Origin of the sequence: Roseburia sp. 1XD42-69, assembly GCF_003612565.1 — a bacterium.
Lineage (GTDB): Bacteria > Bacillota > Clostridia > Lachnospirales > Lachnospiraceae > Roseburia_B.
Window position 1 is genome coordinate 1 of record NZ_RAZG01000013.1, and the last position, 57,217, is coordinate 57,217.

Annotated in this window: 57 protein-coding genes, 1 tRNA gene and 1 other annotated feature (1 of these 59 cut by a window edge); of the genes, 14 read left to right on the forward strand and 44 right to left on the reverse strand. The window is 45.2% G+C overall.

Going from position 1 to position 57,217, the window contains the following annotated elements; all coding sequences use genetic code 11:
• Positions 1-212 precede the first annotated feature (212 nt).
• Positions 213-659, forward strand: coding sequence for a DUF4869 domain-containing protein (locus D7Y06_RS08505; RefSeq protein WP_120407382.1), 447 nt, complete (start codon positions 213-215; stop codon positions 657-659).
• Between the two features lie 76 nt (positions 660-735).
• Here D7Y06_RS08505 and D7Y06_RS08510 read toward each other — a convergent pair whose 3' ends face one another.
• The 8 genes from D7Y06_RS08510 to D7Y06_RS08545 form a co-directional block, all read right to left on the reverse strand.
• Entirely contained in the window at positions 736-1,878 is a 1,143-nt protein-coding gene (locus D7Y06_RS08510) for a tyramine oxidase subunit B (RefSeq protein WP_120407383.1), read from the reverse strand.
• 47 nt (positions 1,879-1,925) lie between these two features.
• Complete coding sequence (locus D7Y06_RS08515; protein WP_120407384.1) at positions 1,926-3,320, reverse strand: APC family permease; 1,395 nt, start codon at positions 3,318-3,320, stop codon at positions 1,926-1,928.
• Between the two features lie 39 nt (positions 3,321-3,359).
• Positions 3,360-3,731, reverse strand: coding sequence for a P-II family nitrogen regulator (locus D7Y06_RS08520; protein WP_158591321.1), 372 nt, complete (start codon positions 3,729-3,731; stop codon positions 3,360-3,362).
• Positions 3,732-3,831: 100 nt separating this feature from the next.
• On the reverse strand, positions 3,832-4,962 hold the full coding sequence (locus tag D7Y06_RS08525) for an NAD(P)/FAD-dependent oxidoreductase (protein WP_120407386.1): 1,131 nt from the start codon (positions 4,960-4,962) through the stop codon (positions 3,832-3,834).
• Positions 4,962-5,291: a (2Fe-2S)-binding protein gene (locus D7Y06_RS08530; RefSeq protein ID WP_120407387.1), complete on the reverse strand. Its 330-nt coding sequence runs from the start codon at positions 5,289-5,291 to the stop codon at positions 4,962-4,964. The genes D7Y06_RS08525 and D7Y06_RS08530 overlap by 1 nt, the downstream gene beginning before the upstream one ends.
• Positions 5,292-5,321: 30 nt before the next feature.
• A complete protein-coding gene (locus tag D7Y06_RS08535) occupies positions 5,322-6,899 on the reverse strand; it encodes an FAD-dependent oxidoreductase (RefSeq protein ID WP_120407388.1) in 1,578 nt (525 codons plus the stop codon).
• Positions 6,886-7,221: a (2Fe-2S)-binding protein gene (locus D7Y06_RS08540; RefSeq protein WP_120407389.1), complete on the reverse strand. Its 336-nt coding sequence runs from the start codon at positions 7,219-7,221 to the stop codon at positions 6,886-6,888. The genes D7Y06_RS08535 and D7Y06_RS08540 overlap by 14 nt, the downstream gene beginning before the upstream one ends.
• Positions 7,222-7,233: 12 nt before the next feature.
• The gene (locus D7Y06_RS08545) at positions 7,234-7,626 is read right to left on the reverse strand and encodes a Rid family hydrolase (RefSeq protein WP_120407390.1); all 393 of its coding nucleotides are present in this window, start codon (positions 7,624-7,626) and stop codon (positions 7,234-7,236) included.
• Between the two features lie 194 nt (positions 7,627-7,820).
• On the opposite strand from D7Y06_RS08545, the gene D7Y06_RS08550 reads away from it, so the two are divergent.
• The 4 genes from D7Y06_RS08550 (at position 7,821) to D7Y06_RS08565 (ending at position 11,692) form a co-directional block, all read left to right on the forward strand.
• The gene (locus tag D7Y06_RS08550; RefSeq protein WP_120407391.1) at positions 7,821-8,747 is read left to right on the forward strand and encodes a LysR family transcriptional regulator; all 927 of its coding nucleotides are present in this window, start codon (positions 7,821-7,823) and stop codon (positions 8,745-8,747) included.
• Complete coding sequence (locus tag D7Y06_RS08555; RefSeq protein WP_120407392.1) at positions 8,744-9,610, forward strand: CPBP family intramembrane glutamic endopeptidase; 867 nt, start codon at positions 8,744-8,746, stop codon at positions 9,608-9,610. Before D7Y06_RS08550 ends, D7Y06_RS08555 begins: the two co-directional genes overlap by 4 nt.
• 127 nt (positions 9,611-9,737) lie before the next feature.
• A complete protein-coding gene (locus D7Y06_RS08560) occupies positions 9,738-10,823 on the forward strand; it encodes a hypothetical protein (RefSeq protein ID WP_120407393.1) in 1,086 nt (361 codons plus the stop codon).
• 50 nt (positions 10,824-10,873) lie between these two features.
• Entirely contained in the window at positions 10,874-11,692 is an 819-nt protein-coding gene (locus D7Y06_RS08565) for a bacteriohemerythrin (RefSeq protein WP_158591322.1), read from the forward strand.
• 111 nt (positions 11,693-11,803) lie between these two features.
• Here D7Y06_RS08565 and D7Y06_RS25905 read toward each other — a convergent pair whose 3' ends face one another.
• The 9 genes from D7Y06_RS25905 to glf all read right to left on the reverse strand — a co-directional run bounded on the left by D7Y06_RS25905 (position 11,804) and on the right by glf (position 21,936).
• Complete coding sequence (locus D7Y06_RS25905) at positions 11,804-11,956, reverse strand: hypothetical protein (protein ID WP_158591323.1); 153 nt, start codon at positions 11,954-11,956, stop codon at positions 11,804-11,806.
• Positions 11,957-11,985: 29 nt separating this feature from the next.
• Complete coding sequence (locus D7Y06_RS08570) at positions 11,986-14,484, reverse strand: glycogen/starch/alpha-glucan phosphorylase (protein WP_442970400.1); 2,499 nt, start codon at positions 14,482-14,484, stop codon at positions 11,986-11,988.
• A 13-nt stretch (positions 14,485-14,497) separates the two neighbouring features.
• A complete protein-coding gene (gene ileS / locus D7Y06_RS08575; RefSeq protein WP_120407396.1) occupies positions 14,498-17,653 on the reverse strand; it encodes an isoleucine--tRNA ligase in 3,156 nt (1,051 codons plus the stop codon).
• 41 nt (positions 17,654-17,694) lie between these two features.
• Entirely contained in the window at positions 17,695-18,345 is a 651-nt protein-coding gene (locus D7Y06_RS08580) for a DUF4190 domain-containing protein (protein ID WP_120407397.1), read from the reverse strand.
• A 174-nt stretch (positions 18,346-18,519) separates the two neighbouring features.
• Positions 18,520-18,903, reverse strand: coding sequence for a DUF2752 domain-containing protein (locus tag D7Y06_RS08585; protein ID WP_120407398.1), 384 nt, complete (start codon positions 18,901-18,903; stop codon positions 18,520-18,522).
• Positions 18,896-19,261, reverse strand: coding sequence for a DUF4234 domain-containing protein (locus D7Y06_RS08590; protein ID WP_120407399.1), 366 nt, complete (start codon positions 19,259-19,261; stop codon positions 18,896-18,898). The genes D7Y06_RS08585 and D7Y06_RS08590 overlap by 8 nt, the downstream gene beginning before the upstream one ends.
• 28 nt (positions 19,262-19,289) lie before the next feature.
• Positions 19,290-19,622 carry a DUF4190 domain-containing protein gene (locus D7Y06_RS08595; RefSeq protein WP_120407400.1) on the reverse strand — a complete coding sequence of 111 codons (333 nt, stop codon included), beginning with the start codon at positions 19,620-19,622 and terminating at the stop codon, positions 19,290-19,292.
• A 109-nt stretch (positions 19,623-19,731) separates the two neighbouring features.
• Positions 19,732-20,748, reverse strand: a complete 1,017-nt coding sequence (locus tag D7Y06_RS08600) for a glycosyltransferase family 2 protein (protein WP_120407401.1) — start codon at positions 20,746-20,748, stop codon at positions 19,732-19,734.
• A gap of 24 nt (positions 20,749-20,772) precedes the next feature.
• Entirely contained in the window at positions 20,773-21,936 is a 1,164-nt protein-coding gene (glf, locus tag D7Y06_RS08605; RefSeq protein ID WP_120407402.1) for a UDP-galactopyranose mutase, read from the reverse strand.
• A gap of 179 nt (positions 21,937-22,115) precedes the next feature.
• Between glf and D7Y06_RS08610 the strand changes: the two genes are divergently transcribed.
• Positions 22,116-23,378: a 6-phosphofructokinase gene (locus D7Y06_RS08610; RefSeq protein WP_120407403.1), complete on the forward strand. Its 1,263-nt coding sequence runs from the start codon at positions 22,116-22,118 to the stop codon at positions 23,376-23,378.
• 326 nt (positions 23,379-23,704) lie between these two features.
• On the opposite strand, the gene mutY is transcribed toward D7Y06_RS08610, so the two are convergent.
• Entirely contained in the window at positions 23,705-24,799 is a 1,095-nt protein-coding gene (gene mutY, locus D7Y06_RS08615) for an A/G-specific adenine glycosylase (RefSeq protein WP_120407404.1), read from the reverse strand.
• Between the two features lie 235 nt (positions 24,800-25,034).
• Here mutY and D7Y06_RS08620 point away from each other — a divergent pair, with 235 nt between their 5' ends.
• Positions 25,035-25,829 (forward strand): enoyl-CoA hydratase-related protein, encoded by a 795-nt coding sequence (locus D7Y06_RS08620; protein WP_120407405.1) that lies wholly within the window; start codon positions 25,035-25,037, stop codon positions 25,827-25,829.
• 53 nt (positions 25,830-25,882) lie between these two features.
• Here the strand turns inward: D7Y06_RS08620 and D7Y06_RS08625 are convergent, their stop codons facing one another.
• Positions 25,883-26,911 carry a hypothetical protein gene (locus D7Y06_RS08625; protein WP_120407406.1) on the reverse strand — a complete coding sequence of 343 codons (1,029 nt, stop codon included), beginning with the start codon at positions 26,909-26,911 and terminating at the stop codon, positions 25,883-25,885.
• A 178-nt stretch (positions 26,912-27,089) separates the two neighbouring features.
• On the opposite strand from D7Y06_RS08625, the gene proC reads away from it, so the two are divergent.
• Positions 27,090-27,893: a pyrroline-5-carboxylate reductase gene (gene proC / locus D7Y06_RS08630; RefSeq protein WP_120407407.1), complete on the forward strand. Its 804-nt coding sequence runs from the start codon at positions 27,090-27,092 to the stop codon at positions 27,891-27,893.
• A gap of 58 nt (positions 27,894-27,951) precedes the next feature.
• Here the strand turns inward: proC and D7Y06_RS08635 are convergent, their stop codons facing one another.
• From D7Y06_RS08635 to D7Y06_RS08690, 12 genes are all read right to left on the reverse strand, one after another.
• Positions 27,952-28,134 carry a DUF4250 domain-containing protein gene (locus D7Y06_RS08635; RefSeq protein WP_120407408.1) on the reverse strand — a complete coding sequence of 61 codons (183 nt, stop codon included), beginning with the start codon at positions 28,132-28,134 and terminating at the stop codon, positions 27,952-27,954.
• Between the two features lie 32 nt (positions 28,135-28,166).
• On the reverse strand, positions 28,167-28,913 hold the full coding sequence (locus D7Y06_RS08640; protein ID WP_120407409.1) for a peptidylprolyl isomerase: 747 nt from the start codon (positions 28,911-28,913) through the stop codon (positions 28,167-28,169).
• Positions 28,914-28,942: 29 nt separating this feature from the next.
• Positions 28,943-29,761, reverse strand: a complete 819-nt coding sequence (locus tag D7Y06_RS08645; RefSeq protein ID WP_120407410.1) for a metal ABC transporter permease — start codon at positions 29,759-29,761, stop codon at positions 28,943-28,945.
• Complete coding sequence (locus D7Y06_RS08650) at positions 29,752-30,552, reverse strand: metal ABC transporter ATP-binding protein (protein WP_120407411.1); 801 nt, start codon at positions 30,550-30,552, stop codon at positions 29,752-29,754. The genes D7Y06_RS08645 and D7Y06_RS08650 overlap by 10 nt, the downstream gene beginning before the upstream one ends.
• A gap of 1 nt (position 30,553) precedes the next feature.
• Positions 30,554-31,444: a metal ABC transporter substrate-binding protein gene (locus D7Y06_RS08655; protein ID WP_120407412.1), complete on the reverse strand. Its 891-nt coding sequence runs from the start codon at positions 31,442-31,444 to the stop codon at positions 30,554-30,556.
• Positions 31,434-32,045, reverse strand: a complete 612-nt coding sequence (yihA, locus tag D7Y06_RS08660; RefSeq protein ID WP_120407413.1) for a ribosome biogenesis GTP-binding protein YihA/YsxC — start codon at positions 32,043-32,045, stop codon at positions 31,434-31,436. Before yihA ends, D7Y06_RS08655 begins: the two co-directional genes overlap by 11 nt.
• A 41-nt stretch (positions 32,046-32,086) precedes the next feature.
• Complete coding sequence (gene lon / locus D7Y06_RS08665; protein ID WP_330566414.1) at positions 32,087-34,402, reverse strand: endopeptidase La; 2,316 nt, start codon at positions 34,400-34,402, stop codon at positions 32,087-32,089.
• A gap of 116 nt (positions 34,403-34,518) precedes the next feature.
• Positions 34,519-35,796, reverse strand: a complete 1,278-nt coding sequence (gene clpX, locus D7Y06_RS08670; RefSeq protein ID WP_120407414.1) for an ATP-dependent Clp protease ATP-binding subunit ClpX — start codon at positions 35,794-35,796, stop codon at positions 34,519-34,521.
• 7 nt (positions 35,797-35,803) lie between these two features.
• On the reverse strand, positions 35,804-36,394 hold the full coding sequence (gene clpP, locus D7Y06_RS08675; protein WP_120407415.1) for an ATP-dependent Clp endopeptidase proteolytic subunit ClpP: 591 nt from the start codon (positions 36,392-36,394) through the stop codon (positions 35,804-35,806).
• A 68-nt stretch (positions 36,395-36,462) separates the two neighbouring features.
• Positions 36,463-37,788 carry a trigger factor gene (gene tig / locus D7Y06_RS08680; RefSeq protein ID WP_120407416.1) on the reverse strand — a complete coding sequence of 442 codons (1,326 nt, stop codon included), beginning with the start codon at positions 37,786-37,788 and terminating at the stop codon, positions 36,463-36,465.
• Positions 37,789-38,063: 275 nt separating this feature from the next.
• Positions 38,064-38,276: an alpha/beta-type small acid-soluble spore protein gene (locus tag D7Y06_RS08685; protein ID WP_120407417.1), complete on the reverse strand. Its 213-nt coding sequence runs from the start codon at positions 38,274-38,276 to the stop codon at positions 38,064-38,066.
• 142 nt (positions 38,277-38,418) lie between these two features.
• Positions 38,419-39,669, reverse strand: coding sequence for an InlB B-repeat-containing protein (locus D7Y06_RS08690; RefSeq protein ID WP_120407418.1), 1,251 nt, complete (start codon positions 39,667-39,669; stop codon positions 38,419-38,421).
• 184 nt (positions 39,670-39,853) lie between these two features.
• On the opposite strand from D7Y06_RS08690, the gene D7Y06_RS08695 reads away from it, so the two are divergent.
• Entirely contained in the window at positions 39,854-40,402 is a 549-nt protein-coding gene (locus D7Y06_RS08695) for a DJ-1 family glyoxalase III (RefSeq protein WP_120407419.1), read from the forward strand.
• Between the two features lie 8 nt (positions 40,403-40,410).
• Positions 40,411-40,860, forward strand: coding sequence for a CYTH domain-containing protein (locus D7Y06_RS08700; protein ID WP_120407420.1), 450 nt, complete (start codon positions 40,411-40,413; stop codon positions 40,858-40,860).
• An 8-nt stretch (positions 40,861-40,868) separates the two neighbouring features.
• Here the strand turns inward: D7Y06_RS08700 and D7Y06_RS08705 are convergent, their stop codons facing one another.
• Positions 40,869-41,417, reverse strand: coding sequence for a DUF1653 domain-containing protein (locus D7Y06_RS08705; protein WP_120407421.1), 549 nt, complete (start codon positions 41,415-41,417; stop codon positions 40,869-40,871).
• Between the two features lie 16 nt (positions 41,418-41,433).
• On the reverse strand, positions 41,434-41,964 hold the full coding sequence (locus D7Y06_RS08710; RefSeq protein WP_120407422.1) for a hypothetical protein: 531 nt from the start codon (positions 41,962-41,964) through the stop codon (positions 41,434-41,436).
• Between the two features lie 184 nt (positions 41,965-42,148).
• Here D7Y06_RS08710 and D7Y06_RS08715 point away from each other — a divergent pair, with 184 nt between their 5' ends.
• Together D7Y06_RS08715 and D7Y06_RS08720 are read left to right on the forward strand one after the other, a co-directional pair.
• A complete protein-coding gene (locus D7Y06_RS08715; RefSeq protein WP_120407423.1) occupies positions 42,149-43,492 on the forward strand; it encodes a TrkH family potassium uptake protein in 1,344 nt (447 codons plus the stop codon).
• Between the two features lie 19 nt (positions 43,493-43,511).
• Positions 43,512-44,162 (forward strand): potassium channel family protein, encoded by a 651-nt coding sequence (locus tag D7Y06_RS08720; RefSeq protein ID WP_120407424.1) that lies wholly within the window; start codon positions 43,512-43,514, stop codon positions 44,160-44,162.
• 60 nt (positions 44,163-44,222) lie between these two features.
• Here D7Y06_RS08720 and D7Y06_RS08725 read toward each other — a convergent pair whose 3' ends face one another.
• The 5 genes from D7Y06_RS08725 to D7Y06_RS08745 all read right to left on the reverse strand — a co-directional run bounded on the left by D7Y06_RS08725 (position 44,223) and on the right by D7Y06_RS08745 (position 50,086).
• Positions 44,223-46,004, reverse strand: a complete 1,782-nt coding sequence (locus D7Y06_RS08725; protein ID WP_120407425.1) for a peptide ABC transporter substrate-binding protein — start codon at positions 46,002-46,004, stop codon at positions 44,223-44,225.
• A gap of 109 nt (positions 46,005-46,113) precedes the next feature.
• Positions 46,114-47,082, reverse strand: a complete 969-nt coding sequence (locus D7Y06_RS08730) for an ABC transporter ATP-binding protein (protein ID WP_120407426.1) — start codon at positions 47,080-47,082, stop codon at positions 46,114-46,116.
• Positions 47,075-48,079, reverse strand: a complete 1,005-nt coding sequence (locus D7Y06_RS08735; RefSeq protein ID WP_120407427.1) for an ABC transporter ATP-binding protein — start codon at positions 48,077-48,079, stop codon at positions 47,075-47,077. Before D7Y06_RS08735 ends, D7Y06_RS08730 begins: the two co-directional genes overlap by 8 nt.
• A gap of 10 nt (positions 48,080-48,089) precedes the next feature.
• The gene (locus D7Y06_RS08740; RefSeq protein ID WP_120407428.1) at positions 48,090-49,163 is read right to left on the reverse strand and encodes an ABC transporter permease; all 1,074 of its coding nucleotides are present in this window, start codon (positions 49,161-49,163) and stop codon (positions 48,090-48,092) included.
• 11 nt (positions 49,164-49,174) lie between these two features.
• On the reverse strand, positions 49,175-50,086 hold the full coding sequence (locus D7Y06_RS08745; RefSeq protein WP_120407471.1) for an ABC transporter permease: 912 nt from the start codon (positions 50,084-50,086) through the stop codon (positions 49,175-49,177).
• A 311-nt stretch (positions 50,087-50,397) separates the two neighbouring features.
• Between D7Y06_RS08745 and D7Y06_RS08750 the strand changes: the two genes are divergently transcribed.
• Positions 50,398-50,682: a GNAT family acetyltransferase gene (locus D7Y06_RS08750; protein ID WP_120407429.1), complete on the forward strand. Its 285-nt coding sequence runs from the start codon at positions 50,398-50,400 to the stop codon at positions 50,680-50,682.
• A 2-nt stretch (positions 50,683-50,684) separates the two neighbouring features.
• Here the strand turns inward: D7Y06_RS08750 and D7Y06_RS08755 are convergent, their stop codons facing one another.
• The 4 genes from D7Y06_RS08755 to D7Y06_RS08765 form a co-directional block, all read right to left on the reverse strand.
• Positions 50,685-51,545 (reverse strand): EAL domain-containing protein, encoded by an 861-nt coding sequence (locus D7Y06_RS08755; protein ID WP_158591324.1) that lies wholly within the window; start codon positions 51,543-51,545, stop codon positions 50,685-50,687.
• 83 nt (positions 51,546-51,628) lie between these two features.
• Positions 51,629-52,087, reverse strand: coding sequence for a PAS domain-containing protein (locus D7Y06_RS08760; RefSeq protein WP_120407431.1), 459 nt, complete (start codon positions 52,085-52,087; stop codon positions 51,629-51,631).
• 96 nt (positions 52,088-52,183) lie between these two features.
• The gene (locus D7Y06_RS25910) at positions 52,184-52,345 is read right to left on the reverse strand and encodes a hypothetical protein (protein WP_158591325.1); all 162 of its coding nucleotides are present in this window, start codon (positions 52,343-52,345) and stop codon (positions 52,184-52,186) included.
• An 89-nt stretch (positions 52,346-52,434) separates the two neighbouring features.
• Positions 52,435-52,516 (reverse strand) — tRNA-Leu (locus tag D7Y06_RS08765).
• Between the two features lie 135 nt (positions 52,517-52,651).
• Positions 52,652-52,927, forward strand: a binding site (T-box leader).
• 99 nt (positions 52,928-53,026) lie between these two features.
• Between D7Y06_RS08765 and D7Y06_RS08770 the strand changes: the two genes are divergently transcribed.
• The gene (locus tag D7Y06_RS08770; RefSeq protein ID WP_120407432.1) at positions 53,027-54,688 is read left to right on the forward strand and encodes a 2-isopropylmalate synthase; all 1,662 of its coding nucleotides are present in this window, start codon (positions 53,027-53,029) and stop codon (positions 54,686-54,688) included.
• Between the two features lie 62 nt (positions 54,689-54,750).
• On the opposite strand, the gene D7Y06_RS08775 is transcribed toward D7Y06_RS08770, so the two are convergent.
• Both D7Y06_RS08775 and D7Y06_RS08780 read right to left on the reverse strand, forming a co-directional pair.
• Complete coding sequence (locus D7Y06_RS08775) at positions 54,751-55,377, reverse strand: SH3 domain-containing protein (RefSeq protein WP_120407433.1); 627 nt, start codon at positions 55,375-55,377, stop codon at positions 54,751-54,753.
• 138 nt (positions 55,378-55,515) lie between these two features.
• Positions 55,516-57,217 carry the 3' portion of an FtsX-like permease family protein gene (locus tag D7Y06_RS08780; RefSeq protein ID WP_120407434.1) on the reverse strand. It continues 398 nt past the right edge of the window, so the window shows 1,702 of its 2,100 coding nt (coding positions 399-2,100); its start codon lies beyond the right edge, outside the window; it ends in the stop codon at positions 55,516-55,518.

Sequence of the window (57,217 nt, forward strand, 5' to 3'; positions counted from 1 at the left end):
TGCCCTTATGAGAACATTGAAATATCTTGTCCGACAAAAGGAGCACTATTTATAATAGTTGTAAAGTGGTGTTATATATAACAGTATAGCCGAAATCAAACTTTTTTCAACGCTTTTCTAAATTCCTGTTTTGTGATATTTCATAGATTTCTGCAAACAGATATGATAAACTAATAAAAGTAAACACTATTTTTAATATTTGAGGAAAAACCATGTTAAATATAATTTTTGGAGATATTAAAAATTCCATCTACCACCCGCCCACTTATTTTGACAACCAATACGAAGACGACTGGATCATACATCCCCTGTCCGTTGAAATGATAAAAGATGTTGACAAATCAGAGGTAAAAAGCCCTCACTTAATTGAGAGCCCCGTCCTTGGCCCCATATCCCCAAAAGAGATATCCGGGGGTGTAAAAACTTTAATACTTATGGCATTTGACGACACGGGCAATATTTTCAACGCCTCCTCCTGCGGGGATAACTGTGCAAAATGGATTGTGGAAATTGGCAGAAAAAAAGATTTAACCATCAATCTCCACCATGTAATGGATTTTAGTTCTGCAGGGGATTTTGACGCCGTGATGTTAAATACGGGAAAACCGGTTCACGGATACGCCGAATATTTTCATGAGGCCCTGAAAATAAAGCGGTGAGATATGAAGGGAAAATATCACATTATTGTACAAAACAAAAGACTCCCCGGGCAAATCCCGGGAAGCCTTTATCACACTAAAACAAATAAGGTTTCTCCCACAAGTTCAGTTTCGTCCCAATCCCGTGTTCCACAGCATAATCATACACTTCCTTGCCCCAGGCCACATCCTCCACAGGCATCCCCCCCACAGAATAAAGGATAATTTCATCCTCCCTTTCCCTGCCGGGAACTTTCCCGTTTAAAATGGCCCCCAAATCGTGAATCATGGATTTATCCATTTTCTTATCGTGCACCAAATCCATAAACAGACATCCCGGAATGTATACCGTATTGTAACAGGGATAGGAGTATTCCTCCGCCCATGCCTCGTAAAGCTTGATGTTATCCACCACCAGTTTCATGTTTCCCCCGGTAATAAATTCATCGGCAAAATCCGCCGCCCCGGGCACGCAGATTAACACGCCGGGCTTTAGCCAGGACTGCTCCACCCTTGGATAGCTTTCCCTGCCGGAGCCTAAAGGGGTGGTGGTGGCAAAGCTTAAAATATCGCTGTCCTTAACGCACTCCTCTAAGGTATCGCAGACAATAAAGTTTTTAAACTGGGGGCATTTTTCTTTTACATACGCAATGCAGCGGTCAATGGAAGCTTTTCCCCTCCCCTTGATTTTTAAGGTGTCCAAAGATGGGCGGAGGGCCGCAAATGTCTCCACGGCAGTGGTGTTGATAACCCCGGGGCCTACGATTCCAAGGACTTTTGCATTTTTTACTGCAAGATTTTTCACCCCCACTCCTGGAATTGCCGCCGTCCGGTAAGCGCTTAAAAGATTACCGGACATAAGGGAAAGGGGCGCCCCTGTCTCTTTGTCATTTAACATCACCATTAAAATGGAACGGGGCAGTTCCTTTTCCCGGTTTTTTACATTGGAGCCGTACCATTTCATCCCCGCCACGTCAAATTTTCCTCCCACATAGGCGGGCATGGCCATAAACCGCCTGTCCGGTGCGTTTTTCGGCATATGGGGAAATTCCGGCTCATCGGGGAATGTCACCATGCACCCGTGGGAATTGCCGTTTTCGCCTCCCATGCGGTAGTCCCCTTTATCTAAAATTTTAAGAAGTTCCTCCATACAGTCCGTACATTTTACTACATCGGTCACTCCCGCTTTTATCATATCTTCCTCGCTTAAATATAACAGATCCAAACTTGGGTAACTCATAATATCCTCCTCTTGCCCCGGCCAAATGCCAAAGGACTTTGTGCTTTTTATTTTTTCCTGTGGTGTTCCCAGTACAATTCATGTTCCATAGCCATTACCTCACTGACGGGGTAGGCTTTAAATAAAGGCTTCTTCACCACCTTTTTTACCCACACAAAAGCATAGATAACAAAGGGGATAAAGGTAAAGAGACACAGACGGTAAATCCGTATCCGTATTCCGGCATCGGAATCTATATTGTATATCATCCAAAGGGTTCCCAAAATTCCCACAATCTGCAGCGCCGGGGTAAAAGGCGCCTTAAACGTCCTTGGGACCTTGGGCAGCCTTTTCCTTAAAATCAGTACATTGATATGGGTCACAATATAGGCAATCATCCAGAAAACACAGCCGCTTAAAAGCAGGAAAGAAAGCTGGTCTGTACCGCTTAACCCGGTAATATTAATCAGAAATATGGTTCCCCCGATAATTAAAATCCCCACATAGGGCGCTCCTTTTTTATTCGTCTTTAAGAAAAAGGCGGGGAGAAGGTTTATCTTTGCCATCCCATAGCAGATATAGCCCAGGGAACTGATGACCGTATTGACGCTGCTGGTCACTGCAAGGACGGACACCACTGCCATCCACACCGTTCCCGCTTTTCCAAGGAGCATGGTGCCGTAAAGCACATGGGGCGTGGCATCCTTTCCCAGTTCTTCCCAGGGGGTATAATTTTTAAACCCGATTACCATTATGCTCTGCATAATAAGAATAGACAAAAGCCCGATAATCATTCCCATAGGAACATTTTTTCTTGCGTTTTTTACTTCTTTGGAAATGGGAATCACATACTCAATGCCGATAAAGAGAAAAAATCCCAGTCCGCACAGCCCGGTGATATCTGTAAAATCACAGGAAAGCACGGCCGCCTGGCTCACTTCCTCCCCCGCGCCAAGGTGCAGCGCCCCTAAAATGCCCATTACCGCCAGGGAAAAAATCAAGGCAAAGGCCACAAAATCCTGCACTTTTGCAAACATATCCACACCCTTAAGGTTTAACACAATAAGAACTAGAATCAGCACTCCGCTGTATATATTTCCCGATATGCCAAATTCGGGAAATACGCTGCTTAAGGTATTGCCAAACATAGCCGCCTCCACGCTGCTGATTACGGTATTGCACACAAGATAGCCTCCCACCATGACAATCACGGTGATAAAAGGCCCCATGCAGGCTAAGGTATACTGGGCCAGCCCTCCTGTCAGATTTGGCATCACCGCATTTAACTCCGCCACAGATAAAGCCAGAAGCATATTTAACACGCAGGCAATCACCATGGTGATAATAAAAGTAATCCCTATACTGGCAGCCCCAATCCCCAGGGACAAAAGACAGCTTGTGGCCACCACAAGACCCACCCCGGTTGCAATCACGCTTCCCAGCCCTAGTTTCTTTTCTTCCATATAAACACTTCCTTTCCCCGAAAGGGATAAACTTATGCTTTAGTATGCTTTTCCCTCTGCTATAGCATCTGTCCCTTCTTCCCCGGTACGGATTCTAACCACGTTTAAAATGGGGGAAATAAAAATTTTTCCGTCCCCGATATGCCCGGTGTAAAGCTCTTTTTCCACAAAATCAAGAAATTCCGCAAGTTCCCTTTCCTCTAACACCACCATTACCACCTGCTTGTCCAAAAGTATGGGCTCCGAATGGGTTTCGGCCTCATATTCCTTTGTGCCAAGCTGCACCCCGCAGCCCTTTGCCTCGTACACTGTCATGCCGGAAATCCCAAACTTTCCCAATTCCTGGCGGAGCATATCCACCTTCGCCATATTGGTGATAATCTCAACTTTAACCAATTCCACTTTTTCCATAAATTTCCTTCCTCCTTTAATAAGGTATCGCCCCCTCACCTGCGTTCGGCGGCATGTCGTCGGAAGGCATTTTAAGAAATGCTTCGCATTTGCCTTCCTCCTATATCTTTGCTTTGAAACGGTCATAGCGGAAATCTTCCATATTATCCACCGTAAAATTTCCCTCCGTCATCATTTCCGCTATATTTACCCCGGCGCCGGGGGCAATGCCAAAGCCGTGTCCCGTAAAGCCGCAGGCAAGGTAGAGCCCCGGCACTTCCTCCACAGGGCTTATGACGGGAACTTTATCTGCGCACTCATCGATAAATCCACTCCACTCCCTGACAATCTTTGCATCTTTTAAGGCAGGGAAATATTTCATAATTCCCCGGCAGATGCAGGATGCGCTTCCGCTTTGGGAAATGCCGTGGCCGTTATCCTTTTCACAGGGCTCTAAGCCTGTGGAACCCCCGAAGACAAAGGAGCCGTGGCTGCTCTGGTGTCCGTAAAAATCCGCCTCCGCCGTGCCAAGCATCTGTTCAAACATAAAGGGCTGGGCCTCTGTCACAAGACAGGTAAGCTTTACTTTCTGCATGGGAATGTCAATGCCTACGCTCTCGGTGATTTTCCGGCTCTCATACCCTGCCGCCACCAAAACTTTTTCCCCTTCATAGGTATTGTTTTCCGTGACGACTTTTCTTATTTTTCCCTTAACGGTCAAAAGTTTTAAAACCTTCTCCCCGGTGATAAAGCGTACTCCCAATTCCCTGGCCCGCTTATAGTATCCCAGGGTTGCGGTAAGGGGATTGGCATGTCCGTCTGTGGGGCAGAAACTGGCCCCAATCACTTCTTCTGAGAGATAGGGGTTAATCTTTCTCACCTCATCCCCGTCTATCATCTCAACCCCCAGGCCGCAGGCTTTCGCCCGCTCCGTCAGGCCTTCTAAAATTTTAAGGTGTGCCGGGGTTTTCCCCAGCCGCAGGTTGCCCTTCTGGGTGTACTCCACATCCACCCCCAGTTCCTCAGAAAGGGTTGGCCATACATTTTGAATCCCCCACATTACCATGGGAATCTCCCTGGGGTCACGGCCGGACTGGCGCACACCGCCCCCGTTTCTGCTGGAACCCCCGTTTCCAATATAATCGCTTCCCTCTAAAACAATGACGGAGCACCCTTTTTTTGCAAGATAGTATGCACTGGCGCACCCGATAATTCCACCGCCGATAATTACTGCCTCCGCTGTATGTTTCATTATCTGCACACTCCTTCCTCATGGCCTAATATCCGCATTTCCGTAGGGCGCATTGGGGCTCTTGCCGCTGCAGGCTCCAACTGGGCCGGAGAAACTTTAAGTTCCTTTGCCACAATTCCCTTTACCAGCCTGCTGCAGGTCTGGCCCTGGCATAGCCCCATGCCGCACCTAAGATACCGCCTAAGCTCTGTTATGGTATACATTCCCTCATGCACCGCTTTTCTGATTTCCCCCTTTGTGATTTCCTCACAACGGCAAATCACCATATCATCGTCCCCTGCCGGGACAAAGGGGCCAATATCCCTGCTTCTGTCATTTACCCTGTTCATATGTCCACCTCTTTTTCTATTCCGGATTATTTAATTACTTCTGTAAAACCGCGCCCGCATCACCATATCCTTTGGCACTTTTATGGTAAGAAGATTGGTGTGGTCAAAGGCGGGAGAACTTTTTACCTCCGTCACTTCCGCTTCACAGATTTCCTCCCCGCTCCTAGAAAGAGCCATTCCCCGGCTGCCTTTTTCCGGCAGGGGAAGAAATTCGTAGGGGAGGGTCACCTCACCGAACCCGTCTTTTGTATCCTCATTGATAAGGAAAATTGCCTGGCCGGAGCAGGATGCCACACAAAGACCGCAGCCGATACATTCCGCCGTATCCGAAACTGATGGAAGGGCCGTAATCTTTTCCCCGATTTTAATGCAGCCTTTGGGACAGGCATCCTGACAGGGGTTACAGGGAATATTCTGGGAACATTCCATCACAGGATGAATCCCTGCCCGGCGTCTCACTCCGGGATAGCGCAAAATCTCTTCGTCCCCGATGTATCCCCTGTTAAGGAGTGTCTGGGAAATCTCATACCCTTCCTCTGTCTTTTCCAATTTCTTTCCCCGGTTTTCCGGCGCAAACATGCCCTGGCGCAGACTCTCTAAATCCTGCTGTAATGCCTTAAGCCTTTCCTCTTTTTCCCCTTCCTCTGTATACCCCAGGTAAGCGGAGGCTAAAACCCCTGCCATGCGCCCCTCAATCATTGCGGAGCTGGCTTCCTCAATGGAAGAAACATCCCCTGCGGCAAACACCCCGGGAAGGGATGTCTCCCCATATTTGTCCGTAACAGGCACCTGGCCTCCCTTTTTCGGGTTATCCTCCATATCACACCCTGCCATTTTTAAAAGCTGGGACATGGGGGAAAGCCCCACCGCAAGACAGATGGTATCCACGTCAAAATGTTTTTCCGTTCCGGGTATGGGGGTGAAATGCTCATCCACCTGGGCGATGACAACCCCTGTAACCCTGTCCTCCCCTTCCGCTTTTACAATGGTGTGGGAGAGGTAAAAGGGAACCCCCGTCCTGGCCACTTTTGCCCCGTGAACTCCATAGCCCCCTACCCGGGGCGCCGCATCCACCAAAGCCGCCACCTCACAGCCCGCCTGGATAAGCTGGAAGCTTACCACAAGCCCTACGTTTCCTGTGCCCAGCATTAAAACCCGCTTTCCCGGTTTGATGCCGTGGAGGTTCATCATGGTCTGGGCGGCTCCTGCACCGATTACCCCCGGAAGCGTCCACCCCGGGAATGTCACCATATTTTCCGCCGCTCCCGTGGCAACAATAACGGCATTTCCCTTGTAGTGGAAAACGCTCTCTCCAATCCGCACCGTCACTTCCTTATCCTGAAAAAGCCCTAAAACCGTGGCGTTTAACACCACTTCCACCCCGGATTCCTCCGCTTCTTTTAAAAGTTCCTCCCCGATTTTAAATCCCCGGATTTTTGCCCGGTGCTCTTTAGAGCCGAAAAATTTATGTATCTGTTTAAAAAGCTGCCCTCCGGGCTTTTCATTTTCGTCAAAGACAATGACTTTCATTCCCTGCTTTGCAGCCTCCACTGCGGCGGAGAGTCCGGCAGGCCCGGCTCCCACCACAATAAGCTCATACCGTTTCATCTTTTATCCCCTCCTTCTTATCACTGACGCCGTACTGGGTCTTTACTTCCATGCCCTCCGCAAGGGGCGTTACGCATGTGCGGATATTGGGCTTTCCGTCCACAATCATGACGCAGTCGGTGCATCTTCCTATGGCACAAAAGATTCCCCTGGGCTTATGCTCCTTTTTCGTATACCGGTGCACCATCACCCCTGCAGCCTTTAATGCCGCAGCCACTGGCTCCCCCTCATATCCCTTCATAGGTTTTCCGTCAAAGGTGAACGGCACTTCCCTGCCCTTTACCGGCTCTCCTAAAATCGGATGTTCCTTTATCCTGCTCATCAGAAATCCCCCCTATCCTTCCGTGATAACAGCCGTCATCTCAATCTCCACAAGCTGGGAAGGTCGGTTTAACTCCGATGTCCCCACTGCGGTAAACAGCGGCCTTACGTCATGGAAAATTTCAGAATAGGCCCGGCTGATTTCGGGACAGTCCTTCATGTGTGTCACATATGCCATAATCTTTATCACATCTTCCGGCTCCGCCCCCGCCTGTTTTAAAAGCTTCACCTGTTTTTTAAAAATATATTTTCCCTGCTCATATGGGTCGCCCTCCCCGTACACAGTCCCATCCGGCTGCACGGAAGTAGTCCCCCCTATCATTACCAGGTTTCCTGTTTTTACCATTCTTGAGTAACCTACTTTTTCCTCTAAGGGCGCCCCTGATGAAAATCTTTCAATCGCCATATGCTCTCCTCTCTTTCCTCATCTGTTAATAGAAAAAGACGCCTTTTCCTTTCCCCTCCCGGGAAATTGAAAGACGTCTTTGTCATGACAAATTTATATCACAGAATTATCACAAAATAAAGCACGAAAACAGTTGAGATTGTCAACCAAATCGTTTATGATTGAACTATGTATGTAAAACCCGGAGGTTTTCAATGAATGTCAGACAGTTATCTTATTTTATGGAAGTATACAGGCAGGGCAGCATTGCCGGGGCGGCCAGGACATTGTTCATCTCCCCCCAGGGCATCAGCAAAACCATTTTGTCCTTAGAGGAGGAGCTTTCCGTGGAACTTTTTATCAGAAAGGGCAGAAAGCTCATTCCCACCCAGGACGCCATCGCCTTAACCCGCCACGCCCAGAACCTGTTAGACGAGTACGAGGCTATCAGCCAGAAAAAATTTTTAACCAGCTCTGTGTATAAACATCTGCACATCGCCTGTTCCTATGACGTTTTATCCTATCTCCCCTGGGAATTTTACCGGGATTTTATGGCAGCCTTCCCGGACATTATCCTCAGGCTGGAAGAGTTTCCCGACCGGGAAGTGCTCTCCCATATGGATCAAAACATGGCGGAGCTGGGGATGATTACCGGGCCCTTAGACAGCGGAAAATACCATATGGTGCACCTCTTTACCAACGGCTTCTGTCTGCTTATCCATAAAAGCCATCCCCTGGCGGAAAAAAGCACAGTTACCTTAAAAGACCTTTCCAAAGAGCGGGTGGCCATTAAGGGCATGGGACAGATTGCCAGCAAAAGCCAGGCCAGCGACTATGTGACAAACCACGCCGTCCCGGCCTTTACCGCCATAGAGGTTTCCGATTACAGGATTATCCATGAACTTGCGGAACAAAACCTGTTAATCGGTATGACATTGGATTACCTTCTCCTTAAAAATCCTCCAAAAAACTGTGTCATTCGCCCCTTTCCCGGGGATACTGCAAAAAAGCCCATTTACCTGGTTTCCAAAAAAGATATCACCCTAAGCCGGGAGGCCCTGTCCTTCCGGGAATATATGGTAGAATGGTTAAAAACAAATAAACAAAAATTTAGTTTTCAGACAAAGGAGCAGATATTATGAAAAAAGTAGGCTATTTCTTTTTTAGCTTTTTACCCGCTTTGGCATCCATCACCCTTCAGTTTGTGTTAATGATTCCTTTTGTGGGCATTGCAACCGTGGTATTTCTAAACCATCCATCGGCTTTAACCAGCCAAAGCTTAGACGACATGACCTCCCTTGTGTCATTTTCCACCGGCATCTCCGCCGTATATGCCGCCTCAGGCATCGTCATTTTCGGCCTGTGGTATCAGCTTCAGTTTAAGGGAAATGTGACAAAAAATGTAAGGCAATGGCTGAATCCTAAAATGTTTCTTGGGGTAGTCTGCACTGTGCCTGTCTTACAGGTTGCCACAGGTTTTATCATCACCTGGGTATCCTCCCTTTTCCCCCAGTGGCTTAAGTTTTATGAAGATTTAATGGATTCCGCCGGTTTTTCCGGGCTTCCTTCCCTGCCCCTAATCCTCTATGCCGTTTTATTAGGCCCTATAGCTGAGGAACTGACCTTCCGGGGAGTGACCCTTGCCTCCGCCAAAAAGGCCCTTCCCTTCTGGACCGCCAATCTTTTGCAGGCATTTTTATTTGGAGCTTTCCATATGAATATGATTCAGGGAATCTACGCTTTTGGACTGGGGATCGTCTTAGGGCTTGTCTGTGAAAAAAGCGGATGTATCTGGTACTCCATTGCGCTGCACATTGGCTTTAACTTCTGGGGAACTTTCGCCTCGGAATTTTTGGCGGATATCTCCCCCATAGGGATTTGCATCCTCTACATTCTTTTTATATTCCTTGGAATTCTGGGGGCATGGCTGATTTCCCATAATCTGCCATCCAAAGAAAATATTTCTGCCATCCCTAAAGAATCCCAGATTCCATCCGATATATAATACAAATAAATAAGCACTCTTTTCACTACAGTAAATGCCAAGGACGGCGGTTGTTAAGGAAATGAATCTTAATGGCTGTCGTCTATTTTTTATACCCTTTTTTACATAATTTATCAAGGAGGATCTTATGATTATAAAATCCAGTGACGTTGCCATGGCATCCCATCGCAAATATCACAGTTCCACTTCCTACGCCTCCTCCGGCATGACCTGGGGAAGAGCCGGAATCCATAGCAAAAACATCCGGTACAAAGAAGATTACACTGAAGAATCCCGGGATGGAAAAAGCAAAGGCAGGGAAAAAGACACAGGAAAAGAAGATTTGATGCAGCAGTTTAACCAGGCAAAAAGCATTGGCAGCCCTGCTATGCAAAGTTCATACCCCTCTTCTGGGGCAGCCATTCGGCAGCAGTCCTTACATTATCTTTTCATGCTTTTGTTTGGGGGAAGCAGCCTGAAAAAATACAGCCTTTTTGACTATCTGGGGGGCAAAAATACCGGTAACCAAATGGGCGGCCAGGGCTTTGGAGGGACTTACACGGAGATGTACACCCATGAAGAACAGGAGACTACCAACTTCTCCGCCAAAGGAACCGTAAAGACAGCAGACGGCAGGGAAATCGACTTTAACCTGTCTCTCTCCATGAGCCGCAGTTTTAAGGAAGCCTATGGGGGAACCGTGGATTTTGGGAAAAAATTAAACCAGGCAGCCCTGTGCGATCCCCTTGTGATAAACCTGGATACCGCTGCAGCCAAGGTATCCGACCAGTCTTTCTATTTTGACCTGGATGCAGACGGAAAACTAGACAAGATTTCACACCTCTCCCCCGGAAGCGGCTTTTTGGCCTTAGATAAAAACGAAGACGGTAAAATTAATGACGGAAAAGAACTCTTTGGAACGGCCAGCGGGAACGGATTCGGGGACTTGGCCGCCTACGACCAGGATAACAACGGCTGGATTGACGAAAAGGATGAGATTTTCACCAAACTCCGGATTTGGACAAAGGATGACAAGGGAAGAGACATCCTCTACACCTTAAAGGAGGCGGGAGTAGGCGCTATCTGCCTAAAACACGCCGCCACGGATTTTGCCCTGAAATCCTATGAGGATAACAGCACCAATGCACTGGTGCGCCAGACAGGCGTCTTTTTATATGAAAATGGAAAAACGGGAACCGTACAGCATTTAGACCTTGCAAAAAGAAACCCTTAAAGTTATAATGGTTAGGCAATACATAAAAAACAAAAAGGGGTATGGTGCAAATGACATTTCAATTTACAGATGACTGTATCATCGGCATTGAACAGATTGACGTGGAACACCAGTATTTGTTTACCATTATGAATCAGATTGTGGATACTCTGGAACACAATGAGGGCATTCCCGATGAAAGCCAGAAACTGGAAACCTATATCGCCCGGCTGAAGGAATACGGTCAGATTCATTTTTCACATGAAGAAGCTTATATGGAAGAACATCAGGATCTGGAATTAGAACGTCAGAAAAGAGAACACAAATATTTTATGACCAGGCTAAACGCCATTGATTTGATGGACCTAAATCACGAGGAAAAAAGGAAAATTTTAGAGGATATGCTGCAGTACCTTACAAAATGGCTGTATCATCACATTTTGGGCAGCGATACCCTGATTGGAAAAATCAGGCATCTTGCCGCAGAAAATCCCCGGGGCAACTACTGCGCTTTCACTCCCAAATACGCCACCGGCATCTCCCAAATTGACGAGGAGCACAAGGGACTCTTTGAAATTATCAACAATGCCTACAACCTGGTGGAAGAAAACACTCTGGGGGATAAGTATGACGAAATCATGACAGTTATCGACCAGTTGGAAGAGTATACAAAAGTTCATTTTTCCCATGAAGAAGAATATATGGCCTCCACCAACTATCCCCACATAGAGGCCCAAAAAAGGGCTCATGACGTTTTTCTCTCCAAGCTGGAAGACAAAGACTTTGGGGAAAACGAAAGCGACCAGCAGGCTTATCTGGAAGATTTGCTGGATTTCCTCTTTGCCTGGCTTTCAAACCATATTTTAAAAATGGATAAAGGAATTATTTAATCTGCTCTTGCACATGTCGGAACAATGGGGTAGGGAGACTTTCTCCCTGCTCGCCCTGCGGCTTACATAAAAAAAGAACCAGTCTGCACTGGTTCTTTTTTTGGATTCCTCTTAATCTTCACATTTTGCAAGCTCGTCTAAAATAACTTTAAGCTGCTCTGCCAACAACTTATCTCTCTGAATTAAATCTTCATGCTCTCGTGTCAGATTCTGACGCTCCTGCATTAACTCGTTTACCCGTTCAATAATCTCCTGTTTTTTCACGGCTTACCCTCCTGTTTGCATTGTAAAGTTTATAAGTTCTCCTGTTCCACAACAACTTTGTCCAAATGCCAGATTTCATCTACATACTCCTGAATGGTTCTGTCTGATGAGAACTTTCCGGAATGCGCAGTATTTAACATGGACATCTTAGCCCAGCGCTTCTCATCCCTGTATGCTTCCTCAATGGCCTTCTGGGCATTTGCATAGGAATGGAAATCCGCCAGTATAAAGTAAGTATCCGCATACTGGGTACACTGGGTATTTAATAAAGAATTATATAAATCACGGAATAATTCACTGTTATTAGGTGAATAGAATCCGTTAATTAACTGCATCAGTACCTTTCGGATATCCTGGTCATTATTGAAAATCTGCATGGGGTTGTAATCCCGGTTCCTCTCATGGGCAATCACCTCATCGGAACTCATACCAAAGATAAACATATTATCTTTGCCCACTTCCTCCACCATCTCCACATTGGCACCGTCCATGGTTCCAATGGTGACAGCGCCGTTTAACATAAATTTCATGTTTCCTGTCCCTGACGCCTCTTTGCTTGCGGTGGAAATCTGCTCGCTCACATCTGCCGCCGCAAAAATCCACTCTGCATTGGAAACCCGGTAATCCTCAATAAATACCACTTTAATCTTATCCTGGATACTCTTGTCATTATTAATTACTTCGGCAACACTGTTGATTAACTTTATAGTCAGTTTTGCATTCTTATAACCCGCTGCCGCCTTTGCCCCGAAAATAAAGGTTCTTGGATAAAATTCCCTCTCGGGATGCTCTTTCAAATCATTGTAGAGGTACATAATATGCAGGATATTTAAAAGCTGTCTCTTATACTCGTGGAGACGTTTTACCTGTACATCAAAGATAGAACGGGGATTTACGTCAATTCCATTGTGCTCTTTGATATATTTTGCAAGGCGAAGCTTATTCTGGTATTTGATGTTCATAAACTCATGCTGGGCCTTCTCGTCATCCACAAACAGAGAAACCTTTTCAATCTTGCTCAGGTCTGTAATCCACTCGGGGCCGATATGATCCGTTACCCAGTTTGCCAGAAGCTGGTTTCCGTGAAGGAGGAAACGTCTCTGGGTTATCCCGTTTGTCTTATTGTTAAATTTGCCCGGGAACATCTCATAGAAATCTCTTAATTCCTGGTTCTTTAAGATTTCTGTGTGAAGCCTTGCCACGCCGTTTACGGAATGTCCTGCCGCAATGGCAAGATGTGCCATTTTTACCTGGCCGTCCTGTACGATTGCCATACGGTTAATCTTGCCCTGGTCTCCCGGGAATTTCTCCTGAATCCGGAGGATAAACCTGCGGTTAATCTCCTCCACAATCTGGTAAATTCTGGGAAGAAGCCTTGAAAAGATTTCAATGGGCCATTTCTCCAATGCCTCTGCCATAATCGTATGGTTCGTGTAAGCACATACCTGTGTGGTAATCTCCCATGCATCGTCCCAGTCAAGCCCTTCCTCGTCTAAGAGATAGCGCATCAACTCTGCCACCGCCACGGTGGGATGGGTGTCATTTAACTGAAACGCCACTTTTTTCGGCAGGTCATGGATGTCCTCATGTGTCTTTTTAAATCTCTCCACAGCCCGCTGTACACTGGCTGACACAAAGAAATACTGCTGTTTTAAACGGAGCTCTTTTCCTGAAATATGATTATCATTGGGATAAAGCACATCCACCAGATTTCTTGCAAGGTTTTCCTGCTCCACAGCTTTGCGGTAGTCCCCCTTGTCAAAAGAATCCAGCTCAAAACGCTCCATGGGCTCAGCATCCCAGATAATCAATGTATTTACCATGTGGTTGTTGTAGCCCAGGATAGGCATGTCATAGGGAATCGCCCGCACTGCCTGATACCCTTCATGTACAAACTTTGTCCTGCCGTCCGCCATATTTTCCGCACGGACATATCCTCCAAATTTAATCTCAAAAGTATATTCCGGCCTCCTAAGTTCAAAGGGATAACCCTCTTTTAACCAGTCATCTGGACGCTCCACCTGAAAACCATCTATAATCTCCTGGCGGAACATGCCGTAATGGTAGCGGATTCCGCAGCCGTATGCACCATATCCCAGGGTAGCCAAAGACTCCATAAAGCAGGCTGCCAGCCTTCCAAGGCCGCCGTTTCCAAGGGCCGGATCCGGCTCCTGATCCTCAATCACATTGATGTCAAGTCCCATCTCCTCCAATGCCTCAGCCACCTCTTTATAACATGTGAGATTAATGAGGTTATTGCCCAGGGCACGGCCCACTAAAAATTCCATGGACATGTAATAAACCACTTTCGGGTCGTCCTTTTTCATGGCGTGCTGGGTTTCCATCCACTGGTTAATCACCACGTCCTTTACCGCATAGGATACGGCCTGAAAAATTTCCTGGTCGCTGGCCTCATCCATGGTTTTACGGTACAGCTTCTTTACATGGTCCCGCACCTCTTCTTTAAAGTGTTCTTTGTCAAATACATCCTTTTTCAAGTAAATTCCTCCTTCTGTATTCACTCTCATTTCCCTATTTTTTTTACGACTGCTTTTTAACTTCCAATGTAACTTTTTCCCCATTGATATTCCAATCTTTCATATAACCGGAGAGATTTTCTGTAGTAATGACATCCGCTAAGACTTCCGCCTGGATGATATCCCGGTTTTTCTCAAATATGCCGGACACTTTTTCCCCGGACTGATAGCCTACGGCAATCCTGTCCATAACCTCAAATCCCGCTTCTTTTCTCATGGTTTGGATTTTACTGATCAATTCCCGGACAAAGCCCTCCTCAATCAGCTCCTCCGAGAGATTTGTATCCAAAACCACCGTAATGTCATTATCATTCTCAGCCACATACCCCTCCATCTGGGTCATTGTGATGAGCAAATCCTCATTTAATAATACAACTTCCTCACTGACACTGTCAAGTTTTATAGCCCCTTTGCTGTTAAGTTCTGCCATTGCCTGATTGCCGTCTAACTCCTCTAAAGCTTTCTTAATCTGTGACAAGTATTTCCCGTACTTGGGACCTACCGTGCGCAGCTGTGGTTTAAAGCTGTAACTTGTGTAGGCGCTTACATCCTGGGAAAATTCCACTTTCTTAACATTCAGCTCATCTGCAATAATTTCCGTGTAAAACTCTGACAGTTCAAATGGGGCTTTGATAAACATCCTTCCGATGGGCTGGCGGTTTTTGATATTTGCCTGATTCCTGCATGCCCGGCCTAAAACTACGACTTTTAAAACCAGATCCATGTCTTTTTCCAGTTCTTTGTCGATGACACTCTCATCCGCCGAGGGGAAATCACACAGATGAACGCTCTCTGGCGCAGATGCATCCACCTTTCTCACCAGATTCTGATAGATATCCTCCGTCATAAATGGTATCATGGGGGCCGCACATTTTGACACGGTGACAAGGGCCGTGTAAAGTGTCATGTACGCATTTATCTTATCCTGCTCCATGCCCTTTGCCCAGAAGCGCTCCCGGCTTCTCCGCACATACCAGTTGCTCATTTCATCCACAAATCCGTCCAATGCCCTAGCTGCTTCGGGAATCCTGTAATTTCCCAGATTGGTATCCACATCTTTAATCAAAGTGTTTAATTTGGACAGGAGCCATTTATCCATAACGGAAAGCTTCTCATATTCAAGCGCATATTTTGCCGCATCAAAATTGTCAATATTGGCGTATAGCACAAAAAATGCGTAAGTGTTCCACAGCGTCCCCATAAACTTCCGCTGCCCCTCCTGGACCGCCTTGCCGTGAAAACGGTTGGGAAGCCAGGGCGCAGAATTAATATAAAAATACCAGCGGATGGCGTCTGCCCCGTAGGTCTTTAAAGCCTCGAAGGGGTCTACGGCATTGCCCTTGGATTTGCTCATCTTCTGTCCGTTCTCATCCTGTACATGTCCCAGCACAATTACATTCTCATAGGGAGACTTGTTAAATAAAAGCGTAGATTCCGCCATGAGGGAATAAAACCATCCCCTAGTCTGGTCCACCGCCTCGGAGATAAATTTTGCCGGGAACTGCTGCTCAAACAAATCCTTATTTTCAAAGGGATAATGGTGCTGTGCAAAAGGCATTGCCCCGGAGTCAAACCAGCAGTCAATCACCTCCGGCACCCTGCGCATCTCTTTGCCGCAATCCGGACAGTCAAAAGTCACTTCGTCAATATAGGGACGGTGCAGTTCTACCTTTTCATCTTCTTTATTGCCGGTTCTCTTCGCCAGTTCCTCCCTGCCGCCGATACACTCCTGATGTCCGCACTCACATTCCCACACATTCAAAGGCGTTCCCCAGTAACGGTTTCTGGAAATACCCCAATCCTGGATATTTTCTAACCAGTCTCCGAAACGCCCTTTACCGATGGACTCCGGAATCCAATTTACCGTGTTGTTGTTTCGGATTAAGTCTTCCTTCACCTCGGTCATTTTAATAAACCAGGACTCCCTTGCATAGTAAATCAAAGGCGTGTCGCAGCGCCAGCAGTGGGGATAGTCATGTTCAAATTTGGGAGCGTCAAACAAGAGCCCTTTCTTTTCCAAATCCGTTAAAATCACAGGGTCTGCTTTCTTAACGAAAACTCCCGCATAATCCGTCTCCTCTGTCAGCTCCCCTTTTCCGTTTACAAGCTGGACAAAGGGCAGGTCATATTTTCTTCCCACCTGGGCGTCATCCTCACCGAATGCCGGGGCAATGTGGACGATACCTGTACCGTCCGTCATGGTGACATAGGAATCGCAGGTGATATAATGTGCTTTTTTACGCTGCTTTTCAATAATTCCACTGGCAAAATCAAAAAGAGGCTCATACTCTTTTCTCTCTAAATCCGTACCCTTATAAGTCTCTAAAACTTCATAGGCGCTTTCGCCTTCCTCTGCCAATTTCCCTAATACTTTGTCCAAAAGTGCCTGGGCCATATAGTAGACATACCCGTCATTCGCCTTTACCTTACAGTAAGTCTCCTCCGGGTTTACACACAGGGCCACATTGCTTGGCAGTGTCCATGGGGTGGTCGTCCATGCCAGAAACCAGGCGTCCTCCCCGATTACCTTAAAACGCACCACTGCGGAACGCTCTTTTACGGTCTTATACCCCTGGGCCACCTCCTGGGAGGAAAGAGGGGTTCCGCACCGGGGACAGTAGGGAACAATTTTAAAACCTTTATATAATAACTTTTTATCCCAAATCTGCTTTAGGGCCCACCACTCCGACTCAATAAAATTATCGTCATAGGTGACATAGGGTTCGTCCATATCTGCCCAGAAACCCACGGTTCCTGAGAAATCTTCCCACATGCCCTTGTATTTCCACACAGACTCCTTACATTTTTTAATAAAAGGCTCCATGCCGTAGGCTTCTATCTGCTCTTTTCCGTTAAGCCCCAGAAGTTTTTCCACTTCCAGCTCCACCGGAAGCCCGTGGGTGTCCCACCCTGCTTTTCTGGGCACATATTTTCCCTTCATGGTCTGATATCTGGGTATCATATCTTTAATCACACGGGTTAAGACATGACCGATATGGGGTTTTCCGTTTGCCGTGGGAGGCCCGTCATAAAAGGTGTATGTCTCCCCCTCTCTCCGGTTCTCCATACTCTTTTTAAAAATGTCATTGTCTTTCCAAAACTGCTCTGTGGCTTTTTCCCGCTCCACGAAATTCAGATTCGTCTCAACCTTGTTGTACATAAATTCCTCCTAAAGTTCTATATTTATGTCTTTTCCCGGCATTAAAATGTATCCGGCTTCTCATCCTCGTCAAATGAATGATCCTTTTCTTCATCCTCTTCGTCGTAATCGCCGTAATCTCCAAATGAATCATCGTCATTATCAAATGGGAAATTAAAATCATAGTACTCTTCATAATCCTCCCCAAAATTCTGCTCCATTTGGTTTTTGAATTGTCTTTGGACTTCTTTCTGGAACTCTTCCTGAAAAGCAGAAGAGCCTGCAAATGCAAAAATATAGACAAAGAAGAAAATAATGGACAGCGCCGCCGTAACAATTCCGGCGATACCAAAACCCTTGCCGCTTTTACATCTTACCAGATGAATAATTCCAAAAACAATTGCCAAAACTGCCAGCAGTAAATTGCAGCAGGTGCAAAATAGCACCAATGATATAATGCCTAAAACCATGGAGGCAATTCCAAATCCCATGCTCTCCTGCACCGGCTCCTCGTAATTCTGGTAGTACGTTCCCTGATAGGAATAACTTCCTGAACTATCCTGATATGTCCCAGTGTAATTTGTATTGCCTTCCCTGTAACCCCCCTGTGAGAAATCATCCTGAAAACTGCTTCCCTGCCCTTGATTCTCCTGGGCGTCGGAAGAAACCTGCACTTCCGCAGAAGAATCTGTATTGTAATTTTCTTCGCTCATACTTTCACTCCTTATACTGTATAAAATGATTCATGTTACATTTTATCACACTTTATTTTATTTTTGTAGCAAAACTTTTATTTTTGTATCCATAAACTTCCAGATTCCTAAAATTTTAACGAAAAAAAGCAGGTTATCCGTAAAAGATTTCCTGCTCTTCTCTTTTCTCCTTGTTTACAACAAAGGAAATATATTCCGTCCAATTCCAAACAACACCAAAACACAAATGCAGCACCAAAGAATCACATTCTGGACACCTCCCATACGGAAATATCCCGTTCTAATATAATCCACTATATACTTAGAAAAAACAGCAGACAGAACCGGAATAAGCAGCAGTACTGCCGCATTTGCCCGAAATGCCCCTTTAAAATCCAGCTGCATCAGGGCAACACACATATGGGTGACTCCGCATCCCGGACATTTTAATCCTGTGATCATCCGAACCGGACAGGGCAGTCCAATACCAGTATACTGAAAAAATAGTCCATATGCAAATCCCGCTGCAAAAAGCAGCAGGGCAATTATAGAAACAGATAATAAACGCTTCTTAACCAACTATATTTCCTGTGCCGTCCATGCGGACTAACATATTTATCTCGTTCTGCATTAACGCCCATGCCACAATGGGAAGGCAAATGCACAATATCAGGTAAAGTATTCCACTGTTGTTAGATGGAAGCCCTCTGTTACTCTTAGCAATGTCAATCTTTTCACCCTGCTTGTATCCCCAGTACAAACTGTAGATGTTACATGTAATTATAGAAAGCAGAAAAGCAACGCCGCCGGATGTCCCTTCCACTTTGGCTACAGCATTCATCTCGTTTGTCAAGCAGATAAACCAATAAATACCATATAAACCACAAGTAACAATACTTAAAACTATACAAAGCGCAATATTTCTCTCTTGAATCATAATATAACTCTCCCTTCAAATCGATTTATTACATTCCGGCTAATAAAGCTCCCATTGCAAAAAGGCCCAGAGCCGCTAAAGCAAGCAATATAACTGCTAAAACAAGTCCTATAATTCCACAGACTATACCTGCGATAGCCATACCGTTTTTACTGTTTCTCTTATTGTGCATAATACCCAGCACAATGGCAAGAATCGCTGAAACAATCCCACAAATCAAACCAATAGGAAATCTCCAGCATAAAACTACAATAGAAACAATCCCAAGCACCATGGAAGCAATTGCCATTCCGTTATTGCCGTTATTCTTCTGTGGCTCCCCGTAGAACTGAGATGTTCCGTTATCAAATCCTTCGCTCATTTCTCTTTCCTCCATATGTGTAATTCAAAATAGCAACGAGAACATTCTATCAGAAAAGGAAGGATATTTCAAGAATTTTCTTTTTTCAGCGGGCCCGCCGCCATATATTTTAATTAAATCCCACCACTTTCTGGGAAATTTTGTAAGCCGCAACAGATATTTTCCTGCCGCTCTTTCCCGGCAGATTCATAGTATGTCCCATAATTCCAGTTCTCAAGTGATGAAACAGCCTGATATCCTGCTGTTTAATATATTTCCAGAGCTCCCTTTTTTTCTGCAGGTTCTCCTCGGTGCCGGAACGAATCAGCATCACCGTGGAAATGACGGTAATAATTTCCAGATAATTAAACATATAATGCCTGAGTTTCCTGTTTGGAATTTTCCATAAGTCAAAAGCCTCCACCATAATTTTGTTTACCTTAATCTGCTGGTCAATCCGGCTAATCATTACGGTTTCGTTCACAGACTGATCATCCCGCCCAATATAGTAGCGGTAAAAATCCACGTCCATATAGTACATATTTTTCACTTCCGGAAGGGGCTTATATACAAAAATATTGTCCACATAAAATGTATGTTTCGGCAATTCCAGGCCGCAGTCCCGGAGGAGTTTTGTCCTGTAAATTACGGAATGCATAAGAATGTACAGCCCCTTGTGAAAACGCCTGGTATCGCTCCAGCCAAACACTTTGTCCGTAGGGAGAACAGATGTATACCGCATGACCTTTTTCCGTTTTGCCCCCTGTTTCTCATAGACAAAATTGCTAATCATCATGTCTAAGGTTTCACTTCCCCCTGCAAGCTCTTTTAATTTGGAAAGAATCTTCAGGTAGGCGTCTTCCTCCACCCAGTCGTCGCTGTCCACAACTTTAAAATACAAACCGGTAGCATTGCGGATTCCCGCATTGACAGCCTCCCCGTGTCCCCCGTTTTCCTGATGGATGGCCCGGACGATTCCCGGATATTTTTTCTCATAGGCATCCGCAATATCCCCTGTCATATCACAGGAGCCGTCATTTATCACAAGAATCTCCACATCATCCCCCCCTGGGAGCAGTGATTTGATACAATTTTCCATATAATCCTCTGAATTGTAACAGGGGATTGCAACCGATAATAATTTCATTCCGCTTCTCCTTATAACCTGTATTTATTTTCCATTTTGCTTTCCGGCGATAATATGTTCCGCCATATCAAGAGCCCGCTCTGTTATGGCATCTATGTTATAATATTTATATTCTGCAAGCCTTCCCAAAAGATATACATTGGAAAGATTTGCAAATTTATCCGCATACTTCTTATAGAGCTTCTGATTTTCCTCATTTAATATGGCATAATATGGAATCTCCCCCAAAGCCCCTGTGTATGCAAAGGGATATTCTTTTACTATTGTTGTTCCCTTCACATCCTGTCCTGTGAGATATTTAAACTCTGTGATTCTGGTAAAATCTTCACTTACCGTGTAATTTACCACGCTTCTCCCCTGAAAACTATCCTGGTCAAAATGTTCAAATTGAAAGTCTAAAGACCGGTAGGGAAGCCTGCCGTAAACACAGTCAAAAAGCTCGTCGATAGGCCCTGTATAAATCACTTCCCCTGTAAATTCCTGCCCCTGAAAAAGAACTTTATCCGGCAAAAATTCTAACTTTTCCCGGCAGTCCGTATCCGTCCAAACGGTTATAGAAGGGTGATTTAACATGTTTTCAAACATGTAGGTGTAACCCTCCCTTGGCATTCCCTGGTATTTATCCCCAAAATAACGGTTGTCATGGGAAATCACCACCGGTACTCTCCCTGTAACTTCCTTACTGATTTCCTCAGGGGTCTGTCCCCACTGCTTCATCGTATAATGTAAAAATATATTTTCATACACATAATCGGCTATGGCTTTTACTTCCGGGTTTTCATTTTTCCGCAGCTCCATAATAGGAATCCTGCTGCCCTCTCCATACTCAGAAACCAAAACTTTTTCCAGCCTATCCGCTTTCTCTTTGTCATAAACCATATGCAGCGTATTTAAATTGAAAGGAACCGGAATCAGTTTGCCGGACACATTGGCAGCCACCTCATGGCCGAAAAAATACCAATCTGTAAATTCGGAAAGAAACTGAAAAACTTTCTCAATACCGGTGTGAAAAATGTGGGGGCCGTATTCATGAATCAGCACCCCGTGGGAATCTTTCCTGTCGTAACAATTTCCCCCGATATGGGAGCGCTTTTCTATTACCAGGACGTTCCTGTTTCCCTCCTGGGCAAGCTTTCTGGCCGCTGTGGCCCCTGCAATACCGGAGCCGATTACAATACTGTCGTACATCTTCCTACCTCTTCTTTCTGCTTTCCTTTCCTGTTCAATATTATCTATTATACACATTTTTTCATGGGAAACCACATTTTTTTTGCGTATTAAAAGAATATTAATTTTTTACTTGCAAGATTGGCTTATTATTTGTAAGATAAAAAAGATGAGTATATAAATACAAGGAGGAATCGATTGTGCCAAAAAAACAAAACACAACAGCGTTCAAAAAACGAAACATTATTGTAGGCCAGTCTGGCGGCCCTACTTCTGCTATTAATTCCAGTCTTGCAGGAGTGTATAAAACCGCAAAAGAGCGTGGTTTCCATACCATATATGGAATGCTCAACGGCGTCCAGGGACTTATGGACGAACAGTATGTGGATCTTTCTACACAGATTCATTCCGACATGGATATCGAAGTGTTAAAGAGAACCCCCTCTGCATTTTTAGGTTCCTGCCGGTATAAACTGCCTGAGATTCATGAAAACCCGGAAATCTATGAAAAAATTTTTTCCATTTTGGACAAACTGGAAATCGAAGCCTTTATTTACATCGGAGGCAATGATTCCATGGATACCATAAAAAAACTTTTCGACTATGCCATTGTCAAGGGACACAAACAAAAGTTCCTGGGCGTTCCCAAAACCATTGACAATGACCTTGCCTTAACCGACCATACCCCCGGCTTTGGCAGTGCGGCAAAATACATTGCAACCTCCACCAAGGAAATTATCCGGGATGCCCTTGGATTCTCCTACCGCAACAAGACAATTTCCATTCTGGAGATCATGGGCCGCAACGCCGGCTGGCTCACAGGTGCCACCGCCCTTGCCCGCACAGAAGAGTGTGACGGCCCGGATCTGATTTATCTTCCTGAAATTACCTTTGACATCGACAAGTTTTTAGAGAACGTCAAGGAGATGCAGGAGACAAGAGACGCCGTGGTGATTGCTGTCTCCGAGGGAATTAAATTAGCTGACGGACGCTATGTCTGCGAACTGTCCGGCGGAGGGGAGTATGTGGATGCCTTCGGCCACAAACAGCTTCAGGGCACCGCAGCATATCTGGCCGGATTCCTTGGCGCCAAACTTGGGTGCAAAACCAGGAGCATTGAGTTCTCCACCCTTCAGAGAAGCGCATCCCATATGGCTTCCCGTGTGGACATAAACGAAGCTTTCATGGTAGGCGGCGCTGCTGTAAAAGCTGCGGATGAGGGTGATTCCGGCAAGATGATTGTCATCGACCGTATTGCAGATGACCCTTACATGAGTTCCGCAGGGGTTTACGATGTCCACCGCATTGCCAACAATGAAAAACTGGTTCCCAGAGAATGGGTGAACGAAGAAGGCAATTACATCACGGATGAGTTTATTAATTACATTGAACCGTTAATCCAGGGTGACTACCCTCCCTTTATGGTAAACGGACTTCCACAACACCTGGTTCTTAACAGGTAACCGCTGGAAAATGAATTGCAAACCGGTTTTATCATAATTGTTCGTTCATATTTTATTTACAAAACTCTAATATATATAACATACTACTGTCACAAATACTGGTTATACTAAGTTCATAAGTTAAGGAAACAACTTATACAACCGCAAAAGCGGAGGGAACATTTTCCCGACAGTAACAAATAGTGCTACACGTAATTTTTACAAAACTTTTCATACCTTGCTTTAAGCAAGGTTCCTCCCAGTAAATAGTGAGTTGCTTCACTTTTAATAAAATCTTTTTCATATGAAAGGCCGGTGCTTATGCACCGGCTCCCTCTTTTTTAATTCTAATCATCCTGTACAATATTATCTTTTCCCTGCAATATATCCAAATACTGCACATAAGTACGAAAAGCCGATGGCATGGCAAACTTTTCCTTAAAATCCGCCGTTTCCGCAAACAAAAACCCGGACTCCTCCTCCCCCAGTGCCTCCACCTTAACCATATACCCTTTCATGCGCCATTCCACATGGGAAAAAATATGTTTGGAACTTTCTAAGGCTTCAATTCTAAGAGGGGAAAGCCCCATGCTTTTTACCCGCTCTAAGGCATCCTTTTCATCCAGAAAACCATCCATGTTGGGAAACTCATACATCCCCGCCAAAAGCCCCTTTTCAGGACGTCTGCGCAAAAGAATTTTTTCTCCGTCCCGGATAAGAAGCACGGTCCGCTCTTCCATGCGGCGCTCCTTCCCTTTACTTTTTACGGGAATCCATGAAATTTTATCCTCTGCCCTTGCCAGGCAAAAAGAAGCCCAGGGACATGCCCCGCATTTCGGCTCCCCGTTTGGAAGGCATACGGTGGCCCCCAGCTCCATTAAGGCCTGGTTAAAGACCCCCGGCTGGTCATGGGGAAGGATTTTTAAAAGTTCTCCCTCCATATTAGAACGGACGGACTGTTTCATAATATCCCGCTCATCTGCCGCCCCACGTGAAATTACCCTCAACACATTCCCGTCCACTGCTGCCGCCTGCTTTCCGTAGGCAATGGAAGAAACCGCCCCTGCCGTATAATGGCCGATTCCTTTTAATTTTAAAAGCTCTCCATATTCCTCCGGCAGCATGCCTTCATAATTTTCCATCACCTGTTTTGCCGCCGTCTGCATATTCCGCACACGGTTATAATACCCAAGGCCCTCCCATAGTTTTAAAAGTTTCTCCTCCGGGCACTCCGCCAGGCTTTTGATATCCGGCAAAGCCTCCACAAATCTCTCAAAATAGGGTTTCACCGCCTCCACCCTAGTCTGCTGGAGCATAATTTCCGATACCCAAACCCTGTAGGGCGTGGGAAATTCCCTCCAGGGAAGGATTCTTGCATGGCCCTTGTACCATTCTAAGAGAGGAGCTACAAGCTGTTTTAAATTATATTCTTCTATCTTCATATGAAATAACCGCCTCTTTAAAGAGATAATGTTATTATACTTCCCGAAGGCAAGTTCCGCAAGGACAATAACATATGATTCATAAATGTGTATATGCGCAAACCCTTAAAGTTTTTTGCAACTACTCCTCGTTAAAATATTGTCAAACCCCGGCAAGAGGTGTATAATTGACATGTGATGTAAACAAGCAGGGATGGACGGCAGGCCCTGCAATTTTAAAACTAGGAGGCAAAAAATGAACAATTTAGTATTGGAAGTAGCAGATGAGATTGCTGTACTTAAAATCAGCAGACCGGCAGCTTTAAACGCTTTAAACTCTGAGACATTGGACGAGTTAAATGAAGTTTTAACTGAGATTGAGGGAAGAGACGATATCAAAGTCGTTATCTTAACCGGCGGCGCTGACAAAAAAGGCAATGAGTTTAAATCCTTCGTTGCAGGAGCTGATATCGCTGAGATGTCAAACTTTACCGCAGCAGAGGCCAGGGCGTTTGGCATGAGGGCATCTGTTCCTTTCTTCAAACTCATGAATATGAGACAGGTTACCATCGCAGCCGTAAACGGATTTGCCCTGGGCGGCGGATGCGAAATCTCCATGGCATGTGATATCCGTATCGCTTCCGACAATGCAACTTTTGCACAGCCGGAGTGCGGTCTTGGAATCATCCCGGGATTCGGTGGAACCCAGAGACTTGCCCGTCTGGTTGGCATGGGATGCGCCAAAGAAATGATTTTCACCTGCGACAACATTGACGCCAACGAAGCTTACCGCATCGGCCTGGTAAACAAAGTTGTTGCAAAAGAAGAATTAATGCCTACTGCAACTGCTATGGCAAAGAAAATCATCTCCAAAGGAAGCTACGCAGTTTCTATCGCAAAAGCTGCCATCAACAACGGATATGACATGGATATTAAAAACGCAGTGGAAATGGAAGCGAACCTCTTTGGCATTACCTGCTCCACACACGACAAAGCAGAAGGCATGGGCGCTTTCTTAGAGAAGAGAAAAGCGGATTTGACAGATTTCTAAATCTTTGCCTTTCCTACATAAAACGAGGATGCTTACGCATCCTCGTTTATATCTTATTTCACTTTAAAACTCACCTTTTTCGTATTCCCCGCTTTGTCTGTCAGCACTAACTTATAACTTCCCGCCTTATTGACCTTTTTTCCGCTTTTTATTTTCTGCCCGTTTAAAGTTGCGGACTTCATCCCTGCAATTTTATCGGAAAAAGTAATTTTCACACCTTTTTTATAGGTTTTGTTTTTCATGTTTGTCTTAGGTTTTGTGGTATCAATGGTGAATTTCACTGTTTTCTTTTTGCCGTTTAAAAGTTTCGTCTGAAGCTTGTATACCCCGTCTGTTCCAAAATACCAGTTCTTGTACCCGTCAGTAGTAACTCCCATACTTTCGCTGTTGCTGTTGCTGTTGCTGCTGTAATCCGCCTTGATTTCCTGATAATCCACGTAGGTTAATACCCCCTTGGATTTTATGGCCACCTTTTTAAAGTTATTATAAATGCCGTTATTTTTTACTCCGGTAAAATCCACTTTATCCACATCATAAAGGCTTTTATCAAAAACTGCGTAAAACTTCTCTCCCTCTTTTAACTTGCGCAAATCAAAATCTACAGTCCTGCCGTCCTGGCGCACTTTACCGTTGGTATAATATACTGGATAGGGGCATTCCACAACTGCATCGGCAAATTCTATCGAAGGGACTCCCTCCTGGAGTAATGCGTTTCCCTCGCCAATTTCTGTCCCGTCTTCCATACCTGCAAAGGCACTTCCCTCCGAAATGATATATTTCTTATTGATTTCCGCAAAAAACTGCTCTGCCTCCCCTTTTTTATGATGATTTTTTTCCTGTATCACCCTGCTGTACTGTTTTCCGTTAATGGTAACCTTATGGAAGGGCTCTTCCACCACATCCGGCCCAAAATGGTTGATTAGCTGGGCAATTTCCTGCTCCGTAAGGTAATACTGGCTGTACTCATCCACAGATAAATCCTTGTTTACCGTAAGCTCCACCTTCGCCCCGCACCCGGAGGCAAAAATCATCACTGCTGACAGTATACATAATCCCATATGTCTTAAAAAATTTTTCTTCATAATATCTCCTTCTGACCGAACTTTCCTCCAGTTACACTTCAATCCTATCTTAACACAGATTGGTTAAAAATGGCTGTCCCAAATATAATTTTCATAAAAACTTAAGAAACCCCAATTTGTTGCCAATTAAAAATATCCATGATACAATATATTTAACTTTACATAACGGAGGTCAATTATGAAAAAATCCATTACTTTTATCGGCGGCGGCAATATGGCATCTGCCATTATCGGCGGTATCTTAAAAGCAGGTTTTGCAGACCCGGAAGATATCACAGCCACCGCAAAGACAGATCTTACCTGTGAAAAATTAAAAAAAGAATATAACATAAGAGCCACCACAGATAATGCCAAAGCGGCGGAACACGCAGATATTCTATTCCTGGCGGTAAAACCCTTTCTGTTTAAAAGCGTTATCCCCCAAATCCGTGACATGGTGAAACCGGAAGCCCTGATTGTATCCATTGCCGCCGGACAGACTATGGATGCCATAGAAACCCTATTTGACAAAGATATTAAACTGATACGGGTAATGCCAAACACTCCGGCCCTTGTGGGGGAATCCATGAGCGCCCTGTGCCAAAACAGCCATGTTACCAAGGAGGAAATGGCGGAAATCCTAAAGATTTTTGAAAGTTTTGGGAAAGCGGAAACCCTGCCGGAATCTTTGATGGATACCGTTACCGGAATCAGCGGTTCCTCCCCGGCCTATGTGTACATTATGATTGAAGCCATGGCAGACGCCGCCGTGGCAGACGGTATGACAAGAACCCAGGCGTATAAATTTGCCGCTCAAGCTGTCCTTGGCTCCGCCAAAATGGTATTGGAGACAGGAAAACATCCCGGTGAATTAAAGGATGCTGTCTGCTCCCCGGGAGGCACTACCATTGCCGCTGTGGCCAAACTGGAGGAAAAGGGATTTCGGGATGCCGTAATTTCCGCCCAGAGAAGCTGTGTGGCAAAGTCAAAGGAAATGAAATAACAGAAAAAACTGCCTGAAAATTGCAAAACATCATTTTCAGGCAGCCTTTACAGTTTCTTTAAACAAACTGATTTTTCCCCTCATCATAAGCGTAATCCAGCACTTGAAGGGTATCCCGGATTGTCTCCTCCGCTATGTTCTGGGATGCACAAAATTCCTCCAGGGATTCATAGCGGTTCCGAAGCTGTGTATTCACATAACTTAAAAGCATTGCCGGGTCTTTGGGTAAACTGTACTCCATAAAATCACATCACCTCTAAATTTATAAAAGAGTTATTTTTTTCTCTCCACTCCGTATTTTGCCTCCAATTCCTTCACAGTATTCGCATATTTTTCCTGTTTTCTCTGCTGCAGAAGCTGGGAGTAAAGATTGTCCTTAATCTCCTCATAGGAGACTTTCTTTTCCTCTTTTTTATCCTCCACAAGAATCAGATGATAGCCAAACTGGGTTTTTACCGGGCCTAAAACTTTCCCCATTTCTCCCTCAAAAGCAGCTTTTTCAAACTCCGGAACCATCTGTCCCTTGCCAAAATATCCCAAATCTCCACCTTTTTCTGAAGACGGGCAGGTAGAATACTCCCTTGCCGCTTCCTCAAAGGCTTTTCCCTCCGAAATCTCCTTTGCGATTTTTTCCGCCTGCTCTTTTTCCTCCACTAAAATATGCTTTGCGCAAACCTGTGCCCCTGCCACAAACTGTCCCGGATTCTCATCATAAAACTTCTTGATTTCCTTTTCGTCCACCGCCACTTTTTCAATGACAGAGGTTGCCGCCATATGGCTTGCCAGCTCATTTTTCATCTTCTCCAAAGTCTCTTTATATTCCTGAGACTCCTTAATCTTCTCCTCATCTGCCATCTTTGCAAAAAGATGGAATCCGATTAACTGCTCTAAAAGCTCGTCTTTCGCCTGGGGATTGGAAAGGTAAACCTGCTGCTCGGGAGGATAATTTGCAATCAGGTTATTTAACTCCTTCTCCGTAATCTCATGTCCTGCTGCCACCGCTAATATTTTTTCGCTCATTTCTTTCTCCTTTTTCTATTTATTTAAATTTACACATTCCTCTTACCTGCATACACATAGGTGCTAAAATAAAGCACAGATGCGATAATCACAATCATAGGCCCTGTTGCCACATTAGTATAATAGGAAATAAAAAGGCCCAAAATCCCGGAAAACAGAGAAAATACCAGGGAAAAGAAATGATACTCCCGCATGTTTTCCGATATATTCCTGCTGGCCGCCGCCGGCAGGATTAATAGTGCATTGATAATTAAAATTCCCACCCATTTAATGGAAAGCATCACAATCAAAGCCATCACCACCGCAAAAAGGTTTTCCATCAGTTTCACAGGAATATGCCTTCCTTTTGCCAATGTCCTGTGGATGCTTGCCGCATTGAGATAATTAAAGCAAAAGCACCAGAAGACCAGGGTAAAGGCAAAAATCCCCAGAAGATACAGGATTTCCCCCCGGGTAATACTTAAAATATCCCCCACCAAGAGACTTGAATATTTGCTGAAATTTCCCCCGGCAGATAAAATTGCAAGGCCCAAAGCCACGCTGCAGGAGGAAAACACGGAAATTACCGTATCAAACGCCGCTACCCTCTCTCCAATAAAATTCAAGAGAAGGGCAAAAGCCACGGCAAACACAATCATGGAAAGGCTCGTGTCACCAATGCCAAAAACCACCCCAAGGGCGATCCCCGTCAATGCGGAATGGCCCAGGGCATCAGAAAAAAACGCCATTTTTTTCTGGACAATCATGGTTCCCAAAAGCCCGAATAACGGGGTAATAATAAGTACCGCCAAAAAGGCATTCCTCATAAACCCATACTGAAAAAATGCCGTAAGGCTTTCTAATCCCATGTTATCTCACCTGCCTTCTTTCCCCTGTCTCTCTTTTTCGACACATACCCCGGAAGTTCCTCTCCCCCGAATATTTCTTTAAATTCCTCACTTGCAAAAACATCTTTGGCGCTGCCGGATTTTACCACGGTCTGGTCTAAAAGGATTACCTGGTCTGCATATTTCGCCACATAGTCCAAATCATGGGAAATTAAAATAATGGACAGGTCAAAATTTTCTTTCAGGTATTCCATAGTGCGGTAAAAAAGCTCCATGCCGCTTTGGTCCACCCCGGAAACCGGCTCGTCCAAGAGAAGAAGGTTTGGCTCGTCCATAATTGCCATGGCCAGGAGCACCCGCTGAAGCTGGCCCCCGGAAAGCTTGCACACCTGCCTGTCCAATAAATCTTCCACCTCAAATATTTTTAAAGCCTCTTTGATTTCCTCTGCAATACTTTTTTTCTTTTTTAAAAATACAGGGAAACGGTAATGGTAACTGGCAATTAAATCATATACGGAAATGGGAGTGCTTTTTTCAATATTCAGGCTCTGGGGCACATAGCCGATTTTCAGTTTCTGAATCCTGCCGTTTTCCCTGTCCTTAAATTCAATGTCCCCCTCATGGGGAATATCGTTTAATATGGCCCGGATTAAGGTGGATTTTCCCGCCCCGTTTTTTCCAATTATCACATTTAAACTTCCGCAGTGAATGTGCAGGTTTACATCCTCCAAAATCACCTGCTCCCCTAAACGAACCCCCAGATGGTTAATTTTTATGCAATGCAGCCCGCAGGGCTTTCTGATTTTCTTCATACTATTCCACCCCGTAAGCCTCTTTTATGAGACGGATATTTTCTTCCATGCCGCTAAGATAGCTGTCCGAAGAGTAATCCCCCCGCACCAGGGTATCCAAAAAGCACACCTTTGCATCCGTCTCTTTTTTTACGGTTTCCGCCATCTCGCTTCCATACAGTTCCTCTGCAAAAATCACAGCACTGTCATTTTCCTTAAGGGCAGATATCACATCTGACACCTCACCGGCGGATACCTGGCGCTCTTCGTCCAAATCCAGGGTAAAGGCCACATGTAACCCGTAATCTTCTGCCAGATAAGCGTATGCTTCATGAAAAGAAATCATACTTTTCCCCTGGATTTTACTTCTGATTTCCTTCTGCTCCTCCTCCAGTTTGGAAAGTTTTAAAAGATAAGCTTCTTCCTGTCCCTCATAATATTCCCGGTTTCCCTCATCCATCTTGCAAAGGCCCCGGGCAATATTTTCCACCTGCTTTTTATGCTTTTCTACACTCATCCACACATGGCTGTTATCCTCTAAAAGCCCTGCATCCTGGCTGGCATCTAAAATTTTAAGGTCTGGATAGGACTTTGCCACTTTGGACAAAAAATTTTCTATCCCTCCCCCGTTTACGATAAATACATCCGCCCTGGAAAGAAGCTTCATATCCTCCGGGGTAAGCTGATAGTCGTGCATACACCCGGTTTGGGGCTCGCTTAAATTTGTAAGGGTTACGCCCTCTGCGTCTCCCACAATATTTTCCGCTGCAATGTACATGGGGTAAAAGGAAGTCACCACAAAAAATCTCTCTTCCCCCTTTTCCCGGCTTCCCACATAAAGAGCTGTAAAACAATAACCTGCAAACGCCACTGCAATAAGCAGCAGCGTTACAAAACCATACTTATGTTTCATTCTTTTTCTCTGCTGCCTCCAGTACCAGGGTGTCCATGTATTCCCATATTTCCTCCCTGCCCTGTTTTGTCATGGCTGAATAGGGAAAAACCTTTGTCCCCGGCTCCACCTTTAGGCCCTCCCGTATGATTTTTACATTTTTCTGCACCTGGCTTCTCTTTATTTTATCTAGTTTTGTGGCAATGATGATGGGGGCAAAGCCCTGATACACCATCCACTCATACATCATCCTGTCATTTTCCGAGGGGGCATGGCGGATATCAATGAGAAGAAACACTGCCAAAAGCTGCTTAGAGCTGTGGAGATAATTTTCTATCATAGCGCCCCACTTTTTCTTTTCCGATTCAGCAATCTTGGCATAACCGTACCCCGGCAAATCCACCAGATACATTTCCCCGTTGATATTGTAGAAATTAATGGTCTGGGTCTTCCCCGGCTGTGCGGAGGTTCTGGCCAAAGATTTCCGGTTCATCAGCCCGTTAATGAGAGATGATTTTCCCACATTGGATTTTCCGGCAAAAGCCACCTCCGGCAGTGTATTTTCCGGGAGTTTGCTGGTAACGCCGCAGACGGTTTCCAACTCCACATTTTTTATAATCATAGTTCCCTCCGTTTTCCAGATTGTGCCCGGGAAACCCCGGATTATACCAGGGCTGTATCAAGGACCTCCTGCATGGTTTCCACATACACGATTTTTAACCCCTGTTTTATCTCCTCAGATATCTCCTCAATATCTTTCTGGTTCTTCTTTGGCACGCACACGGTCTTAATCCCCGCATTTTTTGCAGCCAGGGTTTTCTCCTTTAGCCCTCCTATGGGAAGGACTCTCCCCCTTAAGGTAATCTCCCCTGTCATAGCCACATCCGCCCGGACTTTCCGCTTCGTAATAGCGGAGAGCATAGCGGTGGCCATAGTAATCCCCGCCGAAGGCCCGTCTTTTGGAACTGCGCCTTCGGGTATATGGATGTGGATATCATTCTCTTTAAAAAATTCTTTTGAGATATGGAATTCTTTGCTCACGGAACGGATATAGCTGATGCCCGCCTGGGCGGATTCCTTCATCACATCCCCAAGCTGCCCGGTGAGCTGAAACTCCCCTTTTCCCGGCATTACATTCACTTCAATCTCTAAAGTGTCCCCACCTACGCTGGTCCATGCCAGGCCCCGGACAATTCCGATTTCATCGCTTTTTCCCGCCTTATCGTAACTGTACTTTTCTTTTCCCAGGTATTTTCCCAGATTTTTTCTGGTGACAGCCACCTTCTTCTTATCCCCCTCATACACTTCCCTGGCAGCTTTCCTGCAGATTTCTCCCAGTTTCCGCTCCAAGTTCCTGACTCCCGCCTCCCTGGTATACCCGCGGATTACCAAGGAAAGGGCATCCTTGCTGAGGGTGAGCTGTTCTTTTTTCAGGCCGTTTTTCTTTAACTGTTTTTTTACAAGATGCTCACTGGCAATATGCATTTTTTCATTTTCCGTGTAACTTGTCACTTCTATGATTTCCATACGGTCCAAAAGGGGCCTTGGGATGTCCTGGGCGGAGTTTGCCGTGGCAATAAACAACACTTCCGACAAATCTATGGGAATCTCCACATAGTGATCCATGAACTTACTGTTTTGTTCCGAATCCAGCACCTCCAGCAAAGCCGATGAAGTGTCCCCTTTATAATCGCTGCTGACCTTATCAATCTCATCCAAAAGCATCAGGGGATTTTTTACCCCTGCAGACCTAAGCCCTGAGACAATGCGGCCGGGCATGGCACCCACATAGGTTCTTCTGTGGCCTCTGATTTCCGCCTCATCCCTTACGCCCCCTAAACAAATGCGCACATACTCTTTGGAAAGAGCCTTTGCCACAGACCTGGCAATACTTGTCTTGCCTGTTCCCGGAGGTCCCACAAGGCAGATAATTGGGCTTTCCCCTTTGCTGGTAAGATTTCTCACCGCCAAAAACTCCAGCATCCTTTCTTTCACTTTCTCTAGTCCGTAATGGTCATTATTTAATATTTTTTCCGCATGCTTCAAATCCTTATTATCCCTGGATGCCTTCTCCCAGGGCAGATCCAAAAGTGTCTCAATATATCCCCTGGCCACAGCGCTCTCGGAAGAACTGGAACCAATATTTTTAAAGCGTTTAATTTCTTTTTCTATTTTTTCTTTTACATCTTTATTTGCTTTTAACTTCTTTAAAGCCTCAAAAAAATGGTCCACATCGGACTCTGTGTTATCCTCCCCCAACTCCTCCCGAATTACTTTCATCTGTTCCCGGAGCAGATATTCTTTCTGGTTTTTGTCCACTCTCTCCTTGACCTTTTCCTGAAACTCCCTCTTGATTTGAATAATATTTTCTTCCTGCAATATCATGGTCATGAGAACCTCATACCGGTCCTCCAAGGTCACAGCCTCCAGAAATTTTTGTTTTTCCTCATAGTGGATAGGGATATTGTTTGCAATCATATCCATCAAATGTTCCACGTCCCTTTCATCCGCCACCTGTCTGGCAAACTCCTTGCCCTGCTTGGGATTTAACGAGGAATAATGGGCATAAATTTCCTGGATGGCCCGAAGCATCCCCTCTTTTACCACAGGGGAATATGCATTTTCGCTGTCGTCCTCAATTTCAAATATCTCTGCCATAAAAAAGGGCTCTGTCTGGACAAGACCTGCCAGTTCCGCCCGCTCGCAGCCCTCCACCAAAATACGGACGATATTGTTTTGCATTTTAATCACCTGTTTGATTTCTGCAACCATCCCGATATGATACAACTCTTCCAGGCCGGGATTCTCCACCCCTAAATCTTTTTGGGTCACCAGAAAAAGTTTCTGTTCCCCTATCATTGCCTCTTCCACCGCCTGGATGGATTTTGGCCTGCTGACATCAAAATGCGCCACCATTCCCGGCAAAATCGTCATTCCCCGAAGGGCCACCGCCGGCATTGTCAAACTTGTGTCTCTCAATGTAAAACCCTCTTTTCTAATCACTAATGAAATCTTTCCTGCTTCCGTTTACAAAAGCTGTCAGCAGTAATGAAAGGTATTACTGTGACAGCTCTCATTTTCAGGCTTTTTATTCCCTACGCACTTTTTGATTCTAAAAGCAACTGCTCATCTTCCTCCACAGAATCCACATAACCTTTCTGCTCTACCAAGGCCTTATCTATGGTACATTCTGTGATTGAGGAATCTGATGGAATTTTATACATTAAATCCATCATAACATTTTCCATAATCGCCCGCAGCCCTCTGGCCCCGGTCTGTCTATCCAGTGCCTTCCCTGCAACAGCCTCCACCGCATCATCATTGAAATGCAGCGCCACCCCGTCCAGCTCAAAAAGCTTTTTGTACTGCTTAATCAGGGAATTTTTCGGCTCTGTCAATATGCGGACAAGTGCTTCTTTATCCAGGGAATCCAGGGAAACCGTAACAGGCACCCTTCCGATAAACTCAGGAATCAGGCCGAACTTAATAAAGTCCTGGGGCATGGCATGTTTAAATGCTTTCCCCACGTTCATCTCCCGTCTGTCCTTTACCGTGGCATTAAAACCAATCGTCTTTTCATCCAGACGGCTTTCAATAATTTTTTCCAGCCCGTCAAACGCACCACCGCAGATAAATAAAATATTGGTAGTATCTATCTGAATCAGCTCCTGCTGGGGATGCTTCCTGCCCCCCTGAGGCGGAACAGACGCAACCGTCCCCTCCAAAATTTTAAGCAGGGCCTGCTGTACTCCCTCCCCGGACACATCCCGGGTAATGGATACATTTTCTGACTTCTTGGTAATCTTGTCAATCTCATCTATATAGATAATACCGTGCTGCGCCCGGTCAATATCATAATCTGCCGCCTGAATAATCTTCAGCAGGATATTTTCCACATCCTCCCCCACATAACCGGCTTCTGTCAATGTGGTGGCATCTGCAATGGCAAAGGGCACATTTAAAATTCTTGCTAAGGTCTGGGCAAGGTAAGTTTTTCCGGAACCTGTGGGCCCAAGCATTAAAATATTGCTTTTCTGCAGCTCCACGTCAAGATCCGTCCCCGCCAAAATCCTTTTGTAATGATTATACACTGCAACGGAGAGCACTTTTTTTGCATTGTCCTGACCAATGACATACTCATCCAGAAAATTTTTTAACTCCTCAGGTTTTAGCAGATTAATCTGCTCCTCAACCTGCTCCTCGTCCTCTTCCTCAAATTCTTCCTCAATAATTTCTGCGCAGATATCCACACATACATCACAGATGTATGCCCCGTTGGGTCCTGCAATCAGTTTTCGCACCTGTTCCTGGGATTTTCCGCAAAAGGAACAACGAATCCTTTCTTCACCGCCAATAAAACTTCTTCCTGCCATCTCTCATCTACTCCCGATTCGTAATTACCATATCAATAAGGCCATAATCTTTGGCTTCCTGTGCGCTAAGCCAATTATCCCTGTCCGTATCCCGCTCTAACATCTCAATGGGTTTCCCGCATTCCTCCGCCAGAATCTTGTTTATCTTATGCTTCGTCCCCAAAATATGCTGGGTTGTTATCTCCATATCACTGGCCTGGCTTCCACTGGGCATGCCTCCCATAGGCTGGTGAATCATAATCTCTGCATTGGGCAGTGCCATACGCTTGCCCTTTGCTCCCCCTGCCAAGAGAAATGCTCCCATACTTGCCGCCATGCCGCAGCAGATAGTGGACACATCACATTTAATATAATTCATCGTGTCAAAAATTCCAAATCCGGCAGAAACCGAACCTCCCGGGCTGTTAATATAAAGCTGGATATCCTTTCCAGGATCCTCAGCCTCCAAAAATAAAAGCTGGGCAATCACAATACTTGCCGTAGTGTCATTGACCTCTTCCCCCAGGAAAATAATCCTGTCTTTTAACAATCTGGAATATATATCGTAGCTGCGTTCTCCTCTGCTGGTCTGCTCTACCACATAAGGTACTAAACTCATATTTCTGCCTCCTAAATCCCCAAACAGACCGGCTCTTAGGAAGCCAGTCTGCCCGAAGTGCTATTCTTTTATTCTGCTGCTTCTTTATCCTTTTTCGGCTTTGCTTTTGCCCGCTCTTTCACATTTTCCATTACAAGTTTCACTGCTTTCTGCACGGAAATGTCCTTTTTCATGGACTCTTTCTGGGCATCGCCTAAAAACTCACTCACTTTCTCCGCTTCCATGCCGTAAGCTTTTGCCATCTTCTCGATTTCTGCCGCCACATCCTCATCGCTTACCTGGATATCCTCTGCCTTTGCAATCTCCTCCAATACCAGGCTGCTCTGGATACGGCTGAGGGCCTCCGGTTTCACCTGCTCCTTCATTTTATCCATAGTCATACCGGAAAACTGCATATACTGCTCAAAACTTAACCCCTGCTGGGAAATTCTCTGGGCAAACTCTTCCACCATAACCTCAACCTGTGTCTCAATCATGGCCTCTGGAATTTCCATGGAAGATTTATCCACGATTTTCTTAATCGCCTCATCCTCTTTTGTGCGTCTGGCCTCTTCCTCTTTTGTCTCCCCCAGTTTTTTCCTGACGTCTTCCCTGTACTCTGCCAAAGTGTCAAACTCAGACACATCCTGGGCGAACTCATCGTCTAACTCAGGAAGCTCTTTCACTTTAATCTCGTGAATTTTCACCTTAAATAAAGCCGGCTTTCCTGCCAGTTCCTCTGCCTGGTACTCTTCCGGGAATGTAACGTTGACTTCCGTCTCATCCCCTGTATTTTTACCGATTAACTGCTCCTCAAATGTATCAATGAAAGAATGGGAACCGATAACCAGAGAATGATTCTCCGCCTTGCCGCCCTCAAAGGCAACACCGTCCACAAATCCCTCAAAATCAATCACTGCTGTGTCTCCATCCTGGATTGCACGATCCTGTACAGTCACAGTTCTGGCATTGTGATTTCTCTCTTCCTCAACAGCCGCATCCACTTCCTCGTCTGATACGGATGTGTCGATTTTTGCAACGGTTACACCCATATATTTTCCCAATTTTACTTCCGGCTTCACTGCCACTTCTGCCGTAAAAATAAACGGCTGGCCTTTTTCAATCTGCGTAATATCAATGGTGGGACGTGAAACCACATCTACGCCGCTCTCGTCCACTGCTGGGCCATAATTTTCCTGAATCAGCCTGTTTGCAGCATCTTCATAAAAAATTGCCGCTCCATACATCTTCTCAATCATCTGTCTGGGAACTTTACCTTTACGGAAACCTGGAAGGCTGATTTTACTTTTTTCTTTTAAGTAGGCTGCCTGTATAGCCTTTTCCACCTTATCTGCAGAAACTTCTATTGTAAGTTTTGCCATATTTTTCTCTAAGTTTTCTACCTGTACACTCATTATACCTGTTTTCCTCCTTCATATCTCCATGGTATACGTTCATAGCAGCAGACACATGCCAAAAAGGGCATACTTCCACCGTCTCACAGTCATTGTAGTATTATAGCACATGGTATTTTAAAATACAAGAAAAAAATTTTTTAAACTCTTTAGTATTCTTGACATTTACAGCAGGAAATTGCAGCCTTTTTTACAAAAAAGCAGAGCCAGAAGATTCTGTTTCCTTCTGACCCTGCCTCTGCTGCATTTACCGCAGCCCGTGCTTCATTTTTCTGTTACTGTCCGGAAGACATTTTCTCTTCCTGGCTTCTAATCATTTTACGAACCATCTCACCGCCGATGGATCCAGCCTGACGGGAAGTTAAGTCACCATTGTAACCCTCTTTCAAAGGAACGCCAAGTTCAGAAGCTACTTCCTGTTTAAAACGGTTTAATGCCTCTTTTGCCTCCGGTACCTCAACTCTATTGCTGTTGTTTGAATTTGCCATAGTTTCATACCTCCAAAGTATTCTCCGGCATCGCCGGTTTTTTTCTCCTGGATAAACTCTGTTGTTTATCCTGAAAATAGTATGGTTTTTAATTTCAATTTTATGTTTGGTAAGTTTCCCCAGAGCAGGCATTTTTTATCTTTTAAAATGACCAGATGCCGGAAGCGTTTTTGTAATCGCTGTCCCAATCGCCCCGGATTCCAATCCCTTTCCCGGATATGGTCACTTTATTTTTATTCTTTTCCCGCTTTGTTTTAATTCCTTTATTGGATTTTTCGATATGACCTCCAAAAAGCCCTTCCTGTACTTCTCCTGCTCTTGTGAGCTTAATATTATCAAAAACTGCATTGACTTTATCACCGCTGAGCCTTACGGACGCTTCCACTCTTGGGTACACTGCAGTATTTGCAAGATTTTTGTTTGTGAAGCTGCCAATCTTTTTATAGTCAAGATATACGTTTCCTTTTCCTTTGCTGTCAATAGTGATCATCATATGGTATTTCTTTCCAACTTTTAGGGATTTTCCGCTTGGCCTTGTGTACTCCTGCTGGCCCGGCGCATTGGATTTCACATTTTCAATTAAGGTCACCGCTTTATTTGTATAGGGTGCAACGGCATGTTTGTCAAACTGAATCCCGTAGGACACGGCAGAAGTGGACGTCACCAGCACAAGTTTTGCATGGTAGCCGGAGCCGGAACCCTTTAATGTAATATCCGCCTCAATTCCTGTGGAGCATTTTGTGTTTTCCAGGGTTTTGCCGTTCTTTGTCTTCTGTTTGGATACTTTGCTGTAATCCCCGAATTTCTTTGTCTTCCCGTCGTAGCTGCTCATTCTCACATAGTAGGTTTTATTGGGGATAAAATCGTAAATCTCAATGCTGCTTGATTTTACATCCTTTATCTCTACCGTCCTTGTATTCTTTTTGGGGAATTTCTTATTGGTAGAATACTGAAGCTGATATTTCTTTGCCTCTGGAATCTTTTTATAAGAAATCTTTAATGTTCCGGGTTTTGTGGATTTCATGGATTTAATTGTGGGGGGATTGATTTTCCACTGTGCATACAAAGTAATTTGTCCCTCGCCTGCTCCTGCCATAAGAGGCGCCGCATCATCTCCCTGGGCATATGCGTCCCCCTTGCCGTCTGCCCTTGTATTCCATCCGGAAAAGGTATAGTTTTTTCTGGTAAAAACATTTGCCGGAATGGTTACAGCCGCACTGGGAGACGGCGCTAAGGGTGCCATCACCCCGGAACCTCCGTTGGCATCAAAATTTATTGTAACACCGCAAACTCCATTTTCTACACCTGCTGCCGAAATCTCTGCACCCTGGGCAGTGCCTGCCCCAAAAATCAGTGCCGTGGACAAAAGCAGCGCTGCAATTACTTTTTTCATCTTCTCTCATCCTTTCCTTTATCCCATTATGGTTTTTCTTAACAAATTTATTATAGCACAGCACATAGAATATTACAACTTTTACGTGTATTTAAAAAAAATAACAAAAATAGAATTGACAGGCTTTCCCAAAAGAAATACTCTAAAAGCATAGACAAATTTCAACGATATACGGAGGTATTTTATGAGTAAATTAGGAATTTTTATGGCTGACGGCTGTGAGGAAATCGAAGGGCTTGCCGTTGTGGACGTACTGCGCCGGGCAAAAATGGATATTATTACCATTTCCGTAAACAAAACCAATACGGTAAAAGGCTCCCACAATATTACTTTTCTCACTGACACGGTGTTTGAAGATGTAAACTTTGAAGAATTGGACGGGATTATCCTTCCCGGAGGCATGCCGGGTACAATAAACCTAGGAGACCATGAAGGTGTGGTATCCCAGGTAAAAACCTTTGCTGCTGCGGGAAAACTTGTCTGCGCCATCTGCGCCGCACCCTCTGTTTTAGGGGCTGCCGGGATTTTAAAAGGAAAAAAAGCAACCTGCCATCCCGGATTTGAGGAAAAATTAACCGGGGCAGAACCTCTTACGGATAACGTGGTTACAGACGGAAACGTAATTACAAGCCGGGGCATGGGGACTGCCATTGACTTTGGCCTTGCAATCGTAAGCTACTTTAACGACCAGTCCGTGGTGGATGATGTAAAGCTCCATCTTGTATACAAATAGGTGATTTCATGGAAATTGAACGAAAATACTTGGTGAAAAAACTTCCTGAGAATTACAGAGACTTCCCTTCAAAGGAACTGGAGCAGGGATATCTGTGCACAGAGCCGGTTGTGCGGGTGCGCAGGGCTGATGACAAATTTACCCTGACCTACAAAGGCCGGGGGCTTATGGTACGGGAAGAATACAATCTCCCCCTGACAGAGGAGGCTTATCAGCACCTGCGGGCCAAAGCAGACGGCATCCTCATACACAAAATCCGCTATAACATTCCCTATAAGAAAAAATATACCATTGAACTGGATGTGTTTTTAGATGATCTGGCTCCCCTTATTCTGGCGGAAGTGGAATTTAGCACGGAGGAGGAGGCGAATGCCTTCCTTCCCCCTGATTGGTTTGGAGAAGATGTTACCTTTTCTACAGAATACCACAACAGCACCCTGAGCAGAAAACCTGGGTAAGCCATTGTTTACCAGGATCTCTCAATCTCATATTTTTGTACCATGCGGATACTGTTTAAAAGCTGCTGATACCTAACGTCCACACTGCCCTCGGGAATTACCACATCAAGGGTCACTGCAAAATCGTCTATGAGTCGGTTGGTAATCCTATGGCGGATGGAAACCAGGATATTAGATTTTTCTTCCATAGTATCCGCATCCAAAAATGCCAGCAGGGCAGGGTCGGCTTCCCCCGGCTTTGGCTCTTCCATCTCCTTGGGGACAGAGGATTTTGGGGAGACCTGGACAGAAGCGAAGGCTTCTGCTGCCTCTTTTTCTTCCGGCGCTGAAATTTCCTGGAATCTTTGGGTTTGCGCCGCATCGGGATATTTCTCCCTGTCCGTCTCGCTTAAAAACTGGGATAAGGGCCTGGTATAGCAGGCATAGTCCCCATACAAAGCCTGGTATACCACAATATCCTCCCCTGTATCCGCATCTCTTGCCATACAGATAATCTGATAATCCTTTCCTTTAAAATGCCTGTATATTTCAAAAGGTCTTGGCAATTTTCGATTCATACTAACACCTGCTTCCTTAAATACTTCCATTTATTTTATATTCTATTATATCCATGTTATTTTCTGTCATTCCTATACGGTTTATCATATCCATGCCCTCTGAGAGAAAATCTCTCTTAAAATTAAGATTCCCACTGTATCCCACAATCATTAAATCATATACCTGCTTTAAAATATCTGTATCTTCCTGTGTATGTAAGGCGGGAACCCTGGCCGAGTCATGCCATCTCCTGTCTGCCTCCTTCAGAAGGTCCACATCATTTTCAGCCACATTTTCCTTTGCATTTTCTAATATCTCAGAGCGTGGAGCAGGCGTATATTTCTCTTTTAACCTTTGTTTCAAATCCCGCATCTTTTGCTGCTCCTGGTAATCGGTCTTCGGCCTGGAAAGATTTCCCCTGTTTTGCGGCCTTTGAACTGTCTGTGCCGCAGGCGGCCTTTTGGGTGGAGGCGCCGTATTTTTAGGCTTCACTGTCTTTTTCTTGTCTTTTAACACTTTTCTTAATATCACTAAAATAATAATTAAATAAATAATTGAAACGGCCATTCTGATTTCCCTTTTTCTATTTTTACTAAATACATTTTTATTATAGCCTCTTTGTGTCTCCCGGTCAAACAAATTCCCAAAAAGAGTATATCCATTCTTTTTATCCCAAAAGAATAGACAAGTCCTCCCATATTCACTATAATAGATTCATCAACACTGAATCATTTTATTTGAAAGGTATATTATGCTTACGAAATTAAAAAACCGCATGTCGGGTCCCCAAATGATTGCCCTGGGATTTTTTCTTATTATCATGGCAGGTTCTCTCGCCCTAATGCTGCCTGCCGCATCCCGGACAGGGGAACCCACCCCTTTTATCACCGCAGTATTCACTGCCACCAGCGCCACTTGCGTCACAGGGCTTGTGGTAGTTGACACCTTTTCCCACTGGTCACTCTTTGGTCAGATTGTCCTTTTGTGCCTGATTCAAATCGGGGGCTTAGGATTTATCTCCCTGGGCGTTACCGTATCCTTACTGCTGCGAAAAAAAATCGGCTTGAAACAGCGGGGCCTGATTCAGGAAAGTTTTAATGTCCTGGAAATCAGAGGAGCCGTGCGCCTCACCAAACAAGTTGTTTTCGGCACGTTATTTTTTGAAGGGACAGGAGCCCTGATCCTCTCCGCCTGCTTTATCCCCAAAATGGGATTTTTACAGGGAATTTATTATGGCATCTTCCACTCCGTATCTGCCTTTTGCAACGGCGGCTTTGACTTAATGGGACGCTACGAACCAGGTTCCTCCCTCACCGGCTGCAACGGTCATCCTATCGTTCTGGTTACGATTATGCTTTTAATCTTAATCGGAGGGCTGGGCTTTATCGTCTGGTCTGATTTAATGAAAAACAAATTAAAATTCCGGCGTTATTCCCTTCACACAAAAATTGTCCTCTGTGCCACAATAGTCCTAACTTTTGGCGGTGCCCTGCTTTTTTATTTCATGGAAAAAAACAGGCTTTTTTCTGATATGACCCCTATGGAACAGATTTTAAATTCCCTGTTCTGTTCCGTAACTCCAAGGACGGCGGGATTTAACTCCGTTGACACCGGGGCTATGACAGACGGGAGCAAGCTTTTAACCATAGTTTTGATGTTTATCGGGGGCGCTCCCGGCTCCACGGCAGGTGGAATTAAAGTGACTACCATTGTAGTGCTCTTTGTATACTTAAAATCCACACTTACAAGGACCCAGGGGGCAAATATTTTTGGAAGAAGGCTGGAGGATGCCGCCATCCAGAAAGCTTCCTCTGTATTTTTTATCAATATTTCCCTTGCCGTCACAGCGGGAATTGCAATCTGCTGTGCCCAAAACTTAAACGGTGTCGACGCCCTGTTTGAAACCTTTTCCGCCATCAGCACCGTGGGAATGACTGCGGGCCTTACCAGCAGCTTAAACACTTTTTCCCTGGTAATTGTGGCCCTGCTTATGTACCTGGGAAGGGTGGGCAGCCTGTCCTTTGCCATGTCCTTTACGGATAAGAAAAAAATCACCCACATTATGCAGCCAGTGGAAAAAATTAATATAGGATAATTTTAAAAGGAGCAAATTTATGAAATCTATTTTAATGATTGGCATGGGACGATTTGGTTCCCATCTGTGCAAAAATCTCTCCAAACTGGACAATGAGATTATGATTGTGGACAGCCAGGAAGAAAAACTAGAGGATCTTCTTCCCTTTGTCACCAGCGCAAAAATCGGAGACTGCACCAATGAAAAAGTCTTGGAAAGCCTTGGTGTTTCCAACTTTGACCTGTGTATTGTATCCATCGGAAACAATTTCCAGAGCAGTTTGGAAATTACAAGCCTTCTAAAAGAAATGGGGGCAAAACGTGTTATCAGCAAGGCAAACAGAGAGATACACGCCAAATTCCTGTTAAAAAACGGCGCCGACGAAGTGATTTTCCCAGACCGGGATATTGCGGAAAAACTTGCGGTAAGCCTAAGCGCCGACGGCATATTTGATTATATTAACCTGCAGGACGGCTATTCCATCTATGAAATTCTTCCCCTGCCGGAATGGCTGGGAAAGAGCATTAAAGAAATCAATCTCCGGGCCAAATACCGTTTAAGCATTATCGGCACCAAGCGTGGGGAACACACCCAGATTCTTCCCGGTGCAGACTATATTTTTAACGAAGAAGAACATTTAATGGTCATCGGCCATGAAAACGATATGAAAAAGATTATTAAAAGCCACTGAAAAGACGCAAAAAAACAGAGCCAATACAAGGCTCTGTTTTTTACTGAACTTCTTACGAAATTATCTTCCAAACTGACAGTCGTTGTTACCGGAATCTGTCGTCCACATCTCCAACATGTTGATGGGGTCATTGTAATCTGCAATCCATCCCTCACGGCAGAAGTCAAAGTTTCCTGCTTTTCTCTCCTCTAAGAATACATTCCACTCCTGCTGCTCAATGGTAAGCTCGATACCGATTGCCGCAAAATCCTGCTGGATTGCCTCTGCAATCTTTACGTTACCCTCGGAATCGTTGGTGAGGTAAGTAAGGGCAAGCGGAGTCTCTGCTGAAAGCATTCCTCCCTCGTCAAATACATATCCGCAGGACTCTAACAGGGAAATTGCCTCCTCCACGTTGGGAGCAGACGCATCAAAATATCCTACATTTGCCTCATCTGGGAAGGTGTAATCACCGTCATTTGCACGGAATTCTCCGCCATTGCCGTCCGCCATTCCTGCGGGAACAAATGTATTAGCAACTTCCTGGCCTGTCTGACCAATATTTTCTGCAATATAAGGTCTGTCAATCAAAAGGCTCATAGCTTTACGCATATCGGAAGCCTGCTGTTCTGTCAATCCCTCAAAGAGAGAGCTGTTTACATTAAATGCACAGTAGTATGTTCCAAGCTGGGGAGATACCTGGAATTCAGGGTCATTTGCTGCAATCAGGTTTGCAATCTCATCATTTGGAATGGTATCAATAAACTGCAAATCTCCTGACTGGTATGCCGCATAAATTGCAGTATCATCAGCACTTAACATAAAATGAAGTTCATCTACGGTTACATTCTCTGCGTCATAGAAATTAGGGTTCTTCACATATACCATAGACTCGTCATGCTTCCATTCTTTTAATGTGTAAGCACCGTTGCTGATAAAGCCTGCCTCGGATGCCCATGCTCCCGGATTTGTGCCGTCTGCATCTGCAGCTTCCACTGCTGCCTGGTTTACGGGCATAAATACCGGGAAACTAGCCAGGTCTTCAAAATATGCACAGGGTGCAATTAAAGTACAGGTTAAAGTATTATCGTCTGTAGCGGATACTACAATCTCATCTCCCTCTTTTGCAAACACGTCAAAAAGGTAGCCGTAATCTGCCGCCGTATCCGGATTTGCCGCACGCTTCCAGGAATACTCAAAATCTTTGGCTGTAAGAGGAGAGCCGTCAGACCATTTCAAGTCAGATTTTAAATGGAAAGTATAGGTCAAACCGTCCTCGGAAAGGTCATAACCCTCTGCCAGGGCCGGAACCGGTGTCCCGTCCTCACCATAAGTATAAAGGCCGACAAAGCTGTTTGCCGCAAGGCAGGCCCCGTCCACGGAACTGTTTAACGCCGGGTCAAGCTTTGCAGGCTCGCTTGCCAGACAAAGGCTTAAAGGCCCTTCCACGCCTGACATATACATAAAGTATTTGTAGCCGAAAAGGTTGGTGCGCATACCGTCCATGCCGCTTTTCATCATCCATGGGTCATTGTAGTAGTAAAGTGGTACTACTGCATTGGTAGCCATAAGCATATCCTCTGCCTGATGCATCAGTTTCTCACGCTCTACCGTATCTGTGCTTGCCTTAATGTTTGCAATCAGCTCATCATAAGGTTTCCAGTTCGGTGCAGAACTTCCGGAAGCATCCCCTGCGTCTTCGTCTCCTGCATCTGCAGCCTCTGTTCCATCTGCTGCCACGCTGCTGTCTGCTGCATTGTCACCAGAATCTGCCTGTGAGTCGCCGTTGCCGGAACCGCCGCAGCCTGCAAGCAAACCTGCCGACATACAGCCAACCAACATCATTGCTGTCAATTTTTTCATATGATTACCTCCTTTTTGCGGCCGTAAATGATACAGCCGTCCTATGCGCCCTTTGGCGCAATGATTTATAGATATTTATAAAAACAGAATCCACGATTCTGATTTTACCTTATTTATTCCAACATGCCACCATATGGCCGTCCCCTCTGTCCGTAAGGGAGGGACACTCTGCGGCACACTTTTCCGTGGCATAGGGACAGCGGGTGCGGAATGCACATCCGCTGGGAAGGTTCATGGGGCTTGGCACATCCCCGCTTAAAATAATACGCTGCCGCTCCTTTGCAGTTTTCGGGTCAGGAATAGGCACTGCGCTAAGAAGAGATACGGTGTAGGGATGTTTGGGGGAATGGTACACCTCGTCTGCATCCCCGATTTCCACAATCCTCCCCAGATACATCACCGCAATCCTGTCGGAAATATGCTTTACAATCAAAAGGTCATGGGCGATAAAAAGATATGCCATTCCCAGTTTTTTCTGCAAATCCTCAAACATATTAATTACCTGGGCCTGAATGGACACATCCAATGCGCTGACAGGTTCGTCGCAGACAATAAACTTGGGATTTACGGCCAAAGCCCTTGCAATGCCGATACGCTGTCTCTGGCCCCCGGAAAACTCATGGGCATAACGGGTGGCATGTTCCGCATTTAACCCCACCGTCTCCATAAGGCCAAGGATTTTTTCACGCCTCTCCCCTTTGGAACTGTAGAGTTTGTGCACATCCAAGGGTTCCCCGATAATATCCTCCACAATCATACGGGGATTTAAGGAAGAATAGGGGTCCTGGAATACCATCTGCATTTTCTTCCGGTATTCGTTAATATTATTTTCCGTTACCTCTTCCCCTTCAAACAGAATCTGCCCCCCGGTAGGTTTATAGAGATGAAGCAATGTACGTCCCACCGTTGTCTTTCCGCAGCCGGATTCCCCCACAAGGCCCAGGGTCTCCCCCGGTTTTATCTGAAAAGAGACACCGTCTACGGCCTTTAACATGGTTTTTTCAAAAAAGCCGGTGCGAACCGGAAAATGTTCTTTCAAATCTTTTACTTCAACTAGATATCCGTTATCATTACTCATTGCCCGCACCCCCTTCGTTCTCTTCGTACTGTTTTTTCACATTCATCCAGCAGGATGCATAATGTCCGTCAGGCATCTGCATCTCCGGCGGCTTTTCCTCCAGGCAGATTTTCATAGCCGCATCACAGCGGCTGCAGAATGCACAGCCCTTCGGCATATTTAAAAGGTTGATGGGCGTTCCCGCAATGGGAACGAGACGGTCGTTGGTATCTTCCTGGGGAATGGAGCGCAGAAGCCCTTTGGTATACTCATGCCCCGGACGGTAAAAAATATCCTCCGCCGTTCCCCTCTCGCAGACCCTTCCGCCATACATAACGATAATTTCGTCGCACATATCCGCAATAACCCCAAGGTCGTGGGTCACCATGATAATGGCCATTCCCAGTTTTTTCTGAAGTTCTTTCATAAGTTCCAGAATCTGGGCCTGGATAGTTACGTCCAAAGCCGTGGTTGGCTCGTCTGCAATGAGGATATCCGGCTCACAGGCAAGAGCCATGGCAATCATCACACGCTGGCGCATACCTCCGGAAAGCTCAAAGGGATACTGCTTTAAACGCCTGGCGGGCTCGTTTACCCCTACAAGCTCCAGCATTTCTTTGGCCCTCTCCCTGGCCTGCTCCTTGTTCCTGTCTGTGTGGAGCATAATCCCTTCCATAAGCTGGTTGCCCACAGTGTATACGGGATTTAAGCTGGTCATGGGGTCCTGGAAGATAATACTGCACTTCTTACCTCTGAAATCTTTTAACTGTCTTTTGTCATAGTTTAATATATTTTCTCCCCGGTATAAAATCTCGCCGCTTACCACTTTTCCCGTGTCAGCTAAAATCTGCATAATGGAGTAGGCCGTCACGCTTTTTCCCGATCCCGACTCTCCCACAATTCCTAAAATTTTTCCCGGAGACAAGTTAAAAGAAACTCCGTTTACCGCCTTTACTTCACCGGAATCCGTGAAAAAAGACGTACACAAATCTTTGACTTCTAATATATTCTCACTCATGGCCTGCCTCCTAATCTTTCAGTTTCGGGTCAAAGGCATCCCGAAGGCCGTCCCCCAAAAGGTTGAAAGCCAAAACGATAAGACAAATCATAACCGCCGGGAACACCAGCTTATAAGGATAACTCTGCAGGCCGTCCCTGGCGGAGTTGGCAAGACTTCCCAGTGAAGGCATGGGCGCCTGCACCCCCAGGCCCACAAAGCTTAAGAAACTTTCCGTAAAAATCGCGGAAGGTATCTGCAATGCAGTGGAGATAATAATCACACTGATACAGTTGGGCAGGATATGCCTTTTTATAATCCTTCCGGATTTTGCACCGATAGACTGGGCGGCTAAGACATACTCATTTTCTTTGATGGATAAAATCTGCCCCCGCACCAGCCTTGCCATACCAACCCAGTACAAAAGGCCAAACACAATAAACAGGGAAACCATATTGCTCCCCAGCTTTGCCATCAGGCTTCCCGGCTGGAACGTAATCACCTGGCTTAAAACCACGGAGAGAAGGATTACCATCAGAAGATCCGGCAGGGAATAAATAATATCCACAACCCGCATCATGAACATATCTACCCGGCCTCCGGCGTAACCTGAAATACTGCCGTATAGCACCCCGATAATCAGCACCAGCACACTGGCAAACAATCCTACAAAGAGAGACACCCTTGTACCGTAAATGACACGCATAAAATAGTCCCGGCACATTTCATCCGTCCCTAAAATGTGGGGGAATACTTCCCCTCCTTCGTCTATATACTTCTGCTCTAACTTAGAGTAGGTAAAGGGAGCAAGGTTTTTTGCGGATTTGTCCCTGACGCCGTCCACGGTAATAATGCCGGAATAAGTATAGGGCACTACCCTGGGAGCAATGATAATAAGGAGCAGTATAAGCACCAGCACAACAATGCTTCCCATGGCCAGAGGATTTTTCCTAAGCCTCCTCATTCCGTCCTTTAAAAAGGTTGTGGACTCACTCATAACATCCTGCTGCCTTTTTTCCTCTTCCGTTGCAAGTTCAAACTTTGCCAGGTCAATCTGCGCACTGAAAGGACTGCGCTTTGGCATTTTATTCTCTTCTACTGACATACGCCTTCCTCCTACTCAAATGTAATTCTTGGGTCTACCACTTTATAAATAATATCCGTAAGCAGATTGAACACAATCATCAAAACAGCCAGAAACATGGTAGTGGCCATAATGATGGGGTAATCCCTGTTTGTGATGCCGGATACAAATTTTGACCCAAGGCCGCCGATAGTAAAAATATTTTCCACAACCAGGCTTCCTGTGATAATAAATGCAATCATTGGCCCCACATACGTGAGCACCGGAATCAGTGCATTCCTTAAAGCATGTTTAAAAATCACCTTCTTAGGGGATACGCCTTTTGCCTTTGCCGTGCGGACGTAATCCTGCCCTAAGGCATCTAACATACTTGTCTTTGTCAGACGTGTGATATATGCCATGGGATATACGGAAAGGGAAATAACCGGAAGGACATAATTATTGCTCTCCGCAGACCACACCGGAATCCAGCCAAGCTTAATACAAAATACCAAAAGCAGCAGTGTGGCAAGCACAAAGCTGGGCGTCGCCGTGGCTAAAGTAGAAAAAAATATAATTACACGGTCCGGCCACTTGTTTCTCATTAAAGCTGCAATGCTTCCCAGCACAATCCCGCAGATAATAGCCACAACGGCTGCCATGCCGCCTAATTTTGCGGAAATCTTAAAAGATGTCCAGAGGATATCTGCAATGTCCCTTCCTGTCTTTAAAGATACTCCAAAGTCTCCCCGAAATACGTTCCTCATATACAGCACAAATTGGGTTCCCACGGGTTTATCCAAGTTATACCGCTTCTCAAGCACTTTCTGAACCTCCGGGCTCGGCGCTTTCTCTGCATTAAATGGCCCTCCCGGGATGGCATTCATTGCAAAGAACGTAATCGCACAGACAATAAATATGGTGACCACTGCCAGAATCAATCTCTTTACTACATATCTTGCCATATTCTCAACTCCTTTGTTCTTTCTTTTCTCCGCTGCAATCGCCGCGGCTTTTATTTTTGTTTGTAAACAAAAATAAAAGTGCAATGGGGTTTAGTGCCACATTGCACTCCGATTCTTCGCTTTACCTCACTAAACTGTTGCGAAACCTAATAATTTTATACACCAAAAGTACCTGTTTTGTCAACTTTTGTATTGATTCATTTTCATGGATATTTATTCATATTCTGTATACTTTTCCTATATTTTTATACTTCTTATTGATTTTTTATTTATAATATTATATAAATATAGTGGGAAAGGAGAATTTTTTTATGATATTACAACAAGATTTACTGTCTTTACAATTTTATAAAAAAGAGAAATTTACCGGGAGCTGCCGGGGAATGCGGTATCTCATCCGAAAATCTACGGAAAATGACAGCGACATTTTTGAAGTATTTACTTGGCCGGGACCTTATAACTTTGCATCCACAGATGAGGGCAAAAAGGCAAGAAAAACCTTTCCCTTCCAACAGGAATCCCTGGCAGATATTGCCGGATACTTAAATGAAATTTATGAATCCGGCAAAGATGCCTGGCCCACAGGTATTTTTTAAAATTATGACTGCTGTTTATCTTCTTCTAAAAGCTTCTCAAAATCATTGCGGCAGACTGGACGGGAGTAGTAATACCCCTGAAGCAGGGTTACATCCATCTCCCCTACAATATCCGCAACTTTGCCGTTTTCCACGCCCTCCACAATAGAATCATAGCCAAGGCGCCTGCACATCCTCAAAAGATTGTCGATAATTACATAATCGATATCATGCCCCGGCTCCGAAAGTTCCCTGACAAAAGAGTGCTCCACTTTAATATAATCCACATGAAGGCATTTTAACATCTCAAGGGAAGCGTAGGCTGTGCCGAAATCGTCTAAGGCCACTTTAAATCCCCTGCCCCTTAACCTGTCAAACATAGAGGCCAGTTCCTGGGGCTTATCCACCTGACAGCTTTCCGTCAGTTCAATAATCATGTAGGAAGGGTTCACTCCGTACTTTTCCACATAGGAAATCAGCCTGTTCTCAAAATCTTCATCCATAAACTGCTGGTAGGAAACGTTAAAGCTTACCTGCAGTTCCCCGTAAGTATCCCGCCAGGCCACCTGCTGCTTAATGGCCTGTTCCATAACCCAAAATCCCACTTCCCTGATTCCGCCGTAATCCTCCAAAACCTTGATAAACTCCATGGGATAAGAATCTTTTATCTTCTCCCCCTTCCAGCGGAGCAGGCATTCACATCCCGCAATAAGATTTGTCCCCGGATTTACAAAGGGCTGGAAGAAAAGTTCAAACCCACGGAAATCTTTTTTTATGCTCTGGTTTAAGTCCTCCCTTAAGGCTAAACCCCTTTCATGTTTTCTGGCAATTTCAACAGAGAAAAATACCAAATCTCCCCTGCGGTTTGTCTTGGCATATTCCAAAGAGTGTTCCAGCTTTGTGATAAGCCCCTCCCTGGAATCTGCATTCTTTGGAAACAGCAGTGCCCCGGCAGATGCAGAAATACTTAGATTCCCCTGCCCTGGGAGAATTTGCAGTGATGGAGTTCATAGGTGGTTAAAAGCCCTGTAAGGGAATCATACTTATTCTGTCCGTCCAGCCTTGTCATAAGCCCTGCAAATATAATGGGATTTCCCGCATCATCCCAGATAACGCTTCCCTTGCACTCTACCCACACATACTCTCCCATACGGTTTCTTGCCCTGTACTGGCACTCGTGCCGGGGCTTTGTCCCTGAGAACACTCCTGAGATATCCTCGTTATATAACGCCCTGTCGTCCGGGTGGATATGCTGTTCCCAGATAGTGGCGGCATCCTCCAGATATTCCCCTGACAAACCGAAATATTCCACGGAAGCCTTAGACCACCGGGAAATATTTGTCTTCATATCGCACACATAAATGAAGACATTATCCGATGCCGAAGCGAAAGCTTCAAACAGTTCGTTGTTGAAAATATCGCTCATTTCATCACCATACCTTTTTGCCTGTACTTACTATTGCCTATATGGATAATTGTAATACATAATCATGGGGATTTCTATAGGATTTTCGTGAGGGAATTACTGAAAAAGATCTTCATAACTTTGTTCCAATTCATCAAATTCCTCTTCTGCGCTGCTATATTCACCTGAAACATACTGTTTCTCTGCTGCCTCAATATCTCTCATAAAGTCTTCTGGTGACATAGATTTTAAAAATCTGCCAACATCTTCATCGGACATTTCGAGTTCATGATATTGGGAAAATTTATTTGAGGTTGTGTTATGAAGAATACTCATTGCTAAAAAGCCGGAGTTAAGAACTTTTTTGATGCGGATGAGGGGACTTGAACCCCTACGCCTTGCGGCACAAGAACCTAAATCTTGCATGTCTGCCAATTCCATCACATCCGCTTAAGCTCTTACCATATTATATTTTTTTTCCTGATCTGTCAAGCAAAAAAGACGATTTTATGTTACCGGAAAGAATCAAACCCAAACTGATTTTCCCTCTTTACATCCCCCGCCAAATATGATATGATGTGGCTTACAAAGGCGAAGAAAAGGAATAGTATCTGTCTTATCTGACATCAGAGAGCTGCCGGGTGCTGCGAGACAGCGGAGGATACACAGAGAACTCACCTTGGAGCCGCTGCTTGAAATCATAAAGGCCATTTTAAAAACGGCTTACTTTCGAGAGTAGATGCAGACGGAAATCCCACCGTTATCAGGGGAAAGGTATAAGGAATCTGTTCCCGTACCGGATGAGTGCATGATTTAACATGAATTAGAGTGGTACCGCGTAAAATGTCTTACGTCTCTAAAATTGAGGCGCAGGGCTTTTTTTTGTGACAGGACAGCTTCATATGAATATGCCGGGCCCAAACACCCCCGGCAAAGGTAAACAGAAAGTGAGGATATGATATGAAAGGATTTGAGAAGTACAAAAAAATGTATTTTATGCCCCCGGAAAACTCTTTCGACTGGGTAAAAAAAGATGCGGTGGATAAAGCCCCTATCTGGTGTTCCGTAGACCTTCGGGACGGCAATCAGGCTTTGATTGAACCCATGAACTTAGAGGAAAAAGTCACCTTCTACCAGATGCTTGTGGACATGGGGTTTAAACATATTGAGGTGGGATTCCCCGCCGCTTCGGAGACGGAGTACCAGTTCCTGCGCACTATTATTGAAAGGGGCATGATACCTGAGGATGTCACCGTACAGGTTTTAACCCAGGCAAGGGAGCACATTATCAAAAAAACCTTCGAGGCCATTGACGGCGCCCCCAACGTAATCGTACATGTTTACAATTCCACCTCCGTGGCCCAAAGGGAACAGGTATTTAAAAAATCCAAAGAGGAAATCAAACAAATCGCCGTGGACGGGGCAAAGCTGGTGTACGACCTGGCAAAAAATGAAAAGGGAAATATTTCTTTTGAGTATTCCCCGGAGAGCTTTACCGGCACGGAGCCGGAATACGCCTTAGAAGTCTGCAATGCGGTTTTGGACGTATGGCAGCCCACCCCGGAGAGAAAGGCCATTATCAACCTGCCCTCCACGGTGCAGCACTCCATGCCCCATGTGTTTGCCAGCCAGATAGAATATTTCCACAAACACTTAAAATACAGAGAAAGCGTGATTATCTCCCTGCACCCCCACAATGACAGGGGAAGCGGCATCTGCGATGCGGAGCTGGGCCTTTTGGCAGGTGCAGACCGCATTGAGGGAACCTTGTTTGGCAACGGGGAGCGCACAGGAAATGTGGATATTGTCACATTGGGCATGAATCTGTACTCCCACGGGGTAGACCCCAAACTTAACTTCCACGATATGAAACACCTGCGGGAGACTTATGAAAGGCTTACCAACATGGAAGTATCCATGCGCCAGCCCTATGCAGGTGATTTGGTGTTTACCGCATTTTCCGGCTCACACCAGGATGCAATTTCCAAAGGAATGGCATGCCATGAGTCCGGGGAAGACCCGTACTGGACGGTGCCCTACCTTCCCATTGACCCCAAGGATGTGGGACGCACCTACGATTCCGATGTGATCCGCATCAACAGCCAGTCCGGGAAAGGCGGTGTAAGCTATGTGTTAAAACAGGCTTACGGCATCAACCTTCCCGACCGGATGAAAGAAGAATTCGGGTATATTGTAAAAAACGTTTCCGACAAAGAGCACAGCGAGCTGACCCCGGAGCGGATTTACGACATTTTCAAGGCAACTTACCGGGATGTAGATTTTGCCTTCCATATACCGGAATATCACTTTAAACAGAACAACGGCATTGAAGCGGAAGTTACCATCTCCTACAAAGACGACACTTCCACCGTAACCAGCAACGGAAACGGGCGGTTAGACTCCATAAGCAAAGCCATCAAAAAATATTTCGGCTTCAGCTACGAGCTCACGGAGTACACAGAGCACTCCCTGTCCAAAGGCTCCTCCTCAAGGGCCCTGGCCTATGTGGGCATCACTGTCCACGAAAAGCTTCACTGGGGCATCGGCATGGACGAAGACATTATCAAAGCCTCTGTCAACGCTTTAATTGCAGCAATAAACAGAACGGATTTACTTCAGTAAAAATCACACTGAGACAAAAAAGGTTTGTACAAACTTCTGTACAAACCTTTTTTGGAATTGGTTTATCTCACCAAATCACTTCTCACATATCCTTTATAACTTTTCTTGTTAAGACTTACTTTCACACGATACCACTTTGCCCCTGCTTTGTCCTTGGAAGTACACAGCACTGTCATTTTTGTTCCCTTGGGTACCGTAATTAACCTGTCATAACTGGTTCCCGCATATTTCCGGACATTTACATTAAATTTTGCCCGTACTTTTATGCTTCGGGTCTGAAGGGAATTCACCCTTAAAATTTTGGAATACTTTCCGTATACCCTTCCCTTGGAAGTATTTTTAAAAGCCCTCACTTTATAAAAATATTCCGTTCCCATAGAAACATTTTTGTTGTTTAAAAAAGCATAACCTCCGGGCCCTATATTCCTGAGCCTTACATACTTTCCGTTCCGGGCTTCACTGCGGTAAATCTGATACCCTGATGCCCCCTGTACCTGCTCCCAGCGGATATTAATGCTGTTGGCCTTGCATATGCCTGCTCTTAATCCTTGTACCTGGCCTACCCCTGTCTGCGTCTGTCCCTGAATCACATTAGCCGAAACAGGTGTGGGCAAAATCAAGGTACACACCATAAGGCACAAAGCAATTACCTGGCAAATCATTTTCTTGCTGCATTTCTCTCTTCTCATGTTTTCTTTCTCCTGCCTTTCTTTAAAATTGGTAATTTCTTACAGAACAAGTGTACGCCTTTCTCCGGATGTTGTCAATATACCGGAAAAGATATTAAGGAATCCTTCATAATTTCTTTCTAAAATATTTTGTTTTCCCTATTTTCCCGCCGGATTCTTTACAATGTTGTAGTACACCCGGGAGGTGATTCCATAAACGAAAGAGTATACCACCCCAAAAACAAAATAGCAAACCCACATAACTTTTAAAACCAGCCCTTTATCATCTATCACCGCCATCCTAAGCATCCGGTAGGGAATATTATAAGTAAAAGCCATGTGAATGCCTGCCACAAAAAAAGGCAGTAAAAACACGGTAAACACCTGGGAACGGATACTGTTTTTTATCTCCTCCGCCGTCATGCCGATTTTTCCCATAATTTCAAAACGCCTCACATCCTCATACCCCTCCGACATCTGTTTGTAATACATAATAAGCGCCGTCACAAAGACAAAGAGAATATTCAAAATAACCGCAAGGAACAAAAGGCCCCCCGCCAGGGCATAAAACCGCTCCCCCTTGGCCACTTTCCAGTAACAGATATCCTCCAAGTCATATGGGCTTTCCAAAGCTTTGCATACCTGGTCCATGCTTTTTTGTACTGCCTCATATACAGCCTGCTGTGCGGCCTCATTTTTCTCCATGGAAATCCCGCACTCCCACTGGTAATTCAGATAATTTTCCCTGGAAAAGCGCTCAATGTCCTTCCCCATAAAACTGTTTAAATCAGGCACCACAAGAAACATTTCTTCACATCCATGGGCATCCATAGAATCCCCCACAATCCTTGCCTCCGCCATGCCCGGAATCTTTCTCTCCACACTTTTTACCTTAACTTCTTTCCCGTTTTTTAACCGCACCCCGCCGTAGGAATACCTTACCTCCCGGGACGCCGCAAAAACCTCCTCCTCCTTTAGGGTAAGGTTTGCCTTGCAGATTTTATTGTAGGTGTCTAAATCAATCACCCGCACATTTACAATCTTATCCTCCCCCCTCTCCCATTCGCTGTAACCTCCCGGCGTAAACCATGTGTCACGCATGTCTATGCCAAAATCCAGACAGCCTTTTCGGATAACGGCCAGCATATTGGCGGAATAATACTGCACTGCATCCAAACCGGAAACATTCTTTTCCGCCAGGACTTTTTCTATTCCAAGCCAATATTCTTTTGTGCAGGCCTTGTCTGCAATTTCCTCTTCAATCCTTTCCCCGGGAATTTCCAGCCTGATTCCCATATCATTGGGATAATGGCTGTCTACCACGTCCACGGAACCCTTATAGAAGGACACGGAAAATGTCAGGGACACAAGGATAAAGGTCACCAGCACGCAGATTGCCGCCAGACTTGCCCCGTTGCGCCTCATGCGGAAAGACATGGTGGATACGGTGACAAAATGGGAGGTCTTATAGTAATACTTTTTGTTGTTCTGCAGGACTTTGCAGAGGTACACGGAAGCACACATAAACAGTAAAAATGAACCGATGGTAATGCTCCCTCCCGCCAAAAATAATTTCAGGAAGGATATGGGGGCTTTTATCCCAGCCGCAAAGGCATAACCAATCATAAGGAACACCAGGCTTAAAACTGTGGGAAGAAACCGTCTTTTTGGCGGGCGCTCCCCGGCGGATTCACTGTGCAGAAGCTCTATGGGATTATTTTTCCTTATCTGGTACATCATGGAAATAAGTATCAAAATAAAAACTACCGCAAACATACCCAGGGAATAAAGAACGGACTTCCACTCCACATAAATGCGGTAATTTACCTCTTTATCCATAATATTTACAAGGCCAAGCTCC

Excerpts from the sequence above, each read along its gene's own strand:
- clpP (WP_120407415.1), bottom strand. The coding sequence starts at position 36,394 with ATGAGTTTAGTACCTTATGTGGTAGAGCAGACCAGCAGAGGAGAACGC.
- D7Y06_RS08705 (WP_120407421.1), bottom strand. The coding sequence starts at position 41,417 with ATGAATCGAAAATTGCCAAGACCTTTTGAAATATACAGGCATTTTAAA.
- tig (WP_120407416.1), bottom strand. The coding sequence starts at position 37,788 with ATGAGTGTACAGGTAGAAAACTTAGAGAAAAATATGGCAAAACTTACA.
- D7Y06_RS25910 (WP_158591325.1), bottom strand. The coding sequence starts at position 52,345 with ATGTCCGATGAAGATGTTGGCAGATTTTTAAAATCTATGTCACCAGAA.
- D7Y06_RS08550 (WP_120407391.1), top strand. The coding sequence starts at position 7,821 with ATGAATGTCAGACAGTTATCTTATTTTATGGAAGTATACAGGCAGGGC.
- D7Y06_RS08690 (WP_120407418.1), bottom strand. The coding sequence starts at position 39,669 with ATGAAAAAAGTAATTGCAGCGCTGCTTTTGTCCACGGCACTGATTTTT.
- D7Y06_RS08540 (WP_120407389.1), bottom strand. The coding sequence starts at position 7,221 with ATGAGCAGGATAAAGGAACATCCGATTTTAGGAGAGCCGGTAAAGGGC.
- glf (WP_120407402.1), bottom strand. The coding sequence starts at position 21,936 with ATGTACGACAGTATTGTAATCGGCTCCGGTATTGCAGGGGCCACAGCG.
- D7Y06_RS08750 (WP_120407429.1), top strand. The coding sequence starts at position 50,398 with ATGATATTACAACAAGATTTACTGTCTTTACAATTTTATAAAAAAGAG.
- D7Y06_RS08650 (WP_120407411.1), bottom strand. The coding sequence starts at position 30,552 with ATGAAGAAAATCAGAAAGCCCTGCGGGCTGCATTGCATAAAAATTAAC.
- D7Y06_RS08620 (WP_120407405.1), top strand. The coding sequence starts at position 25,035 with ATGAACAATTTAGTATTGGAAGTAGCAGATGAGATTGCTGTACTTAAA.
- D7Y06_RS08590 (WP_120407399.1), bottom strand. The coding sequence starts at position 19,261 with ATGATTCAAGAGAGAAATATTGCGCTTTGTATAGTTTTAAGTATTGTT.
- D7Y06_RS08600 (WP_120407401.1), bottom strand. The coding sequence starts at position 20,748 with ATGAAATTATTATCGGTTGCAATCCCCTGTTACAATTCAGAGGATTAT.
- mutY (WP_120407404.1), bottom strand. The coding sequence starts at position 24,799 with ATGAAGATAGAAGAATATAATTTAAAACAGCTTGTAGCTCCTCTCTTA.
- D7Y06_RS08625 (WP_120407406.1), bottom strand. The coding sequence starts at position 26,911 with ATGAAGAAAAATTTTTTAAGACATATGGGATTATGTATACTGTCAGCA.
- D7Y06_RS08565 (WP_158591322.1), top strand. The coding sequence starts at position 10,874 with ATGACATTTCAATTTACAGATGACTGTATCATCGGCATTGAACAGATT.
- D7Y06_RS08710 (WP_120407422.1), bottom strand. The coding sequence starts at position 41,964 with ATGGCCGTTTCAATTATTTATTTAATTATTATTTTAGTGATATTAAGA.
- D7Y06_RS08640 (WP_120407409.1), bottom strand. The coding sequence starts at position 28,913 with ATGAGCGAAAAAATATTAGCGGTGGCAGCAGGACATGAGATTACGGAG.
- clpX (WP_120407414.1), bottom strand. The coding sequence starts at position 35,796 with ATGGCAGGAAGAAGTTTTATTGGCGGTGAAGAAAGGATTCGTTGTTCC.
- D7Y06_RS08520 (WP_158591321.1), bottom strand. The coding sequence starts at position 3,731 with ATGGAAAAAGTGGAATTGGTTAAAGTTGAGATTATCACCAATATGGCG.
- D7Y06_RS08730 (WP_120407426.1), bottom strand. The coding sequence starts at position 47,082 with ATGAGTAATGATAACGGATATCTAGTTGAAGTAAAAGATTTGAAAGAA.
- D7Y06_RS08510 (WP_120407383.1), bottom strand. The coding sequence starts at position 1,878 with ATGAGTTACCCAAGTTTGGATCTGTTATATTTAAGCGAGGAAGATATG.
- D7Y06_RS08545 (WP_120407390.1), bottom strand. The coding sequence starts at position 7,626 with ATGGCGATTGAAAGATTTTCATCAGGGGCGCCCTTAGAGGAAAAAGTA.
- D7Y06_RS08525 (WP_120407386.1), bottom strand. The coding sequence starts at position 4,962 with ATGAAACATACAGCGGAGGCAGTAATTATCGGCGGTGGAATTATCGGG.
- D7Y06_RS08595 (WP_120407400.1), bottom strand. The coding sequence starts at position 19,622 with ATGAGCGAAGGATTTGATAACGGAACATCTCAGTTCTACGGGGAGCCA.
- D7Y06_RS08695 (WP_120407419.1), top strand. The coding sequence starts at position 39,854 with ATGAGTAAATTAGGAATTTTTATGGCTGACGGCTGTGAGGAAATCGAA.
- D7Y06_RS08685 (WP_120407417.1), bottom strand. The coding sequence starts at position 38,276 with ATGGCAAATTCAAACAACAGCAATAGAGTTGAGGTACCGGAGGCAAAA.
- D7Y06_RS08745 (WP_120407471.1), bottom strand. The coding sequence starts at position 50,086 with ATGGCAAGATATGTAGTAAAGAGATTGATTCTGGCAGTGGTCACCATA.
- D7Y06_RS08580 (WP_120407397.1), bottom strand. The coding sequence starts at position 18,345 with ATGAGCGAAGAAAATTACAATACAGATTCTTCTGCGGAAGTGCAGGTT.
- D7Y06_RS08715 (WP_120407423.1), top strand. The coding sequence starts at position 42,149 with ATGCTTACGAAATTAAAAAACCGCATGTCGGGTCCCCAAATGATTGCC.
- D7Y06_RS08740 (WP_120407428.1), bottom strand. The coding sequence starts at position 49,163 with ATGTCAGTAGAAGAGAATAAAATGCCAAAGCGCAGTCCTTTCAGTGCG.
- D7Y06_RS08770 (WP_120407432.1), top strand. The coding sequence starts at position 53,027 with ATGAAAGGATTTGAGAAGTACAAAAAAATGTATTTTATGCCCCCGGAA.
- D7Y06_RS08505 (WP_120407382.1), top strand. The coding sequence starts at position 213 with ATGTTAAATATAATTTTTGGAGATATTAAAAATTCCATCTACCACCCG.
- D7Y06_RS08725 (WP_120407425.1), bottom strand. The coding sequence starts at position 46,004 with ATGAAAAAATTGACAGCAATGATGTTGGTTGGCTGTATGTCGGCAGGT.
- D7Y06_RS08535 (WP_120407388.1), bottom strand. The coding sequence starts at position 6,899 with ATGAAACGGTATGAGCTTATTGTGGTGGGAGCCGGGCCTGCCGGACTC.
- D7Y06_RS08775 (WP_120407433.1), bottom strand. The coding sequence starts at position 55,377 with ATGAGAAGAGAGAAATGCAGCAAGAAAATGATTTGCCAGGTAATTGCT.
- D7Y06_RS08635 (WP_120407408.1), bottom strand. The coding sequence starts at position 28,134 with ATGGAGTACAGTTTACCCAAAGACCCGGCAATGCTTTTAAGTTATGTG.
- D7Y06_RS08720 (WP_120407424.1), top strand. The coding sequence starts at position 43,512 with ATGAAATCTATTTTAATGATTGGCATGGGACGATTTGGTTCCCATCTG.
- D7Y06_RS08700 (WP_120407420.1), top strand. The coding sequence starts at position 40,411 with ATGGAAATTGAACGAAAATACTTGGTGAAAAAACTTCCTGAGAATTAC.
- ileS (WP_120407396.1), bottom strand. The coding sequence starts at position 17,653 with ATGTACAACAAGGTTGAGACGAATCTGAATTTCGTGGAGCGGGAAAAA.
- D7Y06_RS08645 (WP_120407410.1), bottom strand. The coding sequence starts at position 29,761 with ATGGGATTAGAAAGCCTTACGGCATTTTTTCAGTATGGGTTTATGAGG.
- D7Y06_RS08530 (WP_120407387.1), bottom strand. The coding sequence starts at position 5,291 with ATGAACAGGGTAAATGACAGAAGCAGGGATATTGGCCCCTTTGTCCCG.
- D7Y06_RS08555 (WP_120407392.1), top strand. The coding sequence starts at position 8,744 with ATGAAAAAAGTAGGCTATTTCTTTTTTAGCTTTTTACCCGCTTTGGCA.
- proC (WP_120407407.1), top strand. The coding sequence starts at position 27,090 with ATGAAAAAATCCATTACTTTTATCGGCGGCGGCAATATGGCATCTGCC.
- yihA (WP_120407413.1), bottom strand. The coding sequence starts at position 32,045 with ATGATTATAAAAAATGTGGAGTTGGAAACCGTCTGCGGCGTTACCAGC.
- D7Y06_RS08735 (WP_120407427.1), bottom strand. The coding sequence starts at position 48,079 with ATGAGTGAGAATATATTAGAAGTCAAAGATTTGTGTACGTCTTTTTTC.
- D7Y06_RS08570 (WP_442970400.1), bottom strand. The coding sequence starts at position 14,484 with ATGAGAGTGAATACAGAAGGAGGAATTTACTTGAAAAAGGATGTATTT.
- D7Y06_RS08515 (WP_120407384.1), bottom strand. The coding sequence starts at position 3,320 with ATGGAAGAAAAGAAACTAGGGCTGGGAAGCGTGATTGCAACCGGGGTG.
- D7Y06_RS08560 (WP_120407393.1), top strand. The coding sequence starts at position 9,738 with ATGATTATAAAATCCAGTGACGTTGCCATGGCATCCCATCGCAAATAT.
- D7Y06_RS08655 (WP_120407412.1), bottom strand. The coding sequence starts at position 31,444 with ATGAAACATAAGTATGGTTTTGTAACGCTGCTGCTTATTGCAGTGGCG.
- D7Y06_RS08760 (WP_120407431.1), bottom strand. The coding sequence starts at position 52,087 with ATGAGCGATATTTTCAACAACGAACTGTTTGAAGCTTTCGCTTCGGCA.